The 56,453-nt window shown below is 55.2% G+C and carries 58 protein-coding genes (1 of these 58 cut by a window edge); 28 read left to right on the top strand and 30 right to left on the bottom strand.

Features of this window, described 5'->3' with window-relative positions; genetic code table 11:
* Window positions 1-58 precede the first annotated feature (58 nt).
* The 3 genes from flhB to flhE are packed head-to-tail and all read left to right on the top strand — an operon-like array spanning window position 59 to window position 3,688.
* Complete coding sequence (flhB, locus tag PAG01S_RS04660; RefSeq protein ID WP_010258565.1) at window positions 59-1,210, top strand: flagellar biosynthesis protein FlhB; 1,152 nt, start codon at window positions 59-61, stop codon at window positions 1,208-1,210.
* Window positions 1,203-3,296 (top strand): flagellar biosynthesis protein FlhA, encoded by a 2,094-nt coding sequence (gene flhA, locus PAG01S_RS04655; protein ID WP_010258569.1) that lies wholly within the window; start codon window positions 1,203-1,205, stop codon window positions 3,294-3,296. Before flhB ends, flhA begins: the two co-directional genes overlap by 8 nt.
* Window positions 3,296-3,688: a flagellar protein FlhE gene (flhE, locus tag PAG01S_RS04650; RefSeq protein ID WP_062757847.1), complete on the top strand. Its 393-nt coding sequence runs from the start codon at window positions 3,296-3,298 to the stop codon at window positions 3,686-3,688. The genes flhA and flhE overlap by 1 nt, the downstream gene beginning before the upstream one ends.
* A 162-nt stretch (window positions 3,689-3,850) precedes the next feature.
* Here the strand turns inward: flhE and PAG01S_RS04645 are convergent, their stop codons facing one another.
* The 6 genes from PAG01S_RS04645 to PAG01S_RS22560 form a co-directional block, all read right to left on the bottom strand.
* Window positions 3,851-4,183, bottom strand: a complete 333-nt coding sequence (locus PAG01S_RS04645) for a HigA family addiction module antitoxin (RefSeq protein WP_010258577.1) — start codon at window positions 4,181-4,183, stop codon at window positions 3,851-3,853.
* An 80-nt stretch (window positions 4,184-4,263) separates the two neighbouring features.
* Window positions 4,264-4,581: a type II toxin-antitoxin system RelE/ParE family toxin gene (locus tag PAG01S_RS04640; RefSeq protein WP_010670815.1), complete on the bottom strand. Its 318-nt coding sequence runs from the start codon at window positions 4,579-4,581 to the stop codon at window positions 4,264-4,266.
* Window positions 4,582-4,655: 74 nt separating this feature from the next.
* Window positions 4,656-5,654: an aldo/keto reductase gene (locus PAG01S_RS04635; RefSeq protein WP_062757846.1), complete on the bottom strand. Its 999-nt coding sequence runs from the start codon at window positions 5,652-5,654 to the stop codon at window positions 4,656-4,658.
* Window positions 5,655-5,866: 212 nt separating this feature from the next.
* Window positions 5,867-6,802 (bottom strand): LysR family transcriptional regulator, encoded by a 936-nt coding sequence (locus PAG01S_RS04630; RefSeq protein WP_062757844.1) that lies wholly within the window; start codon window positions 6,800-6,802, stop codon window positions 5,867-5,869.
* 87 nt (window positions 6,803-6,889) lie between these two features.
* On the bottom strand, window positions 6,890-8,620 hold the full coding sequence (argS, locus tag PAG01S_RS04625; protein WP_062757842.1) for an arginine--tRNA ligase: 1,731 nt from the start codon (window positions 8,618-8,620) through the stop codon (window positions 6,890-6,892).
* Between the two features lie 210 nt (window positions 8,621-8,830).
* On the bottom strand, window positions 8,831-8,953 hold the full coding sequence (locus tag PAG01S_RS22560; RefSeq protein WP_009089698.1) for a hypothetical protein: 123 nt from the start codon (window positions 8,951-8,953) through the stop codon (window positions 8,831-8,833).
* Between the two features lie 314 nt (window positions 8,954-9,267).
* Between PAG01S_RS22560 and PAG01S_RS04620 the strand changes: the two genes are divergently transcribed.
* Window positions 9,268-9,828 carry a VOC family protein gene (locus tag PAG01S_RS04620; RefSeq protein ID WP_061703859.1) on the top strand — a complete coding sequence of 187 codons (561 nt, stop codon included), beginning with the start codon at window positions 9,268-9,270 and terminating at the stop codon, window positions 9,826-9,828.
* Here the strand turns inward: PAG01S_RS04620 and PAG01S_RS04615 are convergent.
* Window positions 9,825-10,970, bottom strand: a complete 1,146-nt coding sequence (locus PAG01S_RS04615) for a MalY/PatB family protein (RefSeq protein ID WP_060680394.1) — start codon at window positions 10,968-10,970, stop codon at window positions 9,825-9,827. The two genes, PAG01S_RS04620 and PAG01S_RS04615, sit on opposite strands and share 4 nt — an antisense overlap.
* Window positions 10,971-11,055: 85 nt before the next feature.
* Between PAG01S_RS04615 and cutC the strand changes: the two genes are divergently transcribed.
* Both cutC and PAG01S_RS04605 read left to right on the top strand, forming a co-directional pair.
* Entirely contained in the window at window positions 11,056-11,808 is a 753-nt protein-coding gene (gene cutC, locus PAG01S_RS04610) for a copper homeostasis protein CutC (protein ID WP_062757840.1), read from the top strand.
* Window positions 11,809-12,230: 422 nt separating this feature from the next.
* Entirely contained in the window at window positions 12,231-13,079 is an 849-nt protein-coding gene (locus PAG01S_RS04605; protein ID WP_010258604.1) for a hypothetical protein, read from the top strand.
* 30 nt (window positions 13,080-13,109) lie between these two features.
* Here PAG01S_RS04605 and PAG01S_RS04600 read toward each other — a convergent pair whose 3' ends face one another.
* Window positions 13,110-14,207 (bottom strand): glycerol dehydrogenase, encoded by a 1,098-nt coding sequence (locus tag PAG01S_RS04600; protein ID WP_010258605.1) that lies wholly within the window; start codon window positions 14,205-14,207, stop codon window positions 13,110-13,112.
* A gap of 154 nt (window positions 14,208-14,361) precedes the next feature.
* Between PAG01S_RS04600 and PAG01S_RS04595 the strand changes: the two genes are divergently transcribed.
* A complete protein-coding gene (locus PAG01S_RS04595; RefSeq protein ID WP_033757930.1) occupies window positions 14,362-14,982 on the top strand; it encodes a LysE family translocator in 621 nt (206 codons plus the stop codon).
* A gap of 4 nt (window positions 14,983-14,986) precedes the next feature.
* Here PAG01S_RS04595 and cmoB read toward each other — a convergent pair whose 3' ends face one another.
* The 4 genes from cmoB to PAG01S_RS04575 form a co-directional block, all read right to left on the bottom strand.
* A complete protein-coding gene (gene cmoB, locus PAG01S_RS04590; RefSeq protein WP_010258611.1) occupies window positions 14,987-15,955 on the bottom strand; it encodes a tRNA 5-methoxyuridine(34)/uridine 5-oxyacetic acid(34) synthase CmoB in 969 nt (322 codons plus the stop codon).
* Window positions 15,952-16,680 (bottom strand): carboxy-S-adenosyl-L-methionine synthase CmoA, encoded by a 729-nt coding sequence (gene cmoA / locus PAG01S_RS04585; RefSeq protein ID WP_010258614.1) that lies wholly within the window; start codon window positions 16,678-16,680, stop codon window positions 15,952-15,954. Before cmoA ends, cmoB begins: the two co-directional genes overlap by 4 nt.
* An 81-nt stretch (window positions 16,681-16,761) precedes the next feature.
* Window positions 16,762-17,157, bottom strand: a complete 396-nt coding sequence (locus PAG01S_RS04580) for an MAPEG family protein (RefSeq protein WP_010258617.1) — start codon at window positions 17,155-17,157, stop codon at window positions 16,762-16,764.
* A gap of 69 nt (window positions 17,158-17,226) precedes the next feature.
* Complete coding sequence (locus PAG01S_RS04575) at window positions 17,227-18,048, bottom strand: DUF72 domain-containing protein (RefSeq protein ID WP_062757838.1); 822 nt, start codon at window positions 18,046-18,048, stop codon at window positions 17,227-17,229.
* Between the two features lie 211 nt (window positions 18,049-18,259).
* Between PAG01S_RS04575 and aspS the strand changes: the two genes are divergently transcribed.
* The 6 genes from aspS to ruvB all read left to right on the top strand — a co-directional run bounded on the left by aspS (window position 18,260) and on the right by ruvB (window position 23,786).
* Window positions 18,260-20,038 (top strand): aspartate--tRNA ligase, encoded by a 1,779-nt coding sequence (gene aspS, locus PAG01S_RS04570; RefSeq protein ID WP_010258624.1) that lies wholly within the window; start codon window positions 18,260-18,262, stop codon window positions 20,036-20,038.
* Window positions 20,038-20,469 carry a dihydroneopterin triphosphate diphosphatase gene (gene nudB, locus PAG01S_RS04565; RefSeq protein WP_033769243.1) on the top strand — a complete coding sequence of 144 codons (432 nt, stop codon included), beginning with the start codon at window positions 20,038-20,040 and terminating at the stop codon, window positions 20,467-20,469. The genes aspS and nudB overlap by 1 nt, the downstream gene beginning before the upstream one ends.
* A gap of 284 nt (window positions 20,470-20,753) precedes the next feature.
* Entirely contained in the window at window positions 20,754-21,497 is a 744-nt protein-coding gene (locus tag PAG01S_RS04560; protein WP_062757836.1) for a YebC/PmpR family DNA-binding transcriptional regulator, read from the top strand.
* Window positions 21,498-21,534: 37 nt separating this feature from the next.
* The gene (ruvC, locus tag PAG01S_RS04555) at window positions 21,535-22,062 is read left to right on the top strand and encodes a crossover junction endodeoxyribonuclease RuvC (protein ID WP_003849205.1); all 528 of its coding nucleotides are present in this window, start codon (window positions 21,535-21,537) and stop codon (window positions 22,060-22,062) included.
* Window positions 22,063-22,158: 96 nt separating this feature from the next.
* Window positions 22,159-22,773, top strand: a complete 615-nt coding sequence (gene ruvA, locus PAG01S_RS04550) for a Holliday junction branch migration protein RuvA (RefSeq protein WP_010670803.1) — start codon at window positions 22,159-22,161, stop codon at window positions 22,771-22,773.
* 8 nt (window positions 22,774-22,781) lie between these two features.
* Complete coding sequence (ruvB, locus tag PAG01S_RS04545) at window positions 22,782-23,786, top strand: Holliday junction branch migration DNA helicase RuvB (RefSeq protein WP_010258640.1); 1,005 nt, start codon at window positions 22,782-22,784, stop codon at window positions 23,784-23,786.
* On the opposite strand, the gene znuB is transcribed toward ruvB, so the two are convergent.
* On the bottom strand, window positions 23,787-24,572 hold the full coding sequence (znuB, locus tag PAG01S_RS04540; protein WP_010258643.1) for a zinc ABC transporter permease subunit ZnuB: 786 nt from the start codon (window positions 24,570-24,572) through the stop codon (window positions 23,787-23,789).
* The gene (gene znuC / locus PAG01S_RS04535) at window positions 24,569-25,324 is read right to left on the bottom strand and encodes a zinc ABC transporter ATP-binding protein ZnuC (protein ID WP_022625516.1); all 756 of its coding nucleotides are present in this window, start codon (window positions 25,322-25,324) and stop codon (window positions 24,569-24,571) included. The genes znuB and znuC overlap by 4 nt, the downstream gene beginning before the upstream one ends.
* Window positions 25,325-25,401: 77 nt before the next feature.
* On the opposite strand from znuC, the gene znuA reads away from it, so the two are divergent.
* The 3 genes from znuA to lpxM all read left to right on the top strand — a co-directional run bounded on the left by znuA (window position 25,402) and on the right by lpxM (window position 28,794).
* Window positions 25,402-26,349, top strand: a complete 948-nt coding sequence (znuA, locus tag PAG01S_RS04530; RefSeq protein ID WP_062757834.1) for a zinc ABC transporter substrate-binding protein ZnuA — start codon at window positions 25,402-25,404, stop codon at window positions 26,347-26,349.
* 13 nt (window positions 26,350-26,362) lie between these two features.
* The gene (gene mepM / locus PAG01S_RS04525) at window positions 26,363-27,694 is read left to right on the top strand and encodes a murein DD-endopeptidase MepM (RefSeq protein ID WP_062757833.1); all 1,332 of its coding nucleotides are present in this window, start codon (window positions 26,363-26,365) and stop codon (window positions 27,692-27,694) included.
* 125 nt (window positions 27,695-27,819) lie between these two features.
* Complete coding sequence (gene lpxM / locus PAG01S_RS04520; protein WP_010670801.1) at window positions 27,820-28,794, top strand: lauroyl-Kdo(2)-lipid IV(A) myristoyltransferase; 975 nt, start codon at window positions 27,820-27,822, stop codon at window positions 28,792-28,794.
* 119 nt (window positions 28,795-28,913) lie between these two features.
* Here the strand turns inward: lpxM and PAG01S_RS04515 are convergent, their stop codons facing one another.
* From PAG01S_RS04515 to PAG01S_RS04505, 3 genes are all read right to left on the bottom strand, one after another.
* Window positions 28,914-30,146: an MFS transporter gene (locus PAG01S_RS04515; protein WP_062757831.1), complete on the bottom strand. Its 1,233-nt coding sequence runs from the start codon at window positions 30,144-30,146 to the stop codon at window positions 28,914-28,916.
* 84 nt (window positions 30,147-30,230) lie between these two features.
* On the bottom strand, window positions 30,231-31,673 hold the full coding sequence (gene pyk, locus PAG01S_RS04510) for a pyruvate kinase (protein ID WP_010258665.1): 1,443 nt from the start codon (window positions 31,671-31,673) through the stop codon (window positions 30,231-30,233).
* Window positions 31,674-31,780: 107 nt separating this feature from the next.
* Window positions 31,781-32,659, bottom strand: coding sequence for a MurR/RpiR family transcriptional regulator (locus tag PAG01S_RS04505; protein ID WP_010258668.1), 879 nt, complete (start codon window positions 32,657-32,659; stop codon window positions 31,781-31,783).
* 364 nt (window positions 32,660-33,023) lie between these two features.
* On the opposite strand from PAG01S_RS04505, the gene zwf reads away from it, so the two are divergent.
* Both zwf and PAG01S_RS04495 read left to right on the top strand, forming a co-directional pair.
* Entirely contained in the window at window positions 33,024-34,499 is a 1,476-nt protein-coding gene (zwf, locus tag PAG01S_RS04500) for a glucose-6-phosphate dehydrogenase (RefSeq protein WP_010258671.1), read from the top strand.
* Between the two features lie 214 nt (window positions 34,500-34,713).
* On the top strand, window positions 34,714-35,352 hold the full coding sequence (locus PAG01S_RS04495) for a bifunctional 4-hydroxy-2-oxoglutarate aldolase/2-dehydro-3-deoxy-phosphogluconate aldolase (RefSeq protein ID WP_010258674.1): 639 nt from the start codon (window positions 34,714-34,716) through the stop codon (window positions 35,350-35,352).
* A 34-nt stretch (window positions 35,353-35,386) separates the two neighbouring features.
* Here the strand turns inward: PAG01S_RS04495 and purT are convergent, their stop codons facing one another.
* Window positions 35,387-36,565 (bottom strand): formate-dependent phosphoribosylglycinamide formyltransferase, encoded by a 1,179-nt coding sequence (gene purT, locus PAG01S_RS04490; RefSeq protein WP_062757829.1) that lies wholly within the window; start codon window positions 36,563-36,565, stop codon window positions 35,387-35,389.
* A gap of 166 nt (window positions 36,566-36,731) precedes the next feature.
* On the opposite strand from purT, the gene PAG01S_RS04485 reads away from it, so the two are divergent.
* Both PAG01S_RS04485 and PAG01S_RS04480 read left to right on the top strand, forming a co-directional pair.
* Complete coding sequence (locus PAG01S_RS04485) at window positions 36,732-37,388, top strand: tellurite resistance TerB family protein (RefSeq protein ID WP_010258682.1); 657 nt, start codon at window positions 36,732-36,734, stop codon at window positions 37,386-37,388.
* Window positions 37,389-37,514: 126 nt separating this feature from the next.
* Window positions 37,515-39,578, top strand: a complete 2,064-nt coding sequence (locus PAG01S_RS04480) for a prolyl oligopeptidase family serine peptidase (protein WP_062757827.1) — start codon at window positions 37,515-37,517, stop codon at window positions 39,576-39,578.
* Here the strand turns inward: PAG01S_RS04480 and exoX are convergent.
* Both exoX and PAG01S_RS04470 read right to left on the bottom strand, forming a co-directional pair.
* On the bottom strand, window positions 39,572-40,243 hold the full coding sequence (exoX, locus tag PAG01S_RS04475; protein WP_088234231.1) for an exodeoxyribonuclease X: 672 nt from the start codon (window positions 40,241-40,243) through the stop codon (window positions 39,572-39,574). The genes PAG01S_RS04480 and exoX overlap by 7 nt on opposite strands.
* Window positions 40,240-40,473: a DNA polymerase III subunit theta gene (locus PAG01S_RS04470; protein ID WP_010258692.1), complete on the bottom strand. Its 234-nt coding sequence runs from the start codon at window positions 40,471-40,473 to the stop codon at window positions 40,240-40,242. The genes exoX and PAG01S_RS04470 overlap by 4 nt, the downstream gene beginning before the upstream one ends.
* Before the next feature lie 151 nt (window positions 40,474-40,624).
* Here PAG01S_RS04470 and copC point away from each other — a divergent pair, with 151 nt between their 5' ends.
* The 5 genes from copC to PAG01S_RS04445 all read left to right on the top strand — a co-directional run bounded on the left by copC (window position 40,625) and on the right by PAG01S_RS04445 (window position 43,959).
* On the top strand, window positions 40,625-41,002 hold the full coding sequence (gene copC, locus PAG01S_RS04465; protein ID WP_022625524.1) for a copper homeostasis periplasmic binding protein CopC: 378 nt from the start codon (window positions 40,625-40,627) through the stop codon (window positions 41,000-41,002).
* A 5-nt stretch (window positions 41,003-41,007) separates the two neighbouring features.
* Window positions 41,008-41,883, top strand: a complete 876-nt coding sequence (copD, locus tag PAG01S_RS04460; protein ID WP_081114140.1) for a copper homeostasis membrane protein CopD — start codon at window positions 41,008-41,010, stop codon at window positions 41,881-41,883.
* Between the two features lie 28 nt (window positions 41,884-41,911).
* Window positions 41,912-42,259 carry a YebY family protein gene (locus PAG01S_RS04455; protein ID WP_010258700.1) on the top strand — a complete coding sequence of 116 codons (348 nt, stop codon included), beginning with the start codon at window positions 41,912-41,914 and terminating at the stop codon, window positions 42,257-42,259.
* Between the two features lie 575 nt (window positions 42,260-42,834).
* Entirely contained in the window at window positions 42,835-43,497 is a 663-nt protein-coding gene (locus PAG01S_RS04450) for a hypothetical protein (protein WP_230873594.1), read from the top strand.
* Between the two features lie 21 nt (window positions 43,498-43,518).
* Window positions 43,519-43,959, top strand: coding sequence for a WapI family immunity protein (locus PAG01S_RS04445; protein WP_062757825.1), 441 nt, complete (start codon window positions 43,519-43,521; stop codon window positions 43,957-43,959).
* 308 nt (window positions 43,960-44,267) lie between these two features.
* Here PAG01S_RS04445 and PAG01S_RS04440 read toward each other — a convergent pair whose 3' ends face one another.
* A complete protein-coding gene (locus PAG01S_RS04440) occupies window positions 44,268-44,567 on the bottom strand; it encodes a DUF1493 family protein (protein WP_062757823.1) in 300 nt (99 codons plus the stop codon).
* A complete protein-coding gene (locus tag PAG01S_RS04435; protein WP_062757821.1) occupies window positions 44,561-45,019 on the bottom strand; it encodes an STM2901 family protein in 459 nt (152 codons plus the stop codon). Before PAG01S_RS04435 ends, PAG01S_RS04440 begins: the two co-directional genes overlap by 7 nt.
* Window positions 45,020-45,986: 967 nt before the next feature.
* Here PAG01S_RS04435 and adhP point away from each other — a divergent pair.
* Together adhP and PAG01S_RS22395 are read left to right on the top strand one after the other, a co-directional pair.
* A complete protein-coding gene (gene adhP / locus PAG01S_RS04430; RefSeq protein ID WP_010258714.1) occupies window positions 45,987-47,009 on the top strand; it encodes an alcohol dehydrogenase AdhP in 1,023 nt (340 codons plus the stop codon).
* Between the two features lie 213 nt (window positions 47,010-47,222).
* On the top strand, window positions 47,223-47,360 hold the full coding sequence (locus PAG01S_RS22395) for a hypothetical protein (RefSeq protein WP_162849316.1): 138 nt from the start codon (window positions 47,223-47,225) through the stop codon (window positions 47,358-47,360).
* 97 nt (window positions 47,361-47,457) lie between these two features.
* Here the strand turns inward: PAG01S_RS22395 and PAG01S_RS04425 are convergent, their stop codons facing one another.
* The 8 genes from PAG01S_RS04425 to betI form a co-directional block, all read right to left on the bottom strand.
* The gene (locus PAG01S_RS04425) at window positions 47,458-47,643 is read right to left on the bottom strand and encodes a hypothetical protein (RefSeq protein ID WP_062757819.1); all 186 of its coding nucleotides are present in this window, start codon (window positions 47,641-47,643) and stop codon (window positions 47,458-47,460) included.
* A gap of 101 nt (window positions 47,644-47,744) precedes the next feature.
* Window positions 47,745-48,005 (bottom strand): hypothetical protein, encoded by a 261-nt coding sequence (locus PAG01S_RS04420; RefSeq protein ID WP_010258727.1) that lies wholly within the window; start codon window positions 48,003-48,005, stop codon window positions 47,745-47,747.
* A 180-nt stretch (window positions 48,006-48,185) separates the two neighbouring features.
* Window positions 48,186-49,328, bottom strand: coding sequence for an acyltransferase family protein (locus tag PAG01S_RS04415; RefSeq protein ID WP_062757817.1), 1,143 nt, complete (start codon window positions 49,326-49,328; stop codon window positions 48,186-48,188).
* Between the two features lie 200 nt (window positions 49,329-49,528).
* Window positions 49,529-49,858 (bottom strand): multidrug/spermidine efflux SMR transporter subunit MdtI, encoded by a 330-nt coding sequence (gene mdtI / locus PAG01S_RS04410; RefSeq protein ID WP_010258739.1) that lies wholly within the window; start codon window positions 49,856-49,858, stop codon window positions 49,529-49,531.
* The gene (gene mdtJ / locus PAG01S_RS04405; protein ID WP_062757815.1) at window positions 49,845-50,195 is read right to left on the bottom strand and encodes a multidrug/spermidine efflux SMR transporter subunit MdtJ; all 351 of its coding nucleotides are present in this window, start codon (window positions 50,193-50,195) and stop codon (window positions 49,845-49,847) included. Before mdtJ ends, mdtI begins: the two co-directional genes overlap by 14 nt.
* A 429-nt stretch (window positions 50,196-50,624) precedes the next feature.
* Window positions 50,625-52,307 carry a choline dehydrogenase gene (gene betA, locus PAG01S_RS04400; protein WP_010258743.1) on the bottom strand — a complete coding sequence of 561 codons (1,683 nt, stop codon included), beginning with the start codon at window positions 52,305-52,307 and terminating at the stop codon, window positions 50,625-50,627.
* Between the two features lie 23 nt (window positions 52,308-52,330).
* Window positions 52,331-53,803: a betaine-aldehyde dehydrogenase gene (gene betB, locus PAG01S_RS04395; RefSeq protein ID WP_010670776.1), complete on the bottom strand. Its 1,473-nt coding sequence runs from the start codon at window positions 53,801-53,803 to the stop codon at window positions 52,331-52,333.
* 14 nt (window positions 53,804-53,817) lie between these two features.
* Complete coding sequence (gene betI, locus PAG01S_RS04390) at window positions 53,818-54,411, bottom strand: transcriptional regulator BetI (RefSeq protein ID WP_010258750.1); 594 nt, start codon at window positions 54,409-54,411, stop codon at window positions 53,818-53,820.
* A gap of 255 nt (window positions 54,412-54,666) precedes the next feature.
* Between betI and PAG01S_RS04385 the strand changes: the two genes are divergently transcribed.
* Window positions 54,667-56,453 carry the 5' portion of a choline transporter gene (locus PAG01S_RS04385; protein WP_010258753.1) on the top strand. The gene runs 244 nt beyond the window's last position, so the window shows 1,787 of its 2,031 coding nt (coding positions 1-1,787); its start codon is at window positions 54,667-54,669; its stop codon lies beyond the right edge, outside the window.

The following is a 56,453-nucleotide window of genomic DNA, read 5'->3' as shown; positions in this document are numbered from 1 at the left end:
TTAACTTAAGCCAGATTTGGCATCCTATGCTCAGAATTCCTGCCAACCGAGGTTTGTCGTGGCTGAAGATAGCGACGAAGACAAAACAGAATCGCCCACGGCCCACCGACTTGAGAAAGCGCGTGAAGAGGGCCAGATTCCGCGTTCGCGCGAACTGACATCCGTACTGATGCTGCTGGCCGGCATCATGATCCTGTGGATGGGCGGCAACATGATGGCGCACCGGCTGGCGGCGATGGTCGCCACCGGACTCCGTTTTGATCACGGCATGGTCAGAGATGACAAAATTATCGTCAGCCACATCGGCAGCCTGATCACGCAGGCACTGATGGCGCTGCTGCCATTGATGGGCGGTCTGGTGCTGGTGGCAATCGCCGCGCCCATGCTGCTGGGCGGTATCGTTTTCAGCGGTAAATCGATCAAGTTCGACCTGAAGAAGATGAGCCCGATGGCTGGGTTCAAGCGAATGTTTGCGGCGCAGGCCTGGACCGAACTGTTTAAAGGCATCCTCAAGACTATTCTGGTTGGCTCGGTGGGCTGGTGGTACATCTGGAGCCACTGGCCCGAGATGCTGCGGCTGATCAGCGAAGCGCCCGTCACCGCGCTGATTCACGGCATGGAGATGATCGCAGTCTGCTGTTCGCTGGTGATGCTGGGGCTGATCCCGATGGTCGGATATGACGTCTTCTGGCAGCTGCACAGCCACTTTAAAAAGCTGAAAATGTCGATGCAGGAGATCCGCGACGAGCATAAGCAGCAGGAAGGTGACCCGCACGTTAAAGGGCGCATCCGGCAGCAGATGCGCGCCGCAGCGCGACGCCGAATGATGGCGGATGTGCCGAAAGCCGATGTCATCGTCACCAACCCGACGCACTACTCGGTGGCACTGCAGTACAACGAGAAGAAGATGAGTGCGCCGAAAGTGGTGGCGAAAGGCGCAGGTGAGATCGCCCTGAGAATTCGTGAACTGGCTGCCGAACACCGCATCCCGGTTCTGGAAGCACCGCCGCTGGCGCGTGCGTTATACCGACATACTGAAATTGGTCAGCACATTCCCGGCGCGCTCTATGCCGCCGTGGCCGAGGTGCTGGCGTGGGTCTGGCAGTCGCGTCGCTGGAAGCGCGAAGGCGGCCTGATCCCAACCAAACCAAAAAACCTGCCGGTTCCGGCAGAGATGGACTTTGCAGGAGAGAGCAAAAACGATGGCTAATAACCTGGCCGCAAAACTACGTTTACCGGGCAACTTTAAAGATATGCAGTGGCAGGTGCTGGCCGGGCCGGTACTGATCCTGATGATCCTGTCGATGATGGTTCTGCCATTACCGCCGTTCATCCTCGATCTGCTGTTCACCTTTAACATTGCGCTGTCGATCATGATCCTGCTGGTGGCGATGTTCACCCAGCGGACCCTGGAGTTTGCGGCGTTCCCGACCATTCTGCTGTTCTCTACCTTGCTGCGTCTGGCGCTGAACGTGGCTTCAACCCGTATCATCCTGATGGAAGGGCATACGGGTGCCGCCGCGGCAGGACAGGTGGTTGAAGCGTTCGGTCACTTCCTGGTGGGCGGTAACTTCGCCATCGGTATCGTGGTGTTTATCATCCTCGTCATCATCAACTTTATGGTTATCACCAAAGGTGCTGGCCGTATCGCCGAAGTGGGCGCGCGCTTTGTGCTGGACGGGATGCCCGGTAAGCAGATGGCGATCGATGCCGACCTCAACGCCGGTCTGATCGGTGAAGATGACGCCAAACGCCGCCGTGCCGAAGTGACCCAGGAAGCGGACTTCTACGGTTCGATGGACGGTGCCAGTAAGTTCGTTCGTGGTGATGCCGTCGCCGGTATTATGATCATGGTGATCAACGTCATCGGCGGCCTGCTGGTGGGCGTGGTGCAGCACGGTATGGATGTGGGTCATGCCGCAGAGACCTATACCCTGCTGACCATCGGTGATGGTCTGGTCGCGCAGATCCCGGCGCTGGTTATCTCTACCGCAGCCGGTGTTATCGTGACGCGTGTTGCCACCGATCAGGATGTCGGCGAGCAGATGGTCACCCAGCTGTTCAAAGATCCGCGCGTGCTGATGCTGAGCGCCGGCGTGATTGGTCTGCTGGGTCTGGTGCCGGGCATGCCGAACTTCGTCTTCCTGCTGTTCACCGCCGCCTTACTGGGTCTGGCCTGGTGGCTGCGCGGCCGCGAAATGCAGCCGAAGAAGAAAGTGGAAGTCACGGGCGGCATCGCCAAAACGGCGGACACGCCAGCCGCCACTGAAGCGTCGTGGACCGATGTGCAGCTGGAAGATACGCTGGGCATGGAAGTGGGCTATCGCCTGATTCCGATGGTCGATCATCAGCAAAACGGTGAGCTGCTGGGACGTATCCGCAGTATCCGTAAGAAAGTCGCTCAGGATGTCGGTTTCCTGCCGCCGGTAGTGCATATCCGCGACAACATGGAGCTGCCACCGGCACGCTATCGCATCCTGATGAAAGGGGTGGAGATTGGCAGCGGTGATGCCTATCCTGGCCGCTGGATGGCGATTAACCCGGGCACGGCTGCCGGAAGTCTGCCAGGCGAAGCGACCGTTGATCCTGCCTTTGGACTGGCGGCGGTCTGGATTGATAGCGCGCTGAAAGAGCAGGCACAGATTCAGGGCTTTACCGTGGTTGAAGCCAGTACCGTGGTCGCAACCCACCTTAACCATCTGATTGGCCAGTTCGCCAGCGAGCTGTTTGGCCGTCAGGAAGCGCAGCAGTTGCTGGATCGTGTGACTCAGGAGATGCCGAAGCTGACCGAAGATCTGGTACCGGGAGTGATCTCGCTGACCACCCTGCACAAGGTGCTGCAGAACCTGCTGGTGGAGCGGGTGTCGATTCGCGATATGCGCACCATTATCGAAACGCTGGCGGAACACGCGCCGGTACAGAGCGATCCGCAGGAGCTGACCAGCGTGGTGCGTGTGGCGCTGGGCCGTGCGATTACTCAGCAGTGGTTCCCGGGTAATGACGAAGTGCAGGTTATCGGGCTCGATTCCACGCTGGAGCGTCTGCTGTTACAGGCGTTGCAGGGCGGTGGCGGACTGGAGCCGGGTCTGGCCGATCGGCTGTTAAGTCAGGCACAGGCGGCATTGCAGCGTCAGGAGATGCTGGGCGCGCCGCCGGTGCTGCTGGTCAATCATCCGCTGCGTGCGCTGCTGGCGCGTTTCCTGCGCCGCAATCTGCCACAGCTGGTGGTGCTCTCTAATCTGGAGCTGAGCGACAACCGTCAGATCCGCATGACTGCCACCATCGGAGGCAAATAATGCGCTGGCTGGTGATGGCATTTCTGATGTTGCCACTGATGGCGCAGGCGGCCGGTGGTGCCTGGAGCGCCACGGCCAATGGGCCGCTGCTGGCGAACCGCGGCAGCTGGCAACGGGCGCAGCCGCTGACGCCGCCCGCCGACATTGGCGGGGAGGTCAGCGTCGTTAACTGGCGTTACCAGCTGAGCAGACCGGCCCCGTCCGGCCTGCAGGTGCGCTTGTGCGGCGAACAGCGCTGCACTTCCCTGGAGGGGGCCAGCGGCACCACGCGCGGGCTGGCACATCTGAGCGCCAGTGAGACCCTGCATATGGTGTTTGGTTTCGCCGGAAGCGGGGCGCTGCCACCCGGATTACGGGTGGTGAGCAGTGAAGTGATGGTCAATTACGAGTAAGGATATCGTTGCTGAATTGACTGAAGGCGAGCCAGAGATCGCCTCCTGGCTCCCTTGTTACGTGATGACCCTGGCTGTAAACCGATGCTAACCCTGACCCAGCGGCTGACAGATAATTGACCCGTTTCAAATCCCGTCATGACCAGTGCGTTATAAAGCTTTTCACGCCAGCTGATTCTCTTTCTGCACCAGAAAATCCTTCAACGGTGTTACGCGACTGATCTCCTCCTGTGCCCTGGCATCATGCATCACTTCCCAGATATCGACACTGTTTTGCAGATTAAGCCAGAACTCAACGCTGGTTTCGAAGGCTGCAGCCAGCCTGAAAGCCATATCCGGCGTCAGCTTCCGGTTATTGTTGACCAGGGCGCTGACGGTGTTGCGGTGCACTTTTAGCATCTCCGCTAAGTCGAGAATCTTCAGGCCGGTTGGCTCCAGATATTCGTAAAGTAATACGTCACCGACAGTGGTCGGTTTGCGGGTCGCCTGGTTCATAGTCTTGCTCTCTTTATTACTGACAGAGGTTGATGTGTTACATGCTGTCTTACAGCGCCTGATGCAGCCAGGCTCAGTTTTCATCGCTTGTGCGTTTTATAGCTATGAGCATCCAGATAAAGGTCAACGGCCTTACCTTCTATCCATTTAAAGATCAGCCGATATTGCTCATTGACCCTGATTGAAGCATATCCCTTGAGAGGCGGGTTTAGTTCCTCATAACGATTGCCTGGCGGCGACTTTAAATCCTTATAGCTAATCGCCGCATTGATGATGTCGAGCTTTCGCGCCAGCGCTGATGAGAGGCTTGACGGTATTCTTTTGGAAAATTTGCCATATAAAAAATAATCCTTAAGCCAGTCATCCCTGAAACTTTCAATATTCCTTAACGTCGCCACCTCATTACCTCCCTGTATCACACTGAAAACAATTTAACGCACCGATGCACAGTGCTCAAGTGCGTAGTTTGTATTCAGGCGTTCACTCCCTTCATTCCCTCCTCAGAGTAGCGACCGCCTTTAACTTCAATCTGCTGATGCACAGCGTTCAGCAACCCGATATCTTCCTCTTCCAGCTCGATATCTGCGGCCTGCGCGTTTTCAGTAAGGTAAGCGATCTGTTTGGTGCCCGGTATCGGCACAATTTTGTCATACTGGGCCAGTAGCCAGGCCAGCGCAATCTGCCCGGTGGTGGCGTGATATTTCTCAGCCAGTGGCGTCACCGCGTTAAGAAGCTGGAGATTGTGATCGATATTTTCCTGCCGGAAACGGTCATTATTTTTGCGGAAATCACCCTCGGCAAAATCGCTGTTTTTACGGTATTTACCCGTCAGGAATCCTCTGCCCAGCGGCGAATAGGGCACCAGTCCGATACCGAGCTTTTTCACCATAGGGAGAATCTCCTCTTCGATGTCACGCGTCCAGAGTGAATACTCCGTTTGCAGCGCGGCCAGCGGATGGATCGCCTGCGCCCGATTCAACGTTGAAGCCGACGCTTCACACAGCCCGATCCGGGCAATCTTTCCCTCCTGCACCAGACGGCTGAGACACTGCATGCTCTCCTCAATCGGTGTCGCCGGACTGATCCGGTGCAGATAAAAGAGATCGATACGCTCCACGCCCAGCCGTTTCAGTGATGCATGGCAGCAGCGGGTAATGTAGTCCGGCTGGTTGTTGATGGTGCGGGCATAGGCCTCGTCAGCAGGACGTTCAATGCCACATTTGGTGGCCACGGTGAACTTCAGCCGTTCGGCCCGATTGAGCCCGGCAAGAAACTGACCTATCAACTGCTCGTTGTGACCGCGACCGTAAAGATCGGCGGTATCGATAAAGGTGATATCCAGATCGCGCAGCTTATTGAGCAGTTGCAGGGAATGACAGTCATCGGTCTGACCATAAAATTCGCTGAGCCCCATCGCGCCATAGCCGATTGCGCTGACGTCCAGACCCTGAGTTAACGTTCGCTTTTTCATTGTCGCTCCTCGTATGTGAGACGCGATTGTTTCACTCCGCGTGAAAGCAATGAATTGCTCTTTCCGTCATGCAAAAAAGGTATCAGGCGAATGAAAGGGCTTCAGACATCCATCCGGCGTGTCGACACAGTAAGCTCTCAGCAACAGGCTGAGCGGGGATTAACAAGGAAGAAGAGTGTGGTGGTGCTTCGCTCTGTTTCAGCGGCGCGGCATCATGCGGACTTTATCGCATTCCCGGGATGAGAGAGTTCTCTCAGCGCATTAAGAACCGCCTCATTTTTTTCATCGGCGCGAATCGCCGCGTAAACATCTATCGCCAGCTGCTGTGCCGCATCTTCTGTCAGCGGGCGGTAACAGAGACCTGCCTGATTAAAAGTGCATTTTGACTGCGGCATCAGGGCGAATCCTTTTCCTCTGGCGATGTGTGACAGCATCAGCAGGGAATCGTCCGGCTCTCTCACCCGTTTCAGCGAGACGCTGAGCGTGGCGAAGTAGCGCTCGCATTTATCGTAAAACAGCGGATTGGCGCTGCGGGCAAACCAGAACAGCGGCAGATCGGCCAGCGCTTCCAGCGAGACCCGTTCCGCCACACTGGCAGGATGCGCCGACGGTATGGCTATCAGCAGCGGCTCACGGTAAACCCAGGCGTACTTAATGGTCTCTTCCGTATCCGACCCCTTTTCTCCGGTGAGTATTAAATCCAGACTGTTTTTGGCCAGGCTTTGCAAAAGCTGAGGGGAGGTCAGGCGGGGCATTTCCATTTCATCGCTGGCATGAAAAGCGGCGAGCTGCCGGTTAAGTGGCGAAATCAGTTCAAAGTTCAGCGTGCGGGTCAGCCCGATGCGTAGCCGTGCCGCGGCGGGCTGCGCATCCTGCTTCAGGGCATTCAGCGCAGTCAGGATCGCTTCCGCCTTCGCGACCAGCGCACGGCCAGAATCGGTGAGCGTTACCTCATGGGTCGTGCGGCTGAACAGCGAGTGGCCCAGCAGATCTTCCAGACTCTGAATCTGACGAGTAAGCGGCGGTTGCGTCATGCTGAGACGCTCTGCTGCCCGGCGAAAATTCAGCTCGTGCGCAACGGCCAGAAAGCACTGCAACTGTTTTATGGTGGGAAGGTGGCTGCTGATGAGGTGCGCGGCTACAGACATAACACCATCCTGCTGCGAAGATTTGGGGGATCAGAGCGGATATACGAATTCAGCAACGGAGAGGGAAACCCCTCTCCGTTTCAGAGATTACATGCGCTCGACGGTGTCGATACCCAGCGTATCCAGACCCTGCTTCAGCGTCTTCGCGGTCAGCGCGGCCAGCTGCAGTCGGCTCAGACGGGTTGTGTCTGATTCTGCGGTGAGAATCGGGCAGTGCTCGTAGAATCCGGAGAACAGACCAGCCAGATCGTAGAGATAGGCACACATCACGTGTGGTGTGCCGTCACGAGCGACCTGCGTAATGACCTCTTCGAACTGCAGCAGACGGGTGGCCAGCTGCGCTTCACGCTCTTCGCTGATCACAATCTCCGCATCCAGCGAATCGGCATCAATGCCCGCCTTGCGGAACACGGAGAGTACGCGGGTATAGGCATACTGCATGTAAGGCGCGGTATTGCCTTCGAACGCCAGCATGTTGTCCCAGTCGAAAATGTAATCGGTGGTACGGCTTTTTGACAGGTCGGCATATTTCACCGCGCTGATGCCAACCACTTCCGCCAGCGTTTTCACTTCCGCTTCGCTCATCTCCGGGTTCTTCTCACGCACCAGCGTGTAGGCACGCTGATAGGCTTCATCCAGCAGATCGGAGAGCTTGATGGTGCCGCCGCTGCGGGTTTTGAACGGACGGCCATCTTTGCCCAGCATCATGCCGAATGCATGGTGCTCCAGCGGAACAGATTCCGGCACATAACCCGCTTTACGGACGATAGTCCAGGCCTGAACCAGATGCTGATGCTGACGTGAGTCGATGTAATAGAGTACACGATCGGCTTTCAGCGTTTCGTAACGATATTTCGCACAGGCGATATCGGTGGTGGTGTAAAGGTAGCCGCCATCCTTTTTCTGGATGATGACGCCCATCGGTTCACCCTCTTTGTTCTGGAATTCATCCAGGAACACCACGGTCGCACCTTCACTCTCTACCGCTAAGCCTTTCTGTTTCAGATCGGAGACGATACCAGGCAGCATATCGTTATAGAGACTTTCACCCATAACATCATTGCGCGTCAGCGTGACGTTCATGCGGTCATAGATTTTCTGGTTCTGACTCATGGTGATGTCGACCAGCTTCTTCCACATCTGGCGGCAATAGTCATCGCCGCCCTGTAATTTCACCACATAACTGCGCGCGCGCTCGGCAAACTCAGGATCTTCATCATAAGTGCGCTTGGCTTCACGGTAGAAGCCTTCGAGATCGGCCAGCGCCATCTCTGCATGATCTTCATTCTGCTGCTTTTCCAGGAACGCGATCAGCATACCGAACTGCGTTCCCCAGTCGCCAACGTGGTTCGCTCGGATCACTTGATGGCCGAGAAACTCCAGCGTGCGCACCGCCGCATCACCAATGATGGTGGAGCGGACGTGGCCCACATGCATCTCTTTCGCAACGTTAGGCGCGGAGTAGTCGACGACGATAGTCTGGGGTTCGGCCAGCTGCACGCCAAGACGCGGCAGACGCAGCGCTTCCCGGGCATGGCTGGCCAGCCAGTTGTGGTCAAGGAAGATATTGATGAAGCCCGGCCCGGCAATTTCGACTTTGCTGGCGATGCCGGTCAGGTCGAGGTGCTGAATCACCGTTTCCGCTAATTGTCGCGGTGCCTGTCCCAGCTTTTTTGCCACGGCCATAATGCCGTTGGCCTGATAGTCTCCAAACTGAACCCGGGCGGATTGACGAACCTGGGGTTCGCAATCGGCGGGTGCGCCGGCTAAAACCATTGCCTGACTGACTTTTGCGGAAAGAAGTGCCTGAATATTCACCGAGTTACCTTCATGTGCTGAGCAACGCCCGGACCAGAAAGCCGGGCTGTCATCATCTTGCCTGAGCGCATCGCGTCACGGAGAGGCAGAAACGGATGGGGCAGACAAAACGGAAAAAAATGAGGGGAAAAGTATACGTGAAATGTCAGTGGGCGTCAGCAGTTGGATGAAGCGGGGAAACAGAGCTGAATAAGATGTTTCCCTGAAGCATTAACGACGTCGCAGATGACGGCGTGGGTTCTTTACGCTTTTATCTTCACGCACCTTCCAATGGCGGGAGATTGCAAATCCCATCAGTGCGATCAGGACAGCGACAACGATGAGCATAGACATAGAGCCATTCCTTTTGGTTGTGTTAGGTCAAATTTATAGGAAGGCGGGGTGGGCTGCAATTGTTTGCCAGGTAAATGAGAGTTATCTTATTGTATTAAAGAAGTTGATAATAATCATATAGTTAACATGCTTTCATCAAGGAACTCATGGTCCTAAACAGGAGATAAATCCGAAATGAAAGATGTTATTATAAGGATTAGCGTTAAATTTCGGGCCAAATAAGATGAATCTTATCATTATGTGATGCTCAGCATGCGGCGTGCCAAAAGCCAGGCGGGTTATAAATGCTAAACAAATTGAGAGGAACTGGGGTAGTGACGAGAACTTTTCCGGCAGAATTGGATGATTTAAAGACAGATTTAGGACGTTTTGAAGAATCGTTGCAAAGTTTTGCGCAGCGGCTCGGTTTGCGTCTTACCGATCTGGAAGTGGACCATATCGCGGTGCGTTGCCATCAGGACACGACGGCGATGCGCTGGCAGCAAGGTTTGCAGCAGATTGGCACGCAGTTTTCGGCGGCGATGATCAACGGCAGGCAGATTTGCCTGTTTAAACTCCATGACCCGCTGATTGTCGCAGGCAGGCAGATTGATGTGGTTGAACTGCCATGGCCGGGTGAAAAGCGTTATCGCCATGAAGGCTGGGAGCATATTGAGGTGGTGTTACGGGGCGATCATCAGACGCTGGGCGTGCGTGCGATGGCCTTGCTGTCAGATGAGGCGCTGACGCAGCCGGGTATTTCATTTAAAACCAGTTCACCGCAGGGCGAGAATGAGCGCCTGCCCAATCCGACCCTGGCGGTAACGGATGGGCAGACGACAATCAAGTTCCATCCGTGGCGACTGGAGGAGATTGTCGCCAGCGAGCAGAACTAAAGGCGGGCGGCTAACGCACGCTTCAGGCGCGCAACGGCTTCGTCGAGCAGCGCGCGGGTACAGCCGAAATTGAGCCGGACAAACTGGTCATTGCCAAACTCACGTCCGGCGGTTAAGCCCAGCCCGTGCTTTTCAAAATAGAGCGCCGGGCTGGCCATACCCAGCGCGCTGGCGTCGATCCAGGCCAGGTAGGTCGCTTCCGGTGAGGCGAGTGACAGGCCGGTCATCTTATTGACCTGCGACACCAGCCAGTCACGGTTACTGCGCAGATAGGCATTCTGCGCATTCAGCCAGGGCTCACCCTCGCGCCATGCCGCTGCTGCTGCCGTGAGTGCCAGAATATCAACATCTGGCACAATGCCGCGTCGTACCCGGTTGAATTGCGCGCGCAGCCCGGCGTTGGGGATGATGGCGATGGAAGCCCCCAGACCAGCAATATTAAAGGACTTTGAGGGTGACATCAGCGTCACGCTACGCTGGGCTGCATCTTCGCTCAGTGAAGCAAAGGGTATGTGCTTAACGCCGGGTTCCAGCAGCAGATCGCTGTGGATCTCGTCGGAACAGACAATCAAATCGTGCTTCTGCGCAAATTCCAGCTGCGCCTGCAGTTCCTCGCGGCGATAGACGGTGCCGCCCGGATTCTGCGGGTTGCACAGCATTAACAGCCGCGCTTTATCGTCCAGCTGACCTTCCGGCGCAGCCAGATCCAGCAGCCAGCGTCCCTCTTGCAGCGTCAGTGGCAGCGTGATCTGACCGCGCTCTGCCAGTTTTGCTGCACCGCGAAACGGCGGATAGATGGGTGTTGGCGCAATCGTCAGCTCATCAGGCGCGGTGAAAGCGCGCACTGCCAGATTCAGACCGCTTACGACACCCGGCAAAACCACAATCCATTCCGGATTAACGTGCCACTGATAGCGCGAGGCGAGCCAGGCTATCGCACTATCGATAAATTCAACTGGCGTGTCGCCATAGCCGAAAATCCCATGTTCGGCACGGGTTTTAATCGCATCGATGACGCAGTCAGGCGATCGGAAATCGGTGTCTGCCACCCACAACGGCAGAATGTCCTGGTCCGCATATTTGTTCCATTTAAGGCTATCGCTGTGACGACGGTCTATCCGTTGGTCGAAATTGAATGCCATAGTTAACTTTCCCGGTAAACTCATTCCAGCAGCCAGACTAACTGATGAATCTGCCTTGAACCAGAGTCATGTAAAGGAGAAGAGAATGACCACACTGGAAATTTGCTGCTATGGCGTGGATTGCGCTGTGACCGCACAACAGGCGGGTGCCGATCGGGTTGAACTTTGTGCCGCACCGCGTGAAGGCGGCCTGACCCCATCAGCGGGGATGCTGAATGCCGCCCGGCAAGACGTTTCGATTCCGGTTCATCCTATTGTCCGGCCACGTGGTGGCGATTTTTGTTATACCGCATGCGAATTTGAAGCGATGAAATCGGATGTGGCGTTAATCCGTGAACTCGGTTTTCCTGGCCTGGTGATTGGGATGCTGGATGAAGATGCTCACATTCATCATGGTCAGATGCGGCAGATTATGGCGCTGTGTGACGGCCTGGCCGTAACCTTTCATCGCGCCTTCGATCTCTGTCACAGCCCTAAGCGTGCGCTGGAAGAACTAACGGATTTGGGAGTGGCGCGTATTCTGACATCCGGTCAGCAGCAGAGCGCTGAAAACGGAATTGCATTACTCAGGGAACTAAATGAGGCCAGCACCGGTCCTATTATTATGGCGGGTGCCGGGGTACGTCTCAGCAACCTGCAAAAGTTTCTCGACATGGGGATTGATGAAGTTCACAGCTCGGCCAGCCGCCTGGTGGCGTCGCCGATGCGCTACCGCAAAGCGGGGGTCTCCATGTGTTCAGAAGCCGAGACTGACGAGTTCAGCCGCTACTGTGTAGACGGCGATGTGGTTGAGGCGATGAAAAGCGTGATGCAGATGAGCACCGTTCGGGTCGCCTGAACCACAACAGATTTTGCCGCGCAGCACGCCGATCATTGACGTGGTGTTTGCAAGTACCAAACCCCAGTATCCTTGCTGGGGTTCTTTTTGTGTAAAACACACTCCATCCCGGTTAAATTGTTTTGCGCTTCTCTGGCATGTTATTGATGTCAGAGGGATCTGAAATCTGGCTGCAGCGAAGTTATCACTCTTTCGCCTGGCTCGATAAAAATCACCTGCTCCTTATTAATCATTACATGTCATCCAGGACTTTCAGGCCCGGCAGCAACGTAATCACCCGCTTTATTCGTTATGCTGAAACCGTGTCGCCTCTCCGGTCCTTAAAACCTTAAAAGGCGATGCAGGCTGAAATCTTCACAGATTGCCGCTGTTCATCACCGCAGCGTTTACACTGAAAGCAACGTCGCCTGGAAAAGTATCCTATGAAACCCAATCCGATTGCTGTCCTGACTCTGATTCTGACTGCTCTCTGCAGTGGCAGCGCTGCGGCCAGCGCATGCAGCCCGAACAACGCTGCTGTGGCTAACAGCAATAACCTGATTTTGCTGGGCGGGAATGCGAAAGGCGCGGTAAAGCAGGTGGTTGCGGGTGAGTTTGGTAAAGATGTGAATTCGCAAAAGCGCGTACTGGGGCAGTTTGACGCCTGTGGCGATCTGACGGTTGCCGACGTCAGCTATGACAAAAGTGAGCGCAACGTGATTCTCAGCATGGAGCAACACATTGCCCGGGTGCAGGGGGGCTGGGTGGCGGAATATGCGTATCTGGTAAAAGTGCTGAAAGAGGGCAAAGAGGTGGTGGTCGATAACCGACAGGGGACGATTAACTGGCAGAAAGGTCAGCATGGCAACATTACCAGCGCCTCCGACAGGTTTACCAGTATGGGTAAAAGCGGCTTTACCGACACGACTTATCGCTATGATCGGCAGTTCCGGCTGGAGAAGAGCGTGGCACGCGGCAGCGATCCCCTGACCAACGGTGAAAATCATTACCACTGGAATCCGCAGGGTCTGGTGACCCGAACCACATCTGCCCGCAGCACCGACAGTTATACCTACGATCCCCAATGGCGTGAAGTGCGGCTCAACGGCACGGCGACCACACCGCTGAGCACCATCCGGTCAGTAGATGAGTGTCAGTCCTGGGATCAGGTGGGTAACTGTACCCTGAGTTATCTGCATGAGACCGAAATCTTCACTCGCGGCACTATTGAGCGCCATCTCAGTTCCGCCTATAAATATGAGTACTGGGACCAGCCAGCGGCGGCGGAGTAAAAGGCGATCGGATGATCGCCTGTCGTGTGACTATTTAACCGTCTGACTAAAGGCATCCAGCGCCAGCAGTGCGTTTGCAATATCTTCCGGTGAAAGGTTTGGATTAAGGTTTTTCAGCGTGTCGCCCTCACTGTTCGCCAGTGCACCCACTTTGACCAGATTCTCCCAGCTCTCATTTTCCAGATGCAGCTCCCGGAGCGTGGTCGGCATGTTGATCGAGCGATAGAAGCGGATATAGCGCGCAATGTCCTCATCCGGACGCTTCTCAAGCACCATCTGCGTCAGTGTGCCGTAGGCGACTTTCTCGCCATGGGTCAGATGGTGGATATCACCATCAATCGCGGTGAACCCATTATGAATAGCGTGCGCAGCTGCCAGCCCTCCGTTTTCAAAACCCAGCCCTGATAGCAGCGTATTCGCCTCAACCACCGCTTCCACGGCGGGCGTCACTCGTTTTTGGGTGACGGCAACATAGGCGCTGTAACCCCAGGTAAGCAGCGTTTCTTCGCAGGCACGGGCAATCGCCAGTCCGGCAATTGTCGGATCACCATTAACCATCGATTTTGAATGCGAACGCGCCACCGCCTGCGCTTCAACCCAGGTCGCCAGTCCATCGGCAATGCCGGAGGCAAAGAGTCGTGCTGGCGCACTGGCGCAGACGGCGGTGTCCACCAGCACCAAATCAGGATTTTTACTGTAGAAGCGATAGCTCTCAAATACGCCGCTGTCAGAATAGATGACCGACAGCGCGCTACAGGGGGCATCAGTGGAGGCGATCGTAGGCACGATGGCTACCGGCTGCTTCAGCTCATCCGCCACCGCTTTAACCGTATCCAGCGTTTTGCCGCCGCCCAGCCCGACAACCACGTTACAGCCCTGGTTTTTCGCCAGCTGGCTCAGGCGGGTGATCTCATTGCTCGACGCCTCGCCGTTGAACTGGTGCCAGTTGAAGGTAACGCCCGCCTTTTGCAGCGCCTGTTGCGCGCGTTCGCCGATCAATTTCCAGACGACATCATCCGCAACCAGGAAAGCGTTATCACCCAGTTCGGCCACGTAGGGGCCCAGCTCATCCAGCACGCCCGCGCCCTGCACATATTTACGGGGTGAAGAGAAGATAAATTTACTCATAATCACAGCTCCTTAATATGAAGTTAAACCGCCCTTAGCCTGGCACACGCTGACGAACAGGGAGAGTGTCCAGGGTGAGATAATTCTACGGGCCTGTTACGCTGGCAGGACACCCATACGCTGCTGACCGGCTGTTACCTCCAGGAAGAACGCTATGACCACCACGCTGTTTTCATTTCTGTTTGCCATCACCATACTGACGCTGACACCGGGCTTTGATACCGCGCTGGTGCTGCGCTCAGCAGTCGCTCAGGGCGCAAAGCGCGCCAGCGTGACGGCACTGGGTATCACGCTTGGTTGTCTGGTCTGGGGTGTCGCGGTGGGATTCGGATTAGGCGCGCTGCTGCTGGCCTCCGAAATGGCCTATAACCTGCTTAAGTGGCTGGGTGCCGCCTGGTTACTTTATCTGGGGCTGAAATTGTTGCTGAAACCCCGCCAGGCAGCAATCGACTCGCAACAACCGGCGCTGCAACAGGGCTATCTTGCCTGTTTCAGCCGCGGGCTGCTGGGCAATCTGCTAAACCCCAAAGTGGGCATCTTCTATGTGAGTTTTTTGCCACAGTTTATCCCGGCAGGGGCGTCGGTGGCGCTTTGGTGTAGTCTGATGGCGCTGGCACACATGCTGCTGGGGCTGATCTGGAATGCGGTACTGATTGGCGGCAGCCACTATTTCGCCGGTCATTTGCGCAAACCGCGGGTGCTGAAGGTGATGGATCGTCTGACCGGCTGCGTATTTATAGGATTTGCGGCGAAACTGGCATTGTCTCGCCGCTAGGGTATTACGGTTTGGTGGCGACCAGCACGGCGCGCAGAGGAGCCGGATAGCCCTCGACCGTTTTGCTGGGGTCATCGGGATCGAGGAATTCAGCCAGAGACTCGCTGGTCATCCAGTCGGTGCGGCGTTGCTCTTCAGTGGTAGTGAGGGCGAAATCGACAATCCGGACATCGACAAAGCCGCTTTTTTCCAGCCAGCTTTTCAGCGCTTCAGCTGACGGAATGAAGAAGACATTGCGCATCTGCGCATATCGCTCACCGGGCACCAGCACCTGATTCACATCGCCCTCAATCACCAGCGTCTCCAGCACCAGTTCGCCACCGCTGACCAGCTGATTCTTAAGCTGTAACAGGTGATCGAGCGGCGAACGGCGGTGATAGAGCACGCCCATCGAGAACACGGTATCGAACGCCTGCAATACCGGTAACTGCTCAATGCCCAGCGGCAGCATATGCGCCCGGCGATCGTCGTTCAGCAGCTTACGCACCGCTTCGAACTGCACCAGGAACAGCTGCATTGGATCGATGCCGACCACCAGATGGGCACCCGCGCCAATCATCCGCCACATGTGATAGCCACTGCCGCAGCCCACATCGAGCACTGTGCGGCCGGCCAGCGGAGAGATGTGCGGTAGCACGCGCTCCCACTTCCAGTCCGAACGCCATTCGGTGTTGATGTGGGTGCCATAAAGGAAATAGGGCCCCTTACGCCACGGCATCAGGTTGCGCAGTAATTTCTCAATACCCTGACGATGGCGATCGCTGATGTCATCGCGGTCGGCAGTAACGCTGTGCAACAGGTCAAGTTTTTGAGGCTCCAGCAGCGGCAGATACTCCAGCGACTTGTACCAGTCGCGGAAGTGCCCATGCAGGTTTTCACGCTGCCACTCGCTGATTTGCGCCGGTAACACTTCCAGCCACTTCGCCAGCGGTCCCACCGCAATTTGCTGATAAAAACGGCCAAAGTCGATCATTTCAACGCCACCAGAGATCCAAAATTAAAGCACTGGAACCAGAGTTCGGCGTGCGAGAAGCCGGCCTGTTTCAGACGGGCTTTATGAGCTTCAACGCTGTCAGTCAGCATCACATTTTCCAGCATGCTGCGTTTCTGGCTGATTTCCAGTTCGCTGTAGCCGTTGGCGCGCTTGAAGTCGTGATGCATGTTAAACAGCAGCTCACCGACTTCGGCATCTTCAAAACTGAATTTTTCTGATAGCACCAGCGCGCCGCCCGGTTTCAGTCCCTGCCAGATCTTTTCCAGCAGCGCCAGACGCGCAGGCGGTTCCAGAAACTGCAGCGTAAAGTTGAGTACCACCAGAGAGGCGTTCTCAATCTCAATGTCGCGGATATCCGCTTCCAGCACCGTTACCGGTGTGTCCGCGCGAAACGCATCAAGATGGCGACGACAGCGCTCCACCATCGCCGGGGAGTTATCCACTGCGATGATCTGGCAACCCGGCACCTGAATATTGCGGCGCACCGACAGGGTGGCCGCGCCCAGCGAGCAGCCCAGGTCATAAACCTTGCTGTCCGGGGTAACAAAACGTTCTGCCAGCATGCCAATCATCGAAATGATGTTGGAGTAGCCCGGCACCGAGCGCTGAATCATGTCAGGAAAGACTTCAGCTACACGCTCGTCAAAAGTCCAGTCGCCCAGTTTTGCAATGGGCGCTGAGAAGAGTTGATCGCGGTCAGACATATCGAAAATCCGAAGAGACGACGGAAAGGGCGCTATTCTCGCAGAAAGTGGGGCGGGCTGCACCCCTTAACCCAGGCCAGCTTAATGCAGCGTCAGCACCAGTTCCCACGGCATATAGATCAGGTTAAAAATCACCATGCCGCACAGGGAAAACAGCGTCAGCAGCATGCCATATTTGCGGCCTGCCATTGCGCTGCTGCGCAAACCCCAGGCGTGCAGCAGGCGACTGATAAAGAACAGCAGACCCGTGAGATGCACCATCCAGATATCGGCGCCGTTCATCTCCATCATTACCAGCAGAAACAGCGCCAGCGGAATGGTTTCGATGGCGTTGCCGTGAATGCGAATCGCCATTTTCAGGTCATGGTAGCCGCCATCGCCATACGCCACACGGTAGAATCGGCGATAGCGGACCACGTCCAGCGTGAATTTCATCACCAGTAATGCACCCATCACCACATATAACGCGCTAACCATTGCCACCCCTGCGACTGTCCATAATGCTTCTATTCTAACGGGCGTGCAGCCCGCTGTCCTGGGCAGGAATCAAAACAGTGACGTCTGCTGCGGCCAGTCTGGTCCGCTACCTATGCCGGGATCGATCTGCTGCAGCTGCGGCCAGAGCGCCTGCACCAGCGGAAAGACCTGGCCCATATCGGGCGTGTGCAGAAACAGCATGGCGTCGCCCTGTTGCTGCCAATCTGTCAGTTTGTCACGCCAGATCTGAAACAGCGGCACGCTCTCTTCCACACTGTCGCTGCCGATAAACCGCACCATCGGCTGCGAGCCGGTTCGCAATGCATGAGGCGGCACCCGGGGTTTTTGCGCGCGGGCCACCAGCGCGGCCGGACTTTGCGAGGTAGAGGCGTGAACCGGACGGCTGTCGAGCATCACGCGATTGATGCCGCGCGCCAGCAGGCCGCGATTCAGCGCCCGTTCAGCATCCCCTTTAGCGAAGAAAGCGGGATGGCGGACTTCGACGCCATAGTGAAAACGGCGCGGCAGGCTGTCGAGAAAGCGCCACAGGTCGTCGAGCTGCGTCGGAGAGAAGCTGGCAGGCAGTTGCAGCCAGTACTGACCGATACGATCGGCCAGCGGCTCCATCAGGCGCAGGAAATCGGTCAGCAGGTCGTCGTTGTGCTGCAGCGCCGCCTGATGGCTGATGGTATTGGGAAATTTAAAGCAGAAGCGAAACGCATCGTGCGTCATATCGCGCCAGCGCATCACCGTTTCCGGATTCGGCAGCGCATAGAGCGTGGTATTTCCCTCTACACAATGGAAATAGCGGGCATAGTCCGCCAGGCTTTCGATGCCCCAGCGTTTCCAGTGTGAATGCTGCCACTGGGGCAGGCCAATACGAAGTGTCACGCGCGCTCCTGGCTGCAGATTAAGATACCCCATTATCCGCTATGGTCAGGCTGGGGGGCAAATGCACACAGGAAATCGGCGCTTTGGCGCGGATCTGCTTATCCTGTCTGGCTTTTTCCATTATAATGACCGCCATTTTTGCGACAGCATCGCAACAGGTAACGCGGCCGGATGCTGTCAGATGCAGCGGCGAAGTTAAAAGGATAGTGTTATGCGTACAGAATATTGCGGACAGCTCAATCTGTCTCATGTGGGTCAGCAAGTCACGCTTTGCGGCTGGGTAAACCGCCGTCGCGATCTGGGCAGTTTGATTTTTATCGATATGCGCGACCGTGAAGGCATCGTGCAGGTGTTTTTTGATCCCGATCGCCAGGACGCATTTAAGCTGGCTTCTGAACTGCGTAACGAATTCTGTATCCAGATCACCGGTACCGTGCGTGCGCGTGATGAGAAGAACAAAAACAGCGACATGGCGACCGGTGAAGTGGAAGTGTTTGCCCAGGCACTGACTATTATTAACCGCTCTGAGCCACTGCCGCTGGACTCGAATCAGACCAACAGCGAAGAAGCGCGCCTGAAGTACCGCTATCTGGATCTGCGCCGCCCTGAGATGGTGACGCGTCTGAAAACCCGCGCAAAAATCACCAGCTTCGTTCGTCGCTTTATGGATGACGAAGGTTTCCTGGATATCGAAACCCCGATGCTGACCAAAGCGACGCCGGAAGGCGCGCGTGACTACCTGGTGCCAAGCCGGGTACATAAAGGCAAATTCTATGCGCTGCCGCAGTCACCTCAGCTGTTCAAACAGCTGCTGATGATGTCCGGTTTTGACCGCTACTATCAGATCGTTAAATGCTTCCGCGACGAAGATTTACGTGCCGATCGTCAGCCAGAATTTACCCAGATCGACGTGGAAACCTCCTTTATGACCGCGCCACAGGTGCGTGAAATCATGGAGCGTTTAATCCGCAATCTGTGGCAGGACGTGCAGGGCGTTGATCTCGGTGAGTTCCCGCAGATGACCTTTGCGGAAGCGATGCATCGCTACGGTTCTGATAAACCGGATCTGCGTAACCCGATGGAGCTGGTGGACGTCGGCGACCTGCTGAAAAACGTGGAGTTCCAGGTCTTCTCTGGCCCGGCTAACGATGAAAAGGGCCGTGTTGCCGCGCTGCGCGTGCCGACCGGTGCACAGCTGAGCCGTAAGCAGATTGATGAATATGGCAAGTTCGTGGAGATTTACGGCGCCAAAGGTCTGGCGTGGATGAAGGTTAACGTCCGTGCTGACGGCCTGGAAGGCGTGCAGAGCCCGGTTGCCAAATTCCTGAATGCGGAGATCGTGGAAGGCATTCTGAGCCGCACCGGCGCTCAGGATGGCGACATTATCTTCTTTGGTGCCGATCGCGCCAAAGTGGTCGCGGATGCACTGGGTGCGCTGCGCCTGAAAGTGGGCCGCGAGCTGAACATCACTGATGAGAAAGCCTGGGCACCGCTGTGGGTGATCGACTTCCCGATGTTCGAAGAGGACGAAGAGGGCGGTCTGGCTGCGATGCACCATCCGTTCACGGCGCCAAAAGAGATGAGCGCAGAAGAGCTGGCCGCCGATCCAACCCGTGCCGTGGCGAATGCCTACGACATGGTGATCAACGGTTATGAAGTGGGCGGCGGTTCAGTGCGTATCCACAACGGCAAAATGCAGCAGACGGTGTTCAGCATTCTGGGTATCGAAGAGCATGAGCAGCGTGAGAAGTTTGGCTTCCTGCTGGATGCGCTGAAGTTCGGTACGCCACCGCATGCGGGCCTGGCCTTTGGTCTGGATCGTCTGACCATGCTGCTGACCGGCACCGATAACATTCGTGACGTCATTGCGTTCCCGAAAACCACGGCGGCCGCCTGCATGATGACCGAAGCGCCAAGCGAAGCTAATCCGGCTTCCCTGCTGGAGCTCGGCATTCAGGTCGTTAAAAAAGAAAAGCCTGAGAATAAATAATGGGCTATAAACACCCGGTTTCAGTGCTGGTCGTCATTTCGGCGCGCGATACTGGCCGGGTGTTGATGCTGCAGCGGCGTGACGATCCCACGTTCTGGCAGTCGGTCACCGGCAGCCTGGAGGCGGGAGAGTCACCGCTGGCGACCGCGTGTCGTGAAGTGAATGAGGAAATCGGCATCGACGTGCTGGCCGAGCGGCTGGAGGTGGAGGATTGTCAGCGTCAGATCGACTTTGAAATCTTTCCCCATTTCCGCCATCGCTACGCCCCTGATGTCACTCATAATCACGAGCACTGGTTTCGCCTGCAACTGCCGACGGAGCGCGATGTGATGCTCACCGAGCATCTGGCGTTTCGCTGGATGGCACCCGCTGACGCTGCAGCATTAACCCGATCATGGAGTAACCGCCAGGCAATTGAAGAATTTATCTGAATGCTCGCCATCGCCCGGTATTCCGGCGGCGGATAGATTAAATTTTATGAATCTGGTGAGTTTTAACAGGACTTCACCAACATATTGAACAGTCAGGCGTAATCGGCACCGTGAGGTTGTTCACCGCCCGCGCGACGTCGTCAGCGTACGCTTGTACGTGAGGATGCTTCGCGACGCTCGCCCTCGGGGCATTCAGGTTGTCAGTCACCTGTATGCGTACGGACGGTAAACAGGCTCGCAAGCAGGATAGCCTGCACCCTGTAAAAGATCGGAGAAAATTTAAAATGGCAGGACACAGTAAGTGGGCAAATACCAAACACCGTAAGGCGGCGCAGGATGCCAAGCGCGGCAAAATCTTCACCAAAATCATTCGTGAACTGGTGACAGCGGCCAAGCTGGGCGGCGGCGATCCGGGCTCAAACCCGCGTCTGCGTGCAGCAATGGATAAAGCGCTGGCGAACAATATGACGCGTGACACCATGGATCGCGCTATTGCGCGCGGTGTAGGCGGCGATGACAATGCCAACATGGAAACCATCATCTATGAAGGCTACGGTCCTGGCGGCTCGGCCATCATGATTGAATGCCTGAGTGACAACCGTAACCGTACCGTGGGCGAAGTGCGTCACGCCTTCACCAAAACCGGCGGGAATCTCGGCACCGACGGCTCCGTGGCTTACCTGTTCAACAAAAAAGGCGTGATCTCCTATGCGCCGGGTCAGGATGAAGATGCGGTGATGGAAGCGGATCTGGAAGCAGGCGCAGAAGATGTGGTCAGCTATGACGACGGCGCGATTGATGTCTTCACCGCATGGGAAGAGATGGGTACGGTGCGTGATGCACTGGAAGCACTCGGCCTGAAAGCGGACACTGCAGAAGTGGCGATGATCCCGACCACCAAAGCCGAAATGGATGCGGAAACTGCACCTAAACTGCTGCGTCTGATCGACATGCTGGAAGATTGCGACGATGTGCAGGAGGTCTATCACAACGGTGAAATCTCCGACGAGGTAGCGGAAACGCTGTAATGGCGTCTACCGTAATCACTTTAACCAAAGAGGCGTAATGTCGATTATCCTGGGTATTGATCCCGGCTCACGCATCACCGGTTATGGTGTTATTCGTCAGACTGGCCGCCAGCTCACTTATCTGGGCAGCGGCTGTATCCGCACTAATACCACCGAGTTGCCCGCCCGACTGAAGCTGATTTATGCGGGCGTCTGTGAAATCATTACGCAGTTTTCACCCGACTTCTTCGCCATTGAACAGGTGTTCATGGCGAAGAATGCAGACTCCGCACTGAAGCTGGGCCAGGCGCGCGGTGCCGCGATTGTTGCCGCAGTAAACCACGATCTGCCGGTGTTTGAGTATGCCGCCCGTCAGGTAAAACAGACCGTGGTTGGCATCGGCAGCGCCGAGAAAAGTCAGGTGCAGCACATGGTGCGAACCCTGCTGAAGCTGCCGGCGAACCCGCAGGCGGATGCCGCCGATGCGCTGGCGATTGCCATTACGCACTGTCATGTGGCTCAGAATGCGGCTCGCATGAGTGACAGCAAGCTGGTGCTGACGCGCGGACGGTTACGCTCAGGTTAGCCGTCATCGCTCAGGTTTCACTCTCAGGCTGGATATTCATCCAGCCTTTTTTATGTTATAAAATCCGCCACATTCGTTAGTTAAGGAAGCGTTCAGGTGATAGGTCGTTTACGGGGCAATATTCTGGAAAAGCAGCCGCCACTGGTACTGCTTGAGGCACACGGCGTCGGCTATGAAATTTATATGCCCATGACCTGTTTTTATGAGTTGCCTGAACTTCAGCACGAAGCGGTGATTTTTACCCACTTCGTGGTGCGTGAAGATGCGCAGCTGCTGTTTGGTTTTAACAGCAAGCAGGAGCGCGCGTTGTTTCGCGAACTGATTAAAGTGAATGGCGTCGGACCCAAGCTGGCGCTGGCGATCCTCTCCGGCATGTCGGCGCAGCAGTTTGTGACCGCTGTTGAGAAAGAGGAGATCGCGTCACTGGTGAAACTGCCAGGCGTGGGCAAAAAGACGGCTGAGCGTCTGGTGGTCGAAATGAAGGACCGCTTCAAAGGAATGCACGGCGACCTGTTTGGCGGCGATTCTGCCTTTACGCTGACCACGCCGAGCGCCGAGCCGGAAACCAATGATGCGGAAGCCGAAGCGGTTGCAGCGCTGGTATCACTGGGTTATAAACCGCAGGAAGCGAGCCGTATGATCAGTAAAGTCGGTCGACCGGATGCGGATTGCGAAACCCTGATCCGCGAAGCGCTACGCGCCGCCATTTGAGGTAAGTCATGATAGAAGCCGACCGCCTGATCTCCGCTGCCAGTATCAGCGAAGAAGAGGTTATTGACCGCGCTATTCGCCCGAAGATGCTGACCGAGTATGTCGGTCAGCCGCAGGTGCGTGAGCAGATGGAGATTTTCATCAAGGCAGCGCAACTGCGCGGCGATGCGCTCGATCATCTGCTGATCTTCGGTCCGCCGGGACTGGGTAAAACCACCCTGGCGAACATCGTGGCCAACGAGATGGGCGTTAATCTTCGCACTACTTCAGGTCCGGTGCTGGAAAAGGCGGGCGACCTGGCGGCGATGCTGACCAACCTTGAACCGCATGACGTCCTGTTTATCGATGAAATCCATCGTCTCTCACCGGTGGTGGAAGAGATACTCTACCCGGCGATGGAAGATTATCAGCTGGATATCATGATCGGCGAAGGCCCGGCTGCGCGCTCAATCAAGCTCGATCTGCCGCCGTTTACCCTGATTGGCGCCACCACGCGTGCTGGCTCGCTGACCTCGCCGCTGCGCGATCGTTTCGGCATTGTTCAGCGGCTTGAGTTCTACCAGGTTAAAGATTTGCAGCACATCGTAGGCCGCAGCGCCGCCTGTCTGGGTCTGGCGCTGAGTGACGAAGGGGCGTTAGAGATCGCCCGTCGCGCCCGCGGCACACCGCGTATCGCCAACCGCCTGCTGCGCCGCGTTCGTGACTTCGCCGAAGTGCGGGCTAACGGTGATCTGAGCGGTGAAGTCTCCTGCAGCGCGCTGGATATGCTTAACGTAGATAGCGAAGGGTTCGATTATATGGACCGTAAACTGCTGCTGGCGATCATCGACAAATTTATGGGTGGGCCGGTGGGGCTGGATAACCTGGCTGCGGCCATTGGTGAAGAGCGCGAAACCATCGAAGATGTGATTGAACCCTTCCTGATTCAGCAGGGCTTCATTCAGCGCACACCGCGTGGCCGGATGGCCACGCAGCACGCTTATCGTCACTTCGGCATCACGCGCGAAGAGTAACTAGACTGCTGGTTTCCGGACCATACTGAAAATAAACAGGATGGCGGCGCAGAGCACCACTGACGGCCCGGCAGGCGTGTCGTAGAAGGCGGAGAAGGTCAGGCCGCCGGTGACGGCAATCACCCCGATGACCACGGCGACGGCCGCCATGCCTTCCGGTGAACGCACAAAGCGACGAGCAGTCGCAGCGGGGATAATCAGCAGTGAGGTGATAATCAGCGCACCCACGAACTTCATTGCCACTCCGATAGTCAGTGCCGTGACCAGCATCAGGATCAGACGGGTACGCTGGATATTGACGCCGTCCACCTGGGCCAGTTCCGGGCTGATGGTCATCGACAGCAGCGACCGCCACTGCCACGCCATCACCAGCAGCACGATCACCACGCCGCCACCCATCATCCAGAGATCGTCTGGCGTCACCGCCAGCAGATCGCCAAACAGATAAGCCATCAGATCGACGCGAACGTTCTTCATCAGGCTGACCACCACCAGGCCCAGCGACAGCGCGCTGTGCGCCATAATCCCCAGCAGGGTATCGATAGCCAGATGTGGACGACGCTCCAGCCAGACCAGTCCCAGCGCCAGGCAGACCGTGACCAGAATCACCGCGTAGTAAGGATTCACGTTAAACAGCAGGCCAAATGCCACGCCAAGCAGAGAGGCATGCGCCAGGGTATCGCCGAAATAGGACATCTTGCGCCAGACAACAAACGATCCCAGCGGACCGGCAGCCAGCGCTAACATCACACCGCCTATCCAGCCCGGTAATAACAACTCAATCATGATGGACCCTGTCCTTTGCGTAAAACGATACGTCCCTGAAGGTCGTGACGGTGATTATGATGATGACGATAAATCGCCAGCTCCTCCGCGCCGCGCGGACCAAACATGGCGATAAATTCCGGATGCTGAGATACCGCTTCCGGGGTGCCGGAACAACAGATGTGATGGTTAAGGCACAGCACTTCATCGGTTTTGGCCATCACCAGATGCAGATCGTGTGAGACCATCAGTACGCCGCAGTTCAGTTCAACGCGTAACTGATTGATAAGGTCATAGAGTGACACCTGACCATTCACATCCACACCCTGCGTAGGCTCATCGAGGACCAGCAACTGAGGCTGATTCAGCAGGGCACGCGCCAGCAGCACACGCTGGGTTTCACCACCGGAGAGCTTTTGCAGCGGGGCGTTGAGCAGGTGACCCGCCTGCACGCGTTTCAGTGCCGGCAGGATCTCGGCGTTTTTGCTGCCACGGGTCAGACGCATAAAGCGTTCAACCGTCACTGGCAGGGTCGGGTCGATGTGCAGCTTCTGTGGCACATAGCCAATACGGAGACCGGGATCACGCTTAACGCTACCGGTGGTGGGAGCGAGCAGTCCCAGCACCACACGCACCAGCGTTGATTTTCCGGCACCGTTAGGACCCAGCAGGGTGAGGATGCGGCCAGGCTGCAGTGCCAGGCTGACACCGGATAACACATTGCGCTGGTTAAACTTTATCGAAACATTATCGAGTGTGACAAGTGAGGTCATAGTATTTACAGGTTGCACAGAATTTCGAATGTTATAATATCACATTCCACCTCATGGTCACGATGGAATGACGCAATATGTTACATAATAAAAAGGGCGCAATTTTCGCCTTAACTGCTTTCTCCGTTACAGCTTCGTTAACCCTTCCAGCTCAGGCGAATGTCGTGGCTTCACTCAAACCGGTAGGGTTTATCGCTGCGGCCATTGCCGATGGTGTCACACCGGTTGACGTTCTGCTACCGGACGGTGCCTCTGAGCACGATTATTCCCTGCGGCCCTCAGATGCAAAACGCTTAAAAAACGCGGACTTAGTCGTATGGGTCGGGCCTGAAATGGAAGCCTTTATGGCGAAGTCTGCGGCTGAACTTCCGGCCCAAAAAAACCTCGCGATGGTGAACATCGACGGGGTGAAACCGTTATTGATTAGCGGTGATGAAGATGAAGATGAACACACAGCGGAAAAATCCGAAGAACAGGACGCCGATGCTCACCACCATCATCACGGCGAGTTTAATATGCACCTGTGGTTGTCGCCAGAGATTGCGCGCAAGACCGCGGTTGCAATCCATGGAAAATTATTGGAACTTATGCCGCAAGATAAAGCCAAACTTGACGCCAACCTCCAGCAGTTTGAGGTAGCTTTGGCGGACACGGACAAACGCGTTAGCGCACAACTCGCTCCGGTCAGAAATAAAGGATATTTCGTTTTTCACGACGCTTACACGTACTTTGAAAAACAATACGGTCTCTCGCCCACCGGGCACTTTACCGTCAATCCTGAAATTCAACCGGGCGCTCAGCGTTTACATCAGATACGAACACAGTTGGTTGAGCAAAAGGCGGTCTGCGTCTTTGCTGAGCCACAATTCAGGCCAGCAGTCATCGATGCTGTCGCCCGCGGAACGCAGGTGCGTAAAGGCACGCTCGATCCCCTGGGAACAGACATCAGCTTAGCCAAAGACAGCTATGTGAAATTCCTCTCACAACTGTCGAGCCAGTATGAAAGCTGCCTGAATGGAGCATGAGGAATAGGTAAAAGTGCAGCAGATAGCCCGCTCTGTCGCCCTCGCATTTAATAATTTGCCGCGCCCCCACCGCGTAATGCTGGGTTCTTTAACTGTAGTCACTCTGGCCGTCGCTGTCTGGCGGCCTTACGTTTATCATCCTTCGGATGATGTGACGCCCATCGTCAAAAACATCGAACTGGATAAGAACACGTTCCGCACGCTGTTGCCGGAAGCCAGTGAGCCTATCGATCAGAGCACACCAGAACCGGACGAAGAATTGCCTGCGGACGATGTCGACACCGACGCGCCGGATACGGCAGGGGTTCACGACTACACCGTTTCATCCGGCGATACCCTGAGCAGTGCCCTGAACCAGTATGGCATCGACATCAGTGACATTAATGCGCTGGTGATGAGCGACCGCGATCTGCGTAATCTGCAGGTTGGTCAGCAGCTGAGCTGGACGCTGGATGATGATGGCGGCCTGAAAACCCTGAGCTGGGAAATTTCCCGCCGTGAAACCCGCACCTATGAGCGCACCCCTAAAGGTGGCTTTAAGATGGATGCGGAGATGCAGAAGGGTGAATGGCGCAACAGCGTGATGCAGGGCGAAGTGCGCGGCAGTTTTGCCGCCAGCGCCCAGCGTGCCGGACTGAGCAGTGCCGAAGCCAGCGCCGTGATCAAAGCGCTGCAGTGGCAGATGGACTTCCGTAAGCTGCGTGCGGGTGACCAGTTCAGCGTACTGATGTCACGCGAAATGCTGGATGGCAAGAGTGCGCAGAGTCAGTTGCTGGGTGTGCGCCTGCGTAGCGGGGGTAAAGACTATTACGCTTTCCGCGCCGAAGATGGCAAGTTCTACGATCGCAGCGGCTCCGGTCTGGCGCGCGGCTTTATGCGCTTCCCGACGGTTAAGCAGTATCGTGTCTCCTCTAACTTTAATCCGCGTCGTCTCAACCCGGTTACCGGCCGCATAGCGCCTCATAAAGGCGTCGACTTTGCGCTGCCGATCGGTACGCCGGTGCTGGCAGTGGGTGATGGTGAAATAGTGGTGGCGAAGAACGGCGGTGCCGCGGGTAACTATGTCGCGATTCGTCATGGCCGTCAGTATATGACGCGCTATATGCACATGAAGAAAGTGCTGGTGAAGCCAGGTCAGAAAGTGAAGCGTGGCGACCGTATTGGACTGTCAGGCAACACCGGACGTTCCACCGGGCCGCATCTGCATTTTGAAATCTGGATCAATAATCAGGCGGTCAACCCCTTAACGGCGAAACTGCCGCGCATGGAAGGCCTGACGGGCAAAGATCGCAGCGATTACATGGCACAGGTTAAATCCTGGCTGCCTCAGCTGGGTCTGAAGTAAGCGAATTTCGTCAAATCGCGCAAAAACCGACGGGTTCCCCGTCGGTTTTTTGCTATCTGGCGCAGGATGATTGCAAATTTTCAGGTCGTCACTATCATTAGCCGGTCATTGCTTGAGGCGAGTGCATGGAAACCCGTAAAAAAAATAACACTGAATTTATTCCCGTTTTTGAACGTTCTTTTCTCAAACCTAAATACTGGGGCAGCTGGCTGGCAATTGGTGCGTTGGCGGGTCTGGCGTATTTACCGCCGAAAGTGCGCGATCCGCTGCTGGGTCGGTTAGGCAAATTCGCCGGTAAGCTGGCAAAGGGCGCACGTCGCCGTGCGCTGATTAACCTCTATTACTGTCTGCCGGAACTCAGCGAGGCGCAGCGTGCAACGCTGGTCGATGAGATGTTTGCGACGGCACCGCAGGCGATGGCAATGATGACCGAGCTGGTGCTGCGCGATCCGGCACGTATCCGTGAACGTGTAGAGTGGCATGGTCGTGACATTATCGACCAGATGAAAGCGGACCAGCAAAATGTGATTTTCCTGGTGCCACACGGCTGGGCGGTGGATATTCCTGCCATGCTGCTGGCGTCAGAAGGGCAAAAGATGGCGGCAATGTTCCATAACCAGAGCGATCCGCTGATGGACTATGCGTGGAACACCGCACGCCGCGGTTATGGCGGACGGCTTCATGCCCGCAACGACGGAATCAAACCCTTTATCAGTTCGATCCGTCAGGGCTACTGGGGCTACTACCTGCCCGATCAGGATCATGGCCCGGAGCACAGCGAGTTCGTCGATTTCTTTGCCACCTATAAAGCGACGCTGCCTGCGGTAGGGCGACTGATGAAAGTGTGCCGCGCGCGCGTGGTGCCGCTGTTTCCGGTTTATAACAGCGAAACGCACAAGCTTGAGATTTATGTGCGTCCGCCGATGGACGATCTGCTGGAAGCTGACGATCACCAGCTGGCTCGCCGGATGAATGAAGAAGTGGAAGTGTTTGTCCGCCCGCATCCCGAGCAGTACACCTGGATCCTCAAGCTGCTGAAGACCCGCAAAGAGGGTGACATCGAGCCCTATTCGCGCAAAGATCTCTATCCGCGCAAATAGCAAAAAGGCCGCGAAAGCGGCCTTTTCTTATCTCCTAATCACTGGCTACAGGTGTGTGCTCCCTTGCTTTGAGCTTCTGAGCTGCCTGCTCAGGACACACCTGTGGCTGGGCTGCCTGTTTATAACGCCTCCAGCCTGCTGCGACGTTTACGCTCGCGCATAAACAGGATCACCAGACCAAACCAGAGCACGCCGCTGATAAAATTGACCAGGCAGAACCACAGCGTGCCGCCGCTGAAGTAGCCGCTTTTCGCCAGCTCAATTCCCACCGCCAGCGTCATAATACTGATCATTCCCAGCATCGCAGCCACACTGCCTTTGCCTTCGTTGCTGGCGTAGAGCGTCAGGCGATACAGTCCGGCATTGACCATGCCAGCGCCAAAGGCGTAGAGGCTCAGGCCAGCGGTTATCAGCAGATAACCGTGGCTGTTCATCAGGCTCGCCACCAGCGCCATGCTCAGACCAATCAGAATCGGCCAGGCGGCGAACTTCACCGGCTGCTCAATCGGCACGCGTCCCGCCAGCTTACTCAGCGTCAGGTTACCGGCGATCATCGCCAGAAATACCGGCAGTTGCAACAGGGCGTACTGCATGCGTGACAGACCTTCGTCGTGCATCAGGATCACCGGCGAAAGAGCAACCCAGGTGAGGATCGGGATAAACACCAGCCCGATAGCGAAGGAACCAAACATCACCAGCCGGTCTTTCATCAGCCGGCCATAGTTGCGTGCCAGATTGGGCAGGGCGATGGAGTGACTGCGGTCACCTGCGGTTTCGGGCATCACACGCCACAGCACCACAAAGGCGACCAGGCTGCAGGCGGCAAACAGCCAGAACATGCTGCGCCAGCTGCCAATGGTGAGCCAGGCTGCACCGGCAAGCGGACCCGCCAGCGGAGCCAGCAGCGCCACGTTGGCCATCAGCGCCATCATGCGCACCGCCAGCGCCTCATCAAAAGCTTCCTGAATTGCGGCATAGCCGACCGCGCCGATAAAGCAGAGGCTGATGCCCTGAATAAAGCGCAGGCTGACAAATTCCTCAATCGAGCTGACCCAGTGCATCAGCATGCAGGCGACGGCAAAAAACAGGATGCCGAAGAGCATCACCGGTCGCCGGCCAAACTTATCAGAGAGAGGACCCAGCAGCCATTGCAGCACCACGCCGCCAATCAGGTAGGCGGTCAGGGAGGTAGAGACCCATTCAGGGCCGACGGAAAATTCACTGGTGACGATCAGCATGCCAGGCTGGATCATGTCATGAGCAATATAGGTGGCAAACTCGAACAGCACTAACGCCAGAGGAAAGAGTAAAATTCGGCCGGTAAGCTGGCTGATGGGGTGGAAACGGGCCATCTGGCCTCCTTGTCAGAAAAGAAAACGCGACTGCCAGGCAGTCGCGTCGTTTATTCTACACCGACAATGTAAACCCGGGCTCAATTAATCCACGCGCAGCACACGTGTGGTATTGGTGGTGCCGGTGGCGCCCATCACATCGCCCTGCGTCACAATGACCAGATCGCCAGAGACCAGGAAGCCTTTGTCGCGCAGCAGGTTAACCGCATCGTGTGCAGCAGCCACACCGTCGTTATTGCTGTCGAAGAACACTGGCGTCACGCCGCGATAGAGCGCGGTGAGATTCAGTGTACGTTCATGGCGTGACATAGCAAAAATCGGCAGGCCCGAGGTGATACGTGAGGTCATCAGCGGGGTACGGCCCGACTCGGTCATGGTGATGATCGCGGTGACGCCCTGCAGGTGGTTCGCGGCGTACATGGATGACATAGCAATCGCTTCTTCGACATTGTCGAACTGCACGTCCAGACGATGCTTGGAGACGTTGACGCTCGGGATCTTCTCTGCGCCCAGGCAGACCTTCGCCATCGCTGAGACAGTTTCAGCCGGATACTGACCCGCTGCGGTTTCCGCAGAGAGCATCACGGCATCGGTGCCATCCAGCACGGCATTCGCCACGTCCATCACTTCTGCGCGGGTCGGCATCGGGTTAGTGATCATCGACTCCATCATCTGCGTCGCGGTAATGATGGTGCGGTTAAGCTGGCGGGCACGACGAATCAATGCTTTCTGGATGCCGACCAGTTCCGGATCGCCAATCTCAACGCCCAGATCGCCACGCGCCACCATCACCACATCAGAGGCCAGAATGATGTCATCCATCGCTTCCTGGCTGGCGACCGCTTCAGCACGTTCCACTTTTGCGACCAGTTTGGCGTCACAACCCGCTTCGCGTGCCAGACGACGTGCCAGATTCATATCTTCACCACAGCGTGGGAAAGAGACGGCCAGATAGTCGACGCGTATTTTGGCGGCGGTGATGATATCCGCTTTATCTTTTTCGGTCAGCGCTTCAGCTGAGAGTCCGCCGCCCAGTTTGTTAATGCCTTTGTTGTTAGACAGCGGGCCACCCACGGTGACTTCGGTGAACACCTTCATGTCCTGAACTTCCAGCACTTTCAGCTGCACGCGACCATCATCCAGCAGCAGGATATCGCCCGGCACCACATCTGCCGGCAGGCCTTTGTAGTCGATCCCGACGCGCTCTTTATCGCCTTCGCCTTTACCCAGATTGGCATCCAGCAGGAAGCGGTCGCCGATATTCAGGAAAACTTTGCCTTCTTTGAAGGTTGAAACACGAATTTTTGGACCCTGGAGGTCACCGAGGATGGCCACGTGGCGACCCAGTTTTGCGGCAATCTCGCGCACTTTATCGGCACGTAGCTGGTGATCTTCTGGCGTGCCGTGAGAGAAGTTGAGTCGTACAACGTTCGCGCCGGCAGCGATGATTTTTTCTAAATTATTGTCACGATCGGTGGCCGGGCCGAGGGTTGTAACGATTTTGGTTCTTCTGAGACGTCTTGACATCGAGGACTCCGTAAACATTGAAGCGTGCCCTGGTCTGTGGACACAGCATGGTTATCTATTCTATATGATCGACGGGTTGTGATACGACTCACATTGTAAATGTGATGTTAATTTTTTTGCTGATCATCCTTTTCCCGAATGGTGTGCTTTTCGTAACGCGACGCTTTCAACGCCTCTTTCACGCGTTTCAGGTTTTCCCGGAAGGGCGCACCCCGTTCCAGGGTGAAACCGGTCGCCAACACATCGATCACGGTCAACTGCGCCAGGCGCGATACCATCGGCAAATAGATATCCGTATCTTCCGGTACATCAAGCACTAAAGCTATCGCTGCTTCATGGGCAAGGGGAGAATCGGCAGAGGTGATGGCTATAACGGTGGAACCGTTTACACGGGCCAGGCGAGCCAGTTCTACCATATTTTTTGTGCGTCCAGTATGCGAAATGAGAACAAAAACGTCACCGGCTCGACTATTTATGCAACTCATGCGCTGGATCACAATATCGTCTGACCAGATGACCGGCAGATTAAAGCGCAGAAATTTGGTAAAGGCGTCATGCGCCACCACAGCGGAAGCCCCCAGCCCGAAAAAGGCAAGTTTGTCAGCCTGAGTAAGCAGGGTGACGGCCTGCTGTAGTTGGGCGCTATCCAGCTGATCCCGTACCCGCTGCAGCCCTGCCAGCGCCGAGTCAAAGATTTTGTGGCTGTAGTTCTCCACACTGTCATCGTCCTCCACGCCCCGGCTGACCCAGTTGCTGCTTTTCACCAGGCTCTGCGCCAGTTGCAGCTTAAAGTCGGGAAAGCCGCGCGCGCCCAGTCGATGACAGAAGCGATTTACCGTGGGTTCGCTGACGCACGCTTCGCGCGCCAGGGTCGCAATGCTGGAGTGCATCGCCGCCTGAGGCGCAGCCAGAATCTGCCGGGCGACTTTCTGTTCCGCATTGCTGAGCGCGGCAAACTGCGCCTCAATTTTTTCCAGCATATTCATAAGCCGATGACCATAATCACTTTTACCAATTTCAATTATCCCTGTCGTCAGAGTCGATTAACAGAGACTATATCGTGTCAGCACCTGCCAGGCGCAACGGCGGACAAGTCGATTGCCCTTTTTTTTGGGATACTTTGACCGGTGCCTGATTTTCCTGACACCAACAGACACAGAAAAAACCGGCAATCCGCACGTGTCATCACACGCGCTTAGTACATCCGGTACAGAGTTAATGCGGTTAACCCGGCGAGTCGGTTTACCTGGCGCGGGGAAAAAAGTACATTGTGCTCAAAGAAAATAATAACCTGGACCCGGTGGCAGAGGATGCATCACCACCGGACTATCCTGCAACGAGGAGAGGAAAATGGCGGTAACACAAACAGCCCAGGCATGCGATCTGGTGATTTTCGGTGCCAAAGGCGATCTTGCACGCCGTAAACTGTTGCCTTCACTGTACCAGTTAGAGAAAGCGGGGCAGATCCACGAGGAAACCCGCATTATTGGTGTCGGCCGTGCCGAGTGGGATAAAGCGGAATACACCAAAGTGGTACGTGAAGCGCTGGAAACCTTCATGAAGGAGAAGATTGACGAAGCGCTGTGGGACAAACTCAGCAATCGTCTCGACTTCTGCAACCTCGATGTCAACGACACCACGCACTTCCCGAAACTGGGCAAGATGCTGGACCAGAAAAATCGCACCACCATCAACTACTTCGCCATGCCACCCAGCACCTTTGGCGCCATCTGCCAGGGTCTGGGCACCGCGAAGCTGAATGCTAAACCGGCGCGCGTAGTGATGGAAAAGCCGCTGGGCACCTCACTGGAAACCTCACAGGAGATCAACGACAGCGTTGGTGAGTACTTTGATGAGAGCCAGGTGTTCCGTATTGACCACTATCTCGGCAAAGAGACGGTGCTTAACCTGCTGGCGCTGCGCTTTGCCAACTCTATCTTCGTGAATAACTGGGATAACCGCACCATCGACCACGTCCAGATTACCGTGGCCGAAGAAGTGGGTATCGAAGGCCGCTGGGGTTACTTCGATAAAGCGGGCCAGATGCGCGACATGATCCAGAACCACCTGCTGCAGATTCTGACCATGATCGCCATGTCGCCGCCGTCCGATCTCAGCGCCGACAGCATCCGTGACGAAAAAGTTAAAGTGCTGCGCTCGCTGCGCCGCATTGATCAGACCAACGTGCGTGAGAAAACCGTTCGCGGCCAGTACACCGCTGGCTTTGTGCAGGGCAAAAAAGTGCCGGGCTACCTGGAAGAAGAGGGTGCCAATAAGTCGAGCGCCACAGAGACCTTCGTGGCAATACGTGTCGATATCGACAACTGGCGCTGGGCGGGCGTGCCGTTCTACCTGCGCACCGGTAAGCGTTTGCCGACCAAGTGTTCAGAAGTCGTGGTCTACTTCAAAAACCCGGAAATGAACCTGTTTAAAGACTCCTACTCCGAGCTGCCGCAGAACAAGCTGACGATTCGTCTTCAGCCGGACGAAGGGGTGGATATCGAGATCCTGAACAAAGTGCCGGGCCTCGATCACAAACACAAACTGCAGACCACCAAGCTGGATCTGAGCTACTCCGAGACCTTTAACCAGTCGCACCTTGCCGATGCTTACGAGCGTCTGCTGCTGGAGAGCATGCGTGGTATCCAGGCGCTGTTTGTGCGCCGCGATGAAGTGGAAGCCGCATGGACCTATGTCGATTCCATTATCGACGCCTGGGCTGCGGATGGTGACTCTTCCAAGCCGTATCAGGCGGGCACCTGGGGCCCGGTGGCCTCAGTGGCGATGATTACCCGCGATGGCCGTTCGTGGAACGAGTTCGAATAACGGAAGTGATGATGAAGCCCGCAACGCGGGCTTTTTTTTCGCCCTTAAACCGGGCCAGTCAACACGAATAAAATTGAACTGCCGTTTCAAAATGGTCGCAGGATGATAGACGCTCAGGAAGCTGATCATGTATGGTAGTGACGCAATTTACAGGGCAGGAGCCGATGCTCCATGACCGGGTCGCAATCCCGGTGTTATCAAGCAAGGGGAACTGATGAAAAACTGGAAAACGAGTGCAGAACAGATTCTGACCACCGGACCTGTGGTGCCGGTCATCGTTGTGAACAAACTGGAACACGCCGTGCCGATGGCAAAAGCGCTGGTGGCAGGCGGTGTCAGAGTGCTGGAAGTGACGCTGCGCACGCCAGTGGCGATGGATGCCTTACGTGCGATGATCAAAGAAGTGCCGGATGCGATCGTTGGTGCGGGAACGGTGATTAATCCGCAGCAGTTACAGGAAGTGACCGATGCCGGTGCGCAGTTTGTGATCAGTCCTGGCGTCACCGAGTCGCTGCTGAAAGCGGCGGTTGAAGGGCCGGTGCCATTGATTCCCGGCATCAGCACCGTTTCTGAGCTAATGACCGGTATGGACTACGGTCTGCGCGAGTTCAAGTTTTTCCCGGCAGAAGCGAACGGCGGCGTTAAAGCGCTGCAGGCGATTGGCGGACCCTTCCCGCAGGTGCGATTCTGCCCGACCGGCGGCATCTCTCCGGCGAACTACCGTGACTATCTGGCGCTGAAAAGCGTGCTGTGCATCGGCGGCTCCTGGCTGGTGCCCAACGACGCGCTGGAAGCGGGCGACTGGGATCGCATCACCCGCCTGGCACGCGAAGCTGTCGAAGGCGCGAAGTAAGTTATGGCGGTGAGCGTCTGCTCACCGCACACGTTTACCCCTGAACCGTGACTGCTGCTGCGCTGGCAACGGCACGCGCAATCGCCTGATCGGTGCTGTCACCGCTGGCGAGCGCCACGCCCAGACGACGCTGACCGCTGATTTCCGGCTTGCCGAACAGACGCAGTTGCAGACCGGCACCCAGCGCCGCTTCGACATTCACAAACTGCACATTCTGGCTGGTGAGTTGCGGCAGAATAACGGCGGACGCTGACGGACCATACTGGCGAATCGCGCCAATCGGCAGACTGAGAAACGCCCGCACGTGCAGCGCAAACTCTGACAGATCCTGCGAAATCAGCGTCACCATGCCGGTGTCGTGAGGACGCGGCGAAACTTCGCTGAATATCACCTCATCACCGCAGACAAACAGCTCAACGCCAAACAAACCATAGCCTCCCAGCGCCTTAACCACCTGCGCGGCAACCTCCTGCGCCCGCTGCAGCGCCACATCACTCATCTGCTGCGGCTGCCAGGATTCACGGTAATCGCCATCCTCCTGACGGTGACCAATCGGCGCACAGAAATGAATGCCATCGACTGCGCTGATGGTGAGCAGGGTGATCTCGAAATCGAAGTCGACAACGCCTTCGACGATGACGCGTCCGGCACCGGCGCGGCCCCCCTGTTGCGCATAGTCCCAGGCGTTATCGAGCTGGCTGGCATCGCGGATAAAGCTCTGACCTTTGCCGGATGAACTCATTACCGGCTTCACAATGCAGGGAAAGCCGATTTCGGTAGCCGCTTCATCAAAGCGCGCCTTGCTGTCGGCAAAGCGATAGCGGGAGGTCGGCAGAGAGAGCTCTTCAGCCGCCAGCCGCCGAATGCCTTCGCGGTTCATGGTCAGCCGCGCGGCACGGGCAGTCGGCACCACGCGCTGGCCTTGCTGCTCCAGCTCAACCAGGGTCTCCGTGGCGATGGCTTCGATTTCCGGTACGACAAAATCAGGCTTCTCTTCAGCGATTAGCGCAGCCAGTGCCGCGCCATCCAGCATGTTAATCACATGGCTGCGATGGGCGACGTGCATCGCCGGGGCATCGGCGTAACGATCAACCGCGATGACTTCCACACCCAGACGCTGACACTCCAGCGCCACCTCTTTACCCAGTTCACCTGAACCCAATAGCATCACACGCGTTGCTGCCGGACGCAGCGCTGTTCCGAGAGTCGTCATACATTCACCTAAGCAGTCAAAATTCGCGCGCAAGTATAAACGAAAACGTTTGCGTTCTCATCTTTCGTCCATCTGACACGACCTTTTGCCTTACTTTTCCCGCTCTGACGTTTCCTGACATCCTTTTCGTCAGGATAGCGGACTGACATCTTAAAAGGAGTGGATGATGAATAACTGGTTGCAACAAATTCAGTCGGTACTGACGAAGAAGGGCGGTGAGGGCAAATCGGGTGGCGGCTTAAGCGACATGCTGGCGCCGGGTGCGCTGGGCGGCCTGGCCGGTATGCTGATTGCCAGTAAATCGTCGCGCAAACTGCTGACTAAATATGGCGGCAAGGCGCTGATTATCGGTGGCGGTGCGGCTGCGGGCGCGGTGCTATGGAACAAATACAAGCAGCGGGTCAGCGAAGCACACCAGAATGAACCTGACTTTGGCGTGGCGCAAACGCCGGTTAACCTGCGGGCCGAACGTCTGGTGACGGCGCTGGTGTTTGCCGCCAAAAGCGACGGGCACATTGACGATCAGGAACGGGCAGCGATTGAGCAGAATATTCATCAGTCTGGCTATGGTCAGGAAGCGGAACAGCTGATCCAGAAAGCGATGAACCGCCCGCTGGATCCGCAGTGGCTGGCCGCCGATGTGAAAAACGAGGAGGAGGCGCTGGAGCTCTACTTCCTGAGCTGTGCCGCTATCGACGTTGATCACTTCATGGAGCGCAGCTATCTCTCCGCGCTGGGCGACGCGCTGAAAATCCCCCAGGATGTCCGCGACGGCATCCAGCAGGATCTTGAGGCTGAGAAAGCCCGTTTACCCGCCAGTTAATCCCTCTGATATTCCGCTGGCGGGTCACAGGATGTGATCCGCCAGCGACTGCTTCTCAACCTATACCTGGCTTCCCGCTGCTGAAGTGTTACGCTTACAGATCATTACGTTCACGGAGACGGATGGATGAAAGCACCCATCGCAAAAAAAATACCCCACGAGATGACGCTGCACGGCGAGACGCGCGTTGACGACTACTACTGGCTGCGCGACGACAAGCGCGAAAACAGCGAGGTCCTTGATTACCTGCGTGCCGAAAACAACTACGGCAAAAAAATCATGTCGTCACAACAGCCACTGCAGGACCGGGTATTAAAAGAGATTATCGATCGGCTGCCGCCTGAAGATCACTCAGTGCCCTATGTGAAAAATGGCTACCGTTATCAGAGCCGTTACAAGAGCGGTAACGAATACCCGGCCTATTACCGCCAGCCCGCCGCGAGCGATGAGTCTGGCGAGTGGAGCCTGCTGCTGGATGCCAACCAGCGCGCCTCGCACAGTGATTTTTATACCATGGGCGCGCTGCATATCAGTCCGGATAACCGGGTCATGGCGCTGGCTGAAGATTTCCTGTCTCGCCGGCAATATGGCATCCGCTTCCGTAACCTGAAGAGTGGCAGCTGGTACCCTGAAGTGCTGAGCAACGCCTCTTCCAGCTTCGCGTGGGGTAATGATTCGCGCACCCTCTACTATGTGCGAAAACACCCGCAGACGCTGCTTTCTTATCAGGTGTGGCGACACGAACTGGGTACGCCGCAGTTCGACGATCAGCTGGTCTATGAAGAGCAGGATGACACATATCATCTCAGCGTACATAAGACCACCTCCAAGCAGTTCATCATGATTGCGCTCTACAGCACCAACACCAGCGAAATTCAGCTGATTGATGCGAACTTCCCCGACGCGCAGCCGCATGTGTTTCTGCCGCGCCGCCGCGATCATGAGTACAGCATCGACCACTACGATCATCAGTTCTTCATTCGATCCAACCGGGAAGGCGAGAACTTCGGGCTTTACCGCAGCCGCTATCTGGACGAGTCACGCTGGGAAACCCTGATCCCGGCACGTGAACAGGTAGTGATGGAAGATTTTCAGCTGTTTCGGGACTGGCTGGTGGTCGAGGAGCGCCAGCGCGGCCTAACCAGCCTGCGGCAGATCAACTGGGCCAGCGGTGAAACCAGCGGCATCGCCTTTGACGATCCGACCTATGTGACCTGGCTGGCCTACAATCCGACGCCGCGCACCAGCAAACTGCGCTACGGCTATTCGTCGATGACCACGCCGACCACGCTGTTTGAACTGGATATGGATACCGGCGAACGCCGCATCCTCAAGCAGAGCGCGGTGAAAGGCTTTAACGCGGAAGATTACAAAAGCGAGCACCACTGGATCAAAGTCAGCGATGGCACCGAAGTGCCGGTATCGCTGGTCTATCACCGCAAACACTATCAGCCCGGTCAGAATCCGATGCTGGTGTATGGCTACGGTGCCTACGGCAGCAGTATGGATGCCGATTTCAGCGTCAGCCGCCTGAGCCTGCTGGATCGCGGATTTGTCTATGCGCTGATACAGGTGCGCGGCGGCGGTGAGCTGGGGCAGCAATGGTATGACGGCGGTCGCCTGCTGAACAAAATGAACAGCTTCACCGATTTTATCGATGTCACTAACGCGCTGGTGGCGCGTGGCATCGGACACCCGGAACGACTCTATGCCATGGGTGGCAGCGCGGGTGGCTTACTCATGGGCGGGGTGATTAACCTGGCACCGCAGCGGTTCCACGGCGTGGTTGCCCAGGTGCCGTTTGTGGATGTGGTCACCACGATGCTGGATGAGTCGATTCCGCTGACCACCGGCGAGTATGACGAGTGGGGCAACCCCAACGATCCGGAGTACTATCGCTATATCCGCCAGTACAGCCCTTATGACAACATCGAGGCGAAAGCCTATCCCCACCTGCTGGTCACCACCGGCCTGCATGATTCGCAGGTGCAGTACTGGGAACCAGCCAAGTGGGTGGCGAAGCTGAGATCGATGAAAACCGACAATAACCTGCTGCTGCTCTGCACCGACATGGATGCGGGTCACGGCGGCAAGTCGGGGCGCTACAAAGCCTATGAAGGGATCGCGATGGAATACACCTTCCTGCTGGGACTGGCGCAGGGCACCTTACCGCCAGCCCAGGATTACTGAGATTCGGTCAGGTACTTACGCAGCGCCTGCCGCAATGGCGGGCGCAGATCGCTGACGTTATCCAGCATCCACTTCAGATAGCCCGGATCCTTGCGCGCAACCACCGCGATCGCCTGGCCGCGGTATTTGCCAAACGGCAGAACGTCGTCGCGCTGGGCCGCCGGTTGTGACCGCACAATCATCTCGGAGGCACTCCAGCCGGAGATCTCCATAATACGAATCAGCAGTGCTGCCGTAACATAGCAGTCATAGAGCGCGCGGTGTGCATGCAGGTCGGCGGGCGGCGTGACATCCAGCTTAAGCGAATGACGCAGTGCCTGGTTGCCATATTTAATACCTGGCCAGAGCTGACGCGCCAGCTGCATAGTGCAGATCCACTCTCCGTACATCTCCGGCAGCATCCGGCGATCAAAACTGGCGTTGTGCGCCACGTAAAAAGCACTGCCGTGATAGCGTGGGATCGCCTCTTCAATGGTCGGCTTACCGGCGACCATCGCGTCGGTGATGCGATGCACGGCCATCGCCTGACGGCTGATAGGGCGGTCGGGCAGGGTGAGATCGCTCATCGGATTCACAATCTGACCGTTGACCACATCCACGGACGCCACTTCGACTACGCCACCCTGCAGACCGCAGGTTTCGGTATCAATAACGCGAAATATCATTGCTTCATCTTCGGTTCATAAGGAAGGCGCGACAGGCTGAGCGACGCCTGGCGGTAGTGCATCAGACGCTGACGAAACCAGTCACGCAGCGCTTCGGGCTGCTCCTGCGCCACCATTTCGGCGACAATCGGCATGTTATAGCGCTCTTTAAACGCCACACCCGCTGCCGCCAAATCGACATTAATCTTGTCTTTCTCTTCCTGGGACAGCAGGGCAAGGTTATGGCTCATAATATTCTCCTGACGATAGCGGGCAAAAGTAATGTTTTCGGCGGTCTGAATCAAGGATAAAGGATCGCATCGCTGGCCTCGACAGTGCAAATACAGCAGCGTATCCTTTTGCCACGTTTATCGCCCTGGCGGCGGTTAAAAGGATGATCTTATGCATAAAAAACTGATTTCCCGCATGGTTATTGCGCTGGCGGCAGCCGGACTGATGACATTCAGTTCGCTGGCAGCGGCGCATGCGCATCTCCAGTCTTCTATCCCGGCGGCCAAAGCGCAGGTAATGACATCCACCGATGCGCTGACGCTGAACTTCAGTGAAGATATTGAAGCGGCATTCAGCGGCGTCACGCTGCTGGATAGTGCACAGAAGCCCGTCGCCACCGCTAAAGCCCGCGTTGAATCTGGCCAGAAAAACCGGCTGATTGTGGGCCTGTCTCAGCCGCTGCAAGCGGGCAGCTATCAGGTTAACTGGCATGTGCTGTCGGTGGATGGACATAAAACCGCAGGAAGCTATCGCTTTAGCGTGAAGTAACGCCGGTGGCCACCCTCTGGATCCTGTTGCGCGCGCTGCATTTTGCCGCCGTGATGCTGCTGACCGGCAGCGCCTGTTACAGTGCGCTGCTGGCACCCGGACGCTATCGACCACTACTGGCGCTAAGATTAAACCCGCTGGTGAAAGGGAGCGCCTGGCTGGCGCTGCTGAGTGCGCTGGCGATGCTGGCCTGCCAGAATGTATTGATGAGCGGCGACAGCGCCAATCTGGCTGATGTCGATATCTGGCTGGCGGTGATTGGCACGCACTTCGGTGGCGTGTGGCTGTGGGAAATCCTGTTTAGCCTGCTGGCCGTTGCCGGTTTGTTTCTGACCGGACGGCTGCGTCATCAGTTGTTACTGCTGGCGGGCGTGCTGCAACTGGCCTGCATGGCTCTGATTGGTCATGCCGCGATGCGCGATGGCTGGCCGGGATTGTTTCAGCAGCTCAATCATGCACTGCATCTGATTGCCGCGGCGTTCTGGACGGGCGGATTATTGCCTCTGTTGCTGTTGATGCGGGAGGCGCGCCAGATCGATCGCCGCACCGACGCTATCCGCACCATGATGCGCTTTTCGCGCTATGGCCATCTGGCGGTGGCGTTAACGCTGCTGAGTGGCCTGATAAACAGCGTGATGATCGCGGGCTGGCCGCTGACGTGGCACGATTCACGCTACATTGTATTGTTGCTGTGTAAAGTGCTGCTGGTTGCCCTGATGGTGCTGGTAGCGCTGATTAACCGATACTGGCTGGTACCGCGATTCCGCCTGGCGGGCAGCGGGACGCAGCAAAAATTTATTCGCATGACGCAGCTTGAACTGCTGCTGGCGTGCGGAGTGGTTGGGCTGGTCAGCGTATTTGCCACGCTGTCGCCAGCCTGAATGTGGTTTAAGAGAGAAAAGGGTAGTTATGTTGCTGAAGAAAGTGATCCCCGCAATCCTGTTGTTATCCGTATGCGGCCAGGCGCTGGCGGCACAAATCATTACCGTCAGCCGCTTTGAGATCGGTAAAGAGAAGTGGCCGTTTAACCGTGAAGAGGTGATGCTGACCTGTGAGAAAGATGGTGCGATGTTTGCCATCAACCCGAGCACGCTGATGACATACCCCCTGAACGATATCGCCGACACACTGTTCAAAAACAAACAGGTGAAAGCGCAGCCGATCAGCGTGATTCAGGTTGAAGATAAAGCGCATCCGGGCCAGATGATGAGTCTGCAGCCGATTGTTGAGCGCACCCAGGCGCTGTGCGGTAAATAAACCTGTCGGGTGCAGCACCGCGCTGCGCCCAACCCCTCTTTTTTGCCGTTGCGATCACAAACTGATCCGGTTTATGGTCCTGCGCCTCCCGTTTGCTGGCAATTCCACCGCGCTGTTCTAATGTTAAATGGCAAGGCGACATCGCCTTCATAAATGCCAACTTTTAGCGCACGGCTCCTTGAGAGCCATTTCCCTGGACCGAATATAGGAATCGTATTCGGTCTTTTTTTGTCAGATGCCGCCCATCAGTTAATGATTTTCAATCAATAACTTAGTCTTTTTCCGTTGTGTTCTTCTCCACTCTTCTGCAAGACGCCATTCCATTATGTCATTGCCCTTTTTCCTATTCATATAAGTTACAATCCTGCTTTATTACCTCTCTATGAAAGGGACACCGTGGCGATAATCTGCCAGCTGTTTTACTCATGGTTGAAGCCCTGCCAGGAGCATCAGGTATAGGCTGTGCAGCCCGTGCGAGAGAAGTTTGCTGAGTGAACGGCGTTGCAGTACTCGGTAATGACCGCTCTACTATCCTGTGGCACTCTATAAAGTCACATGAAAATGAGGGAACGATAATGAATGCAGGGAATGCAATCACAGAACCTGGCAGATATTACACATTTCAGTCACCACTTTCGGGCAACGTATTTTTTGAATTGAGACCACGTGTGCTGCCACGAAACGCACAGCCGGTGCTGGATGAGTCCAGCGGCATGTGCATTGGTTATTCTGTGGCTCAGGCTCCCGGTCTGTGGCAGATATACGATGTGCAGGGGCATTTTGTTCGACTTGAAGAGGCACCTCTCGAAACGCCACTGATTGATCCTACAGACATAGCGCTTCTTGCGTTTGGTGTATTTCGAATTTTCCGCGCTGGCCGCGCATTATTGGAGGCTGGTACACGAGCTGCTATAAGTGCCAGACTCAGCCAGGCAACAATAATGTTCCTGCGTGCCAGGTTAAAAACGGGTTTATCGGCGTGTAACCTGAAAATGACCGAAACAGCGGCGAGGCACATGTATGAGCCGGGTCGCTATGTTCCGTTACATATTCAGGAAAGAGCTATCCGCTATGGCAGACGCATGGCCGATCCTCGCAACGGAGAGGGTATGTATCGTTATGAAACGGAAATGTATAAATTACACCGTAAGAAAAATATCACTGAGTATAAGAAGTACACTCTTGAGGTTGTGGTAAGGGTATCAGATTGGACGATAACTCATTTTAAGTATTTTTGATTAACCGACAGGAACGTACATATGTTTGATATCAGAGATGAAGAATTCGTTTTTGCGGTGTCGCCTTTTGAACGGGTTGTCGATAACGAAGCCGATCCGGTTAACCATCACTGGGATTGGATACAGTCCTGGATCGAATTCTCGGTAATCGGTCTGAAGGTGGCGTTTAAGACTAAGTTCACTGTTGGAGAGTTGAAAATGTTGAAGAAAGAATTTTCAGCTTTTCATCAGGCGATAATTGCTCAGAAAAAGTTAAAGTCGTTTAAATATCAGAGCGATATTCATCAGCTTGATATGATACTGACAAATGAAAATACTATTGATAGCGTAACTATTGATTTTATCCTCCGACCGGAACCCCATGCCGACAGCGTTCAGGTTAAAGGCAGCTTTGGCCTTGATGAAAGCTATTTCCCCGACATTCTGAAGAGGCTGGATGAAATGATTCAATGGCAGAATTAAACATTTAGCCATTGAAAAGTTTTAACTGAAAGTTCAGAGTGATATTTGTCCGGCACCAACTGTTGTAGCGGTGACATTCCTCTTAATCGTTTAAAAATCCTTCTACGCTCGGCGTGAGTAGGGGGCTTAGAGAAATTGATAGCAGCTTCAGAGCCTGTTCGCTCCATACAGTTATCGACAGAACTCTGAGAGGACGCGCACGCGTCCTTAAATTCAAAACCCAAATCAACGGCACGTTTTCCACCCTTGTCCTCTGGAAGTTGCCGCAACAAACCGAAGATATAGACGCCTGCATTTGCGGGCGTTAATTATTTACCCAACCAGCGTCCGGCCTGTGCAGACTCAATTAACAGACGAATAGTCAGCGGGTCGTGCGGTGCGTTGAAATCTTCCGGGAAATATTCGGCAAACGTGATAGTGCCGGGATTAATGCCAAATGTTTCAGCATACCGCTCTAGCAATTCATACGCGTCAAGAGGATCCATGCGAAAGTCATTGTTCAGATCCGTATCCAGCTCAAGCTTATAACGTCTTAACGTAAATAAACTTCTGCCGTTATAATCTTCAACCAGCGCAAATACAGCTTTCTCTATATCCTTACTTACCATATCTTGTCGTCCTTATGAGCAATAAGGTTATATTTTACCGTAGTTTTCCAGCCAATTTCTGCCACATCAGCGGCCATAATTACCCAGCCTAAAACCGGGATTGTACGACCGACGAACGTCCCCAGCTTGTGAGTCATTAACATCTTAATTTGAAGAGGATTTTTAGGGTTCTGTATCCACGTGGGTAATCTGAATGGAAGACGGTAATCCCGTAACAGCTTTCGAGAATAGACCGAAGCATAAGAGGTGCCTTTCCATGCTCCGTTTAGCTTACCGGATACGTCAACCGTATTTTGTCCCAAGTAAATCGCAACCAGAGCGATGATATCCTTTGTACCGCTGAAGTGCTCTGCAGTCACATCAATCATTATCCAGAAATAAAGCTCTCCTGCGGAAAGGTTAGTAAGCCCGCCATAGAAGTAAGTTCCGTTAAACTGCTCCGTTGTATCCATACCATTCCCTTAAATGGGTACTGTAATGGTCAAAACTGTATCACATCAATTCCGGTCACTGCCAGATACTGGCTGGCGCTATCTGATGCATTTTGCGACTCTCAAATCCATAGTTGTTGCTCCGCTGGTATCAAACGATCACGATGCCCACGCTCGGGTCGTTGAACGCTGCATGATCTATGCATCTTGTCCCTCTGCCCACAGTAGCTATCATCGCAATGGCGGATCACTTGATGCATGCTTTGAATGCAGTTTTACTAACGTTCATCTCATCATTGCTACTATGGCAGGATTTGCCAGCGAGAAGAAAAAGCAAAGAGTCTGTCAATATATAAAGGTCAACGCGCCTCATTACAGATATTTAGTTATTGCGAAACCAATAGGTTGATTTGTGAAAAAAGTAAATATAAGTTATGGGGTGCTCTATGGCTGCATTACAGGATGTTTACTTATGAAATCTTTAATTCATATAGGTTGTTGAAATTGAAGGTAAACATCAAAAAATATTGGGTGCAGGCTATGTCTAACAGCGAAGGGAAAATTGCTGATGCTTTATATGAGATTCTGAAAAAATGAAGCGTGCTATTTTATGGCTGATTCAGTCTTTTTTCTATTTATTACCTGCTGCAGTTATTGTGGCTGGCGTGTATATCTTCATCTGCTTTGTTCCGCAGTATGCAGCACTCCTTAGTTTTGCATGGGTTATCGTAGTTTCTTATGTGTATATTAAATTTAACCGATGGTATTGATAAAATCCTGACATATTAGTGAGCTTAAAATTTGAGTGGAAAAGCGAACGCAAAATAACCCTATTAGCTTAAGGTGCCCGGTCTCCATCCCAAAAACCCACTCCACTCTGCAAAAGCAGAAACAACCCTGCCAGCCTCGCACCCAAAGCTTACCTGTCATCTTGTCATCACCGCGGTTTGGCTTATCCTTAAAGCTTCAATCAAAAGGAGCATCGTTTATGAAAGCGGCAATTGCTAACAGTGAACACAAGGTTGAAGTGGTTGAGAAGACGCTGCGTCCTCTCAAAACGGGCGAAGCACGGCTCAGGATGGAATGCTGTGGCGTATGCCATACCGATCTGCATGTGAAGAACGGTGATTTCGGTGATAAAACCGGCGTGACGCTGGGCCATGAAGGTATCGGTATTGTTGAGGAAGTCGCGCCAGATGTGACCTCACTCAAGCCAGGCGATCGTGCCAGCGTGGCATGGTTCTTTAAGGGCTGCGGTCACTGCCAATACTGTAACTCCGGTAACGAAACGCTCTGCAGAGAGGTCGTTAATGCCGGTTATACCGTCGATGGCGGCATGGCTGAAGAGTGTATCGTCGTTGCAGACTATTCGGTCAAAGTCCCCGACGGGCTTGATCCTTACGCCGCCAGTAGTGTCACCTGCGCTGGTGTCACCACCTATAAAGCGGTGAAAGTGTCCGAGGTAAAACCGGGTCAGTGGCTGGCGATTTACGGTCTTGGCGGGCTGGGAAATCTCGCCCTGCAGTATGCGAAAAATGTTTTTAACGCCAAAGTGATCGCGGTTGATGTGAGCGATGGGCAACTGGCACTGGCGAAAGAGATGGGTGCCGACCTGGTCGTAAACTCTGCCAGCGAAGATGCGGCTCGCTTTATTCAGGAACAAACCGGTGGCGCGCATGCGGCTGTGGTAACGGCGGTTGCCAAAGCAGCATTTAACTCTGCGGTCGATGCGGTCAGGGCCGGTGGTCGGGTGGTGGCTGTCGGACTGCCGCCGGAAGCGATGAGCCTGAATATTCCGCGTCTGGTGCTCGATGGCATTCAGGTGGTGGGATCGCTGGTCGGGACGCGTAACGATCTGGCGGAAGCTTTCCAGTTTGCGGCAGAAGGGAAAGTGGTGCCGAAGGTGACCAAAAGGAAGATTGGTGAGGTCAATGCCATCTTCGATGAGATGATTCAGGGCAAGATCCGCGGCAGGATGGTAATCGACTTTAGCGGTCAGTCTGCTGAATAATCCGTGCTGATAATCGCAGAAGCCCGCGCCGTGCGGGCTTTTTTATGCCTGTAAGGCCAGTTTCCTCCCTCTGAATGCGTAAGAGCACATTCCGTTAAAGCATTAATAAGCGCGGCTTTATGTTTCATGATGTGATTTTCACTTGAACTTTACCGGTAACATTATAGTTTATGGGGTGAAGTCTGATTACACACATCTGAAGGAGGGTTATTTATGGCTAAGAATCACTTACTCAAATCCATTGAAATTGCAGCGATTGTGCTGTTTGTCCTGATACTGGCTTATCTGGCGGTTACCGGTCTGCTGTCATCAACTGGCGTTGATCACGCCTGGCCGTATCCCAGTAAGTAACTGAGTGCCACACCAGGGAAATTATAAATAATATAAATAGATAACCGATCCTGATACAGGACATAAAAAACCCCGCAATTGCGAGGTTAATCAGAGTTTACACCAGGCTCACCGAAAGCAGAGTCAGCTCTTCGGTTTCCAGCGACAGGCTTTTTTTGGTTTCGAACATAAAGGCTTCCAGCGCCTCCTCGACATCGTCGCCCTCGATAAAAGCGTGAGTTGTGACATGATTTTCACCTTCAGGCTTAATCACGTAAGAAACAAACCACTTCTTCTTTTGCATGATGCTTATCCTCTTCTGAATAGGTAAATGCCGCGCACCGGCAATACTGAGTTTTTCCGCCAGCAGTTCAGCGGAACATGTACGGGTTCTGTCCGACAAGACTAATCAAGCGGGGCCGGATGCAGCAGGTCGATCACGTCATCAATTTCATTGCTGGCCGCATGGCGATCAAGGGCAACCGCATAGTAGCGTCCCTTGCAGTAGTGCTTTGTTACCGCCACCCGATGGCCGGTATCGCTGTCAGCTTCACCGCCGGTCAGGGTCTGCAGGTGGGGCGGGATAACCAGCTCACTTTCGAGTTGTTCTGCTTCAATGATCACTGCGCCACCGTCGGTGGATAGCAGCAGATGCTGAATGCTCATGTTCTCTCCTCTGAGTCAGATTGCTAACCGGCAAAGTGTAGTTCACCTCAGCGGGTGTGCTGGCGACGGGCTTAATCAATGCCTGAGCAGGCTCGTTATCACAGCCAATTGCGCTTTTCCTGGCAAAAAAAAACCCCGAACTCGGGGGCTTTTAAAAACAGAAGGGCCTGCCTTAAAAACTCAGCTGGTCTGATCGGCCAGCTTCGGCTTCAGCACGCGCTTACCAATCTGAATGCCGGGCTTCTCAACATACTTATAGAGTAAAGAGGCCAGCGCATAGGTCACCGGGATGGCAGAGACGCAGACAATCAGGAAACGCATCATGTCGCTCTTAAACTCAATGTCGGTGTGATTGAGCAGCAGTGCGATCAGCGGGATTACAATCAGCAGATGCAGCAGGTAGACAGAAAACGACACGTCGCCCAGCCAGGTGCTGAGACGGTTGTTCAGCAGCTTACGCGGTAGAGCGATCAGCGTTGCCATCAGGCTGCCCGGCGGGTATTGCCACAGAATCGCCGTCATACCGACGATCATCAGCGCCTCCATAATCACCTGCAGCTTAATCGCGCCCAGGCCCATCGCCACGCTGGCGACCGGGCCGAGCAGCGCAAAAGCGACGTAGAGCAGGGATTTACGGCGGATCGCCTCGGCCAGCAGCATGCCCGACAGGAACATATTCAGCTTTATCAGGATCATTGAAGGCATCTCAAACGCCTCATAATAATCTGCCAGCACATATCGGCCTGCGCAGCAGAGCGCCATGATGCCAATCAGCGAGGCGGCATAACCAAAGCGCAGCGTCACCAGCATGATGAACGGGAACAGCAGATAGAACTGCATCTCCAGCCCGATGCTCCAGTCAGGCAGCACGGTATTAAAACCATATTCGGGCAGCAGGCCGAACAGGAAACTGAAGTGGGTCAGGATGTTTGCCAGCGACTGGTCGTTGTAACGCGACGACTCTGTGGCGGTGCCGGAATAGAAATGAGCAATGGTGTCACGCATCTCGCCGAACCACGGGCCATAAAACAGGGCGATGATTAACAGAAGATAGTAGAGCGGGGCGATGCGGAAGAAGCGCCGGATCCAGAACTTCTTAATGGTCTCTGTGCTCTGCCACGGCTCTTTCTGCTGACGCTCGACGTAGTTTTTCGCCATCAGATAACCCGATAACAGAATAAACAGATCGACCCCAATGCCAGGGGATGAAATAAGCGTGATGTGGCAATGAACCAGTAAGCTGATATGGCCAACTAATACCCAGAGAGAAGCGATGCCGCGTAATCCCTCCAGCTCCGTAGACCAACCTCGTGTTGCAGACATAACTATTCCTCGTTTTTATCCGACCTTCGGCGCTCACTAAGCCTCAAGGCAACAGATATGTAAACGGGCCTTTACAAAAGTAAGAAGATTCCGAGCACAGGTAAGAGGGAAAAATCAACCGAAACAGGGCGGGAAAGCACAGGAAGTTAAGGGCGTGCAGTGGCACACCCTTAATCAATATTACTGATTGAGATGGCCGATCAGGCCAGTTTTAACAGGATCATACCGGCCAGCAGCAGGGTCAGGCCGGCCCAGCCTTTGCGGTTCAGCCGCTGGCCAAACAACACCCATCCGGCCGCGACAGTGGCGATAATCCCGAAACCGCCCCAGACCGCATAGGCGATCGACAGATCGATACCTTTGACCGCCTGAGCGAGTGCGCTGAATGCGAGCAGGACACAGCAAAGTGAAAGCAGACCGTACAGCGGTTTCTTAAACCCATCAGAATATTTAAGGAATATGTTAGCGGCAATCTCCAGCACGATAGCCAGCGCCAGCCAGGACGCATGAACAAGATCAGCGATGAGCATGATTAATCTCCGCTGATGATTGGGTGCCGGTTTTGATCAACACAATTCCGACAATCAGCGTCACCAGCCCACAGACCTTCAGCGCTGACAGCGTTTCACCAAACAGCTGCACGCTGAATAACGTAATCAGCATGATGCCGATACCTTCCCACAGCGCATAAGCCACGCCCAGGGCGATACGTTTAATGGCGAAACTCAGCAGAATATAAGAACAGGCAATCATGCCCAGCATCATCAGGTAGCCGGAATGGCTGCCATTGAGGCTGGACCATTTCATAAAAAGGGTACCAATAATTTCAGTAACAATAGCGAGTGATAATAAAACCCAGGCGCGCATGGGTGCTCTCCAGCAACGATAAATGACGACCTGCAACAACGCACAACGTGCGGGCAGACTCAGAACAGTTCGAAGTGGTGAGGGGACTACAGGGCGTTACGCCAGTGCTGATCGGCGGCGTTCCAGCCAGAAAGGCAAGAGGGGGAATGCAGGGGGTTTGACATGAACATTCTGCTCATAAAATTTACAACACATCCACATTGTTGCTTCTCATCAGTGGACGGATAGTGCCTCCGGTTAAATAGATGCTGGATTTATAGCATTCTGCACATCGCCAAATCAACAGCAGATGCTGCTTTGTTTGATGTCTGTTAAGGTTTGATGGTTTGAGAATGATGAAGTGTGGAAAAGGATCTGTGGTAAACCGTAATAAAAAAAATAGCCGGGCAACAAAAGTGCCCGGCTATTATTAAGTGACGCTGTCACGTGTCATTCAGCGCGCTGCGGAACCGTGCGAACGGGTGCATCACCCGCGACATAGTAAGCGGCGGTGCTGCGTGGCAACGGATCGCGTCCACGAATCTTATCGGCAATTTTCTCGCCAATCATGATAGTGGTGGCGTTCAGGTTACCGGTGATGATTAGCGGCATAATCGACGCATCTACTACGCGTAAGCCTTCCAGCCCATGCACACGACCTTCGCCATCAACGACGGACATCGGGTCGTTACCCATCTTACAGGTGCCGCAAGGGTGATAGGCGGTTTCGCCGTGGTTACGCACGAACTCATCCAGCTGCTCATCTGTCTGGCAATCCAGTCCCGGACTGATTTCACGGCCACGGTACTTGTCCAGCGCCGGCTGATTAATGATCTGGCGCGTGATGCGAATTGCATCGCGGAACTCATGCCAGTCCTGCTCATGCGACATGTAGTTAAACAGAATGGCCGGATGACGACGCGGGTCGCGCGACTTCAGGCGTACATGACCGCGGCTTGGAGAACGCATCGAGCCAACGTGACACTGGAAGCCGTGGGCATCAACCGCGTTGGAGCCGTTGTAGTTAATCGCCACCGGCAGGAAGTGATACTGAATGTTCGGCCAGCTGAACTCTTCGCGGCTGCGGATAAAGCCACCCGCTTCGAACTGGTTGCTGGCACCAATACCGGTGCCGTTAAACATCCACTCTGCACCGATTTTCGGCTGATTCCACCACTTCAGAGCCGGATAGATTGAGACCGGTTCTTTACACTCATACTGCAGATACATCTCCAGATGGTCCTGCAGGTTTTCACCCACGCCCGGCAGGTCGTGAACCAGCGGGATATCAAACTGCTTCAGCAGCTCAGGAGAACCCACGCCAGAACGCTGCAGGATCTGCGGCGAAGCGATAGCGCCGGCACACAGCAGCACTTCACGACGCGCGGTCACTTTGTTGATGGTGTTGCTGTCGCCTTGCAGATACTCCACACCGACCGCACGCTTGCCATCGAAGATGATACGATCGGTGGTGGCGTGCGTGATGATCTTCAGGTTGGCGCGGCCTTTGGCCATATCGAGATAGCCACGCGCGGTGCTGGAACGACGACCGTTTGGCGTCACGGTACGATCCATCGGACCGAAACCTTCCTGCTGATAGCCATTAAGGTCGTCAGTGCGCGGATAGCCCGCCTGCACGCCCGCCTCAATCATCGCTTCAAACAGCACGTTATTGCCCGCTTTAGGCGTTGCAACACACACCGGGCCGTCGCCGCCGTGGAAATCGTTCGGGCCGATATCGCGGGTTTCCGCTTTACGGTAGTAGGGCAGGCAGTCCAGATAGCTCCAGTTCTCCAGCCCAGGTTCGCTGGCCCAGTTATCGAGATCCATCGCGTTACCGCGGATATAACACATGCCGTTAATCAGTGATGAACCGCCCAGACCTTTGCCGCGACCACACTCCATGCGGCGATTGTTCATGTAAGGCTCTGGCTCGGTTTCATAAGCCCAGTTATAGCGCTTGCCCTGTAACGGGAAGGCGAGGGCCGCAGGCATCTGAGTGCGAAAATCAAAGCGGTAATCCGGGCCGCCCGCTTCCAGCAACAGGACGCTCACGTTGCTCTCTTCAGTCAGACGGGTAGCCAGAACGTTTCCTGCGGATCCGGCTCCAATAATAATGTAATCAAATTCCATTCATCGTTCCTCAGGTTAAGTGATTAAAAGACTGACTGAAAACGCGTCAGCTCAACCTGCACTGACTTCACCTGGGTGTAGCTCTGCAGCGTCATCAGGCCATTCTCACGGCCAATGCCGGAGTGCTTGTAACCCCCCACTGGCATCTCTGCGGCTGATTCGCCCCAGGTATTAATCCAGCAGATTCCTGCTTCGATCTGATGAATCACGCGGTGCGCCTTATTGAGATCCTGCGTCACCAGCCCGGCGGCCAGACCAAATTCGGTGTCGTTGGCGCGGCGGATCACTTCTTCTTCACTTTCGTAGCTCAGGATCGACATGACCGGTCCGAAGATCTCTTCACGCACAATCTTCATCTCATCACGGCAGTCGGTGAATACGGTTGGTGCAACCCAGGCACCCTGGTCGAAATCGCCACCGGTCAGACGTTTGCCGCCGCACAGTACGCGTGCGCCTTCAGCGATGCCGGATTCGATATAACGCATCACATTATCGCGATGGCTGAAGCTGACCAGCGGACCAAAGTTGGTCGCCGGGTCACGCAGATCGCCTGCCTGAATGCGGGCAACGCGTTCGCTGATTTTCGCCTCGAATGCGGCCTGCAGTTTTGCAGGAATAAAGACGCGGGTGCCGTTGGTGCAGACCTGACCGGAGCTGTAGAAGTTCGCCATCATGGCGATGTCGGCGGCCAGATCGAGATCGGCATCATCAAAGATGATCAGCGGTGATTTACCGCCCAGTTCCATGGTGACCTCTTTCAGCGTTGAACCTGCTGCATTGGCCATCACTTTTTTGCCGCTGACGACGCCACCGGTAAAGGAGACTTTGTCGATGCCAGGATGCTCAGTGAGCAACTGACCGGTGACCGAACCGATGCCCGGCAGCACGTTGAATACGCCATCCGGCAGGCCCGCCTCGGTGTAAATTTCCGCCAGCTTCAGGGCAGTGAGCGGGGTCATTTCACTCGGTTTGAAAATCATCGCGTTACCCGCTGCCAGCGCAGGCGCGGATTTCCACAGGGCGATCTGAATCGGGTAGTTCCAGGCACCGATACCGGCTACCACGCCCAGCGGTTCGCGACGGGTGTAAACAAAGGAGGTTTCACGCAGTGGGATCTGCTGACCTTCCAGCGCCGGAACCAGACCGGCGTAATACTCCAGTACGTCTGCGCCGGTGACGATATCGACCGCTGAGGTTTCGCTGTAAGGCTTACCGGTATCGAGCATTTCCAGCTCTGCCAGCTCATCATTACGCTCACGCAGAATATCGACGGCGCGACGCAGGATGCGCGAGCGCTCCATGGCGGTCATCGCGGCCCAGACTTTCTGGCCTTTTCTGGCGGCAGCAACGGCGCGATTGACATCTTCCTGGCCGGCGGCATGAACCTCTGCCAGCACTTCGCCGTTGACCGGGTTAATCGTCTGGAACGTTTCGCCAGACGCTGCGGCAACATAAGCGCCATCGATGTAGAGTTTCTGCTCGGTGAATCGGGACATGTTTTCTCCTTCCGTTATTCGTGCTCGCCAGCCAGTTGCTGACGGATGAATTGGGTGGTCAGTGTGAGGGCGATGACCGGGTTAAATGGCTTACCGCTCAGCGCGGCGCGCAGCCACAGACCATCTATCAGGGCAGCCAGCCCGTGTGCGGCCAGACGTGCCTTCTCCAGCGGCAGTTCACGCCGGAATTCGACCACCAGCGTTGAGTAGAGCCGCCGGCTGCTGACCCGCTCCAGGCGATTAAGCTGGGGCTGATGCATGCTGCTCGACCAGAAGTCGAGCCAGGCTTTCATCACTGCCGTGTGCACCTGGGTATCATCAAAATTACCCTCAACGATGGCACACAACCGCTGTTCTGCAGAGGCACCGGCCAGCGGTTCTAACCGCGACAGTACCGCCTCCCGCAGTTGACGCGTCACATCACGCATCGTGGCTTCCAGTAAGCCGTTCTTGTCCTTGAAATAGTGACTGATGATGCCGGTGGAAACCCCCGCCCGACGGGCGATCTGGGCGATAGTGGCATCATTAATCCCCACTTCATTAATCGTGCTCAGGGTCGCATCAATCAGTTGCCGACGACGTATCGGCTGCATCCCTACCTTTGGCATAGCTCCAGCTCCACCCTCAAATCGAGCCCCTATTTAAACTTTTTTTGATTGCACGTTCAATATAAAAAGAAAATTTGTTAGGATGCTGTTCTTTAAATGTAGCGAAAGCGAAACGGCAATGAGTGCTAAAATAGGCTGGTTTGCCTGAGCGATTAACAGGAAGTGACAGAACGAAACAGGGCCGCACGGCCGGAAAGCCGTGGACGGCAAGACTTATCCATTGCGTATTTTCAGGACATTAACCAGAGGTAACCGATGAATAATCCACCTGCCGGTGAAAAAGACAGACTCAATCCCGTTGTATTTTATACCTCTGCCGGATTGATTCTGACGTTTTCACTTGTGACGATTCTCTATAGTGAACTGGCCGCGAGCTGGATCCTCAAGGCGGTAAACTGGGTTTCCGCCACCTTCGGCTGGTACTACATGCTGGCTGCCACGCTCTATATTGTTTTTGTGTTGTATATGGCCTGCTCACGCTTTGGTTCGATCAAGCTCGGGCCTGAGCACTCCAAACCCGAGTTCAGCGTCCTTAGCTGGTCTGCCATGCTGTTCGCCGCCGGCATCGGCATCGACCTGATGTTCTTCTCGGTCGCCGAGCCGGTGACGCAGTATATGCAGCCGCCGGAGGGAGCAGGGCAGACGATGGAAGCGGCCCGCCAGGCGATGGTCTGGACGCTGTTCCACTACGGATTGACCGGCTGGTCAATGTATGCGTTGATGGGCATCGCGCTAGGCTACTTCAGCTATCGCTATAACCTGCCGCTCACCATCCGTTCCGCGCTCTATCCTATCTTTGGTAAACGCATCTATGGACCGATTGGCCACACCGTAGATATCGCCGCCGTGGTCGGCACCATCTTTGGTATCGCCACCACGCTCGGCATCGGGGTCGTGCAGCTTAACTATGGCCTCAAAGTGCTGTTTGATATCCCGGAAGGCCTGACCGCGCAGGCCGCGCTGATTGTCCTCTCCGTGGTGATCGCCACCATTTCTGTCACGTCGGGCGTCGATAAAGGGATCCGTATTCTCTCTGAGCTGAACGTGGTGATGGCGCTGGGACTGATTCTGTTTGTGCTGTTCTTCGGCAACACCGAGTTCCTGCTGAATGCGCTGGTGCTGAACGTCGGGGATTACATCAACCGCTTCATGGGCATGACGCTCAATACCTTTGCCTTTGATCGTCCGACCCAGTGGATGAACAGCTGGACGCTCTTCTTCTGGGCGTGGTGGGTGGCCTGGTCGCCATTCGTCGGCCTGTTCCTGGCGCGTATCTCACGCGGTCGTACCATCCGTGAGTTCGTGCTGGGCACGCTGATTATTCCGTTCACCTTTACGCTGTTGTGGCTGTCAGTGTTCGGTAATGCCGCGCTGTATCAGATCATCCACGGCAATACGGAGTTTGCGCAGGAAGTGATGAACCATGCGGAGCGCGGCTTCTACAGCCTGCTGGCGCAGTATCCGGCGTTTAAACTCAGCGCCTCGGTCGCGACTATTACCGGTATGCTGTTCTACGTCACCTCGGCGGATTCCGGCTCGCTGGTGCTGGGTAACTTCACCTCGCGACTGAAAGATATCAACAGTGATGCACCGAACTGGCTGCGTATCTTCTGGTCTGTGGCGATTGGGGTACTGACCCTGAGCATGCTGATGACCAACGGTATCACTGCCTTGCAGAACACCACGGTGATCATGGGGCTGCCGTTCAGCTTTGTTATCTTCTTTGTCATGGCGGGGCTGTTTAAATCCCTTAAGATTGAAGATCACCGTCGGGCCAGCGCCACGCGCGACACCGCGCCCTATCTGGCTCATGCGACCGATCGCCTGACCTGGAAGAAGCGTCTGTCGCGCCTAATGAACTACCCAGGCTCGCGTTATACCCAGCAGATGATGGAAAAAACTATCTATCCGGCGATGCAGGAAGTGGCGAAAGAGCTGGAGCTGCGGGATGGCCGGGTCACGCTTGAGAGCGTTGAGGCGGATGAAAGCAACCCGATTGGCTATCTGGATCTGCGCGTCCATCTGGGCGAGGAGCAGGACTT

Source organism: Pantoea agglomerans NBRC 102470 (assembly GCF_001598475.1).
GTDB lineage: Bacteria > Pseudomonadota > Gammaproteobacteria > Enterobacterales > Enterobacteriaceae > Pantoea > Pantoea agglomerans.
Note: the sequence above shows the minus strand (reverse complement) of the source record. Positions and strands in the feature narration are given on the sequence as shown.

Bases quoted from the DNA above. Each gene is read 5' to 3' on its own strand.
- cmoB (WP_010258611.1), bottom strand. From the start codon at position 15,955: ATGATCGACTTTGGCCGTTTTTATCAGCAAATTGCGGTGGGACCGCTG.
- PAG01S_RS04435 (WP_062757821.1), bottom strand. From the start codon at position 45,019: ATGGATACAACGGAGCAGTTTAACGGAACTTACTTCTATGGCGGGCTT.
- PAG01S_RS04560 (WP_062757836.1), top strand. From the start codon at position 20,754: ATGGCAGGACACAGTAAGTGGGCAAATACCAAACACCGTAAGGCGGCG.
- znuC (WP_022625516.1), bottom strand. From the start codon at position 25,324: ATGACCTCACTTGTCACACTCGATAATGTTTCGATAAAGTTTAACCAG.
- znuB (WP_010258643.1), bottom strand. From the start codon at position 24,572: ATGATTGAGTTGTTATTACCGGGCTGGATAGGCGGTGTGATGTTAGCG.
- PAG01S_RS04470 (WP_010258692.1), bottom strand. From the start codon at position 40,473: ATGAGCCATAACCTTGCCCTGCTGTCCCAGGAAGAGAAAGACAAGATT.
- PAG01S_RS04630 (WP_062757844.1), bottom strand. From the start codon at position 6,802: ATGTCTGTAGCCGCGCACCTCATCAGCAGCCACCTTCCCACCATAAAA.
- cmoA (WP_010258614.1), bottom strand. From the start codon at position 16,680: ATGTCTGACCGCGATCAACTCTTCTCAGCGCCCATTGCAAAACTGGGC.
- PAG01S_RS04515 (WP_062757831.1), bottom strand. From the start codon at position 30,146: ATGGCCCGTTTCCACCCCATCAGCCAGCTTACCGGCCGAATTTTACTC.
- PAG01S_RS04645 (WP_010258577.1), bottom strand. From the start codon at position 4,183: ATGAACCAGGCGACCCGCAAACCGACCACTGTCGGTGACGTATTACTT.
- PAG01S_RS04440 (WP_062757823.1), bottom strand. From the start codon at position 44,567: ATGGTAAGTAAGGATATAGAGAAAGCTGTATTTGCGCTGGTTGAAGAT.
- ruvB (WP_010258640.1), top strand. From the start codon at position 22,782: ATGATAGAAGCCGACCGCCTGATCTCCGCTGCCAGTATCAGCGAAGAA.
- betA (WP_010258743.1), bottom strand. From the start codon at position 52,307: ATGGAATTTGATTACATTATTATTGGAGCCGGATCCGCAGGAAACGTT.
- betI (WP_010258750.1), bottom strand. From the start codon at position 54,411: ATGCCAAAGGTAGGGATGCAGCCGATACGTCGTCGGCAACTGATTGAT.
- pyk (WP_010258665.1), bottom strand. From the start codon at position 31,673: ATGTCAAGACGTCTCAGAAGAACCAAAATCGTTACAACCCTCGGCCCG.
- PAG01S_RS04600 (WP_010258605.1), bottom strand. From the start codon at position 14,207: ATGAGTAAATTTATCTTCTCTTCACCCCGTAAATATGTGCAGGGCGCG.
- PAG01S_RS04450 (WP_230873594.1), top strand. From the start codon at position 42,835: ATGAATGCAGGGAATGCAATCACAGAACCTGGCAGATATTACACATTT.
- exoX (WP_088234231.1), bottom strand. From the start codon at position 40,243: ATGATATTTCGCGTTATTGATACCGAAACCTGCGGTCTGCAGGGTGGC.
- PAG01S_RS04635 (WP_062757846.1), bottom strand. From the start codon at position 5,654: ATGAAAAAGCGAACGTTAACTCAGGGTCTGGACGTCAGCGCAATCGGC.
- PAG01S_RS04495 (WP_010258674.1), top strand. From the start codon at position 34,714: ATGAAAAACTGGAAAACGAGTGCAGAACAGATTCTGACCACCGGACCT.
- mdtI (WP_010258739.1), bottom strand. From the start codon at position 49,858: ATGCTCATCGCTGATCTTGTTCATGCGTCCTGGCTGGCGCTGGCTATC.
- PAG01S_RS04445 (WP_062757825.1), top strand. From the start codon at position 43,519: ATGTTTGATATCAGAGATGAAGAATTCGTTTTTGCGGTGTCGCCTTTT.
- copC (WP_022625524.1), top strand. From the start codon at position 40,625: ATGCATAAAAAACTGATTTCCCGCATGGTTATTGCGCTGGCGGCAGCC.
- purT (WP_062757829.1), bottom strand. From the start codon at position 36,565: ATGACGACTCTCGGAACAGCGCTGCGTCCGGCAGCAACGCGTGTGATG.
- PAG01S_RS04505 (WP_010258668.1), bottom strand. From the start codon at position 32,659: ATGAATATGCTGGAAAAAATTGAGGCGCAGTTTGCCGCGCTCAGCAAT.
- PAG01S_RS04595 (WP_033757930.1), top strand. From the start codon at position 14,362: ATGACCACCACGCTGTTTTCATTTCTGTTTGCCATCACCATACTGACG.
- nudB (WP_033769243.1), top strand. From the start codon at position 20,038: ATGGGCTATAAACACCCGGTTTCAGTGCTGGTCGTCATTTCGGCGCGC.
- ruvC (WP_003849205.1), top strand. From the start codon at position 21,535: ATGTCGATTATCCTGGGTATTGATCCCGGCTCACGCATCACCGGTTAT.
- PAG01S_RS22560 (WP_009089698.1), bottom strand. From the start codon at position 8,953: ATGTCTATGCTCATCGTTGTCGCTGTCCTGATCGCACTGATGGGATTT.
- mdtJ (WP_062757815.1), bottom strand. From the start codon at position 50,195: ATGCGCGCCTGGGTTTTATTATCACTCGCTATTGTTACTGAAATTATT.
- PAG01S_RS04580 (WP_010258617.1), bottom strand. From the start codon at position 17,157: ATGGTTAGCGCGTTATATGTGGTGATGGGTGCATTACTGGTGATGAAA.
- PAG01S_RS22395 (WP_162849316.1), top strand. From the start codon at position 47,223: ATGGCTAAGAATCACTTACTCAAATCCATTGAAATTGCAGCGATTGTG.
- aspS (WP_010258624.1), top strand. From the start codon at position 18,260: ATGCGTACAGAATATTGCGGACAGCTCAATCTGTCTCATGTGGGTCAG.
- PAG01S_RS04415 (WP_062757817.1), bottom strand. From the start codon at position 49,328: ATGTCTGCAACACGAGGTTGGTCTACGGAGCTGGAGGGATTACGCGGC.
- zwf (WP_010258671.1), top strand. From the start codon at position 33,024: ATGGCGGTAACACAAACAGCCCAGGCATGCGATCTGGTGATTTTCGGT.
- PAG01S_RS04480 (WP_062757827.1), top strand. From the start codon at position 37,515: ATGAAAGCACCCATCGCAAAAAAAATACCCCACGAGATGACGCTGCAC.
- PAG01S_RS04425 (WP_062757819.1), bottom strand. From the start codon at position 47,643: ATGCAAAAGAAGAAGTGGTTTGTTTCTTACGTGATTAAGCCTGAAGGT.
- PAG01S_RS04420 (WP_010258727.1), bottom strand. From the start codon at position 48,005: ATGAGCATTCAGCATCTGCTGCTATCCACCGACGGTGGCGCAGTGATC.
- betB (WP_010670776.1), bottom strand. From the start codon at position 53,803: ATGTCCCGATTCACCGAGCAGAAACTCTACATCGATGGCGCTTATGTT.
- lpxM (WP_010670801.1), top strand. From the start codon at position 27,820: ATGGAAACCCGTAAAAAAAATAACACTGAATTTATTCCCGTTTTTGAA.
- PAG01S_RS04455 (WP_010258700.1), top strand. From the start codon at position 41,912: ATGTTGCTGAAGAAAGTGATCCCCGCAATCCTGTTGTTATCCGTATGC.
- adhP (WP_010258714.1), top strand. From the start codon at position 45,987: ATGAAAGCGGCAATTGCTAACAGTGAACACAAGGTTGAAGTGGTTGAG.
- cutC (WP_062757840.1), top strand. From the start codon at position 11,056: ATGACCACACTGGAAATTTGCTGCTATGGCGTGGATTGCGCTGTGACC.
- flhE (WP_062757847.1), top strand. From the start codon at position 3,296: ATGCGCTGGCTGGTGATGGCATTTCTGATGTTGCCACTGATGGCGCAG.
- PAG01S_RS04615 (WP_060680394.1), bottom strand. From the start codon at position 10,970: ATGGCATTCAATTTCGACCAACGGATAGACCGTCGTCACAGCGATAGC.
- PAG01S_RS04485 (WP_010258682.1), top strand. From the start codon at position 36,732: ATGAATAACTGGTTGCAACAAATTCAGTCGGTACTGACGAAGAAGGGC.
- flhA (WP_010258569.1), top strand. From the start codon at position 1,203: ATGGCTAATAACCTGGCCGCAAAACTACGTTTACCGGGCAACTTTAAA.
- PAG01S_RS04605 (WP_010258604.1), top strand. From the start codon at position 12,231: ATGAAACCCAATCCGATTGCTGTCCTGACTCTGATTCTGACTGCTCTC.
- znuA (WP_062757834.1), top strand. From the start codon at position 25,402: ATGTTACATAATAAAAAGGGCGCAATTTTCGCCTTAACTGCTTTCTCC.